The sequence below is a fragment of the Mesorhizobium helmanticense genome, assembly GCF_003034915.1.
GTDB classification, from domain to species: domain Bacteria; phylum Pseudomonadota; class Alphaproteobacteria; order Rhizobiales; family Rhizobiaceae; genus Mesorhizobium; species Mesorhizobium helmanticense.
In genome coordinates, this window is the sequence record NZ_PZJX01000007.1 from 115,344 (window position 1) to 169,836 (window position 54,493).

A 54,493-nucleotide genomic window follows, 5' to 3' on the forward strand; every position below is an offset into this window, starting at 1 on the left:
TTCAGAGAGGACCATTGTTTACGGATGCAGCCCTTGCCATGCAGGCCGCGAAGCTCGGGCATGGCGTCGCGTTGGGTGATCGTATCCTGAACGGCGCCGATCTTCGAGCCGGTCTCCTGGTCCGTCCATTTGAGATGGAAGTGCCTTATGGCTCGTATTGGCTTGTCGCTGCTGATTTCCAACGCCTCAGCCAGCCAGCAAAGACTTTTGCAGACTGGCTTTTCGAGGAACTCCGCGCATGGCCGACCGAAACGAAACCTGATTAGGCCGCCTCTTCCGCCCGCTTCTTCTCGATCTGGCCGATGGCATCGACCACGGCATCGAAGGTCAGCATGGTCGAGGCGTGGCGCGCCTTGTAATCGCGCACGGGTTCCAGATATCTGAGGTCGGCGAAACGGCCTTGCGGCGGCGCGCCATTCTCCTTCAGCATCTTCAGCATTGTCTCGCGCACGCTGCGCAATTCATCCGCGCTGGCGCCGACGACATGCTCGGCCATGATCGAGGACGACGCCTGGCCGAGCGCGCAGGCCTTCACGTCATGCGCGAAATCGGTGACGATGCCGTCATCCATCTTCAGATCGACAGTCACCGTCGAGCCGCACAGTTTGGAATGCGCTCGCGCCGTCGCATCGGGATGTTCGAGCCGGCCGATCCGCGCGATGTTTCCGGCAAAACCCAGAATTTTCGCATTGTAGACGTCGTCGATCATATTTTTCCAATCTGTCGCCGCCAAGCGAACAGCGATTGCCGCTGATGTGTCTTTCATTCGCTCGGCACGACCATATATAATGCTGGCAGTCGGGCATCGACAAGGCAACCAATGGCCATGTCTTTGCTCACATCAGTTCACGCCGCTTGCGGGCTGGAAACCGGGCGATTTCCAAGCACGAAAGGTCGTGGTCCGTTCAACTCGTTCCTCCCGGGAGAGGAACTACGGGAGACGCCTTTAATGGATGCCGTCATCAAGAAGCTCATGCCCCAGTCCGCCTATATGGAAAAGCCGGTTACCGACCGGCCGAGCGAAGCCGAGGTCGAGGCTGCGGTGCACACGCTTTTGCGCTGGACCGGCGACAACCCGGACCGCGAGGGCCTGATCGACACGCCGAAGCGCGTCACCAAGGCGTTCCGCGAAATGTTCAACGGCTATGACATGTGCCCGGCCGATGAACTCGGCCGCACCTTCGAGGAAGTCGCCGGCTACGACGACCTCGTCATCGTCAAGGACATCACCTTCCACTCGCATTGCGAACACCACATGGTGCCGATCATCGGCAAGGCGCATGTCGGCTATCTGCCGGACGGCAAGGTTGTCGGCCTGTCCAAGATCGCGCGCGTCGTCGATATCTTCGCGCATCGCCTGCAGACACAGGAAGCGATGACCGCGCAGATCGCCGGCGTCATCCAGGACGTGCTCAATCCGCGCGGCGTCGCCGTCATGCTCGAGGCCGAACATATGTGCATGGCCATGCGCGGCATCCGCAAGCAGGGTTCCACCACGCTGACCTCGACCTTCACCGGCATCTTCAAGGATACGCCCGAAGAGCAGGTCCGTTTCGTCACCATGGTGCGCGGCGGAGCCTGACTGAGCTTCGCCGGTTGTACAGAACAAGGACCGGCGATGTCGGCAGTGGAATTCCCGAAAGCTCCATCGGACAAGAAGGCACTGGAGGAAGGCGCGGTCTTTTCGCCGCGCTTCGATGCCGGCGGCCTCGTCACCGTCGTCGTTACCGATGCCGAAGACGGCATGCTGCTGATGGTCGCGCATATGAATGCCGAGGCGCTGGCGCTGACGCTCGAAACCGGCATCGCTCATTACTGGTCGCGCTCGCGCAAGGCGCTGTGGAAGAAGGGCGAAACCTCCGGCAATGTGCAGAATGTCGTCGAGATGCTCACGGATTGTGACCAGGACGCCATATGGTTGCGCGTCAAAGTGTTGGGCCACGACGCAACCTGTCACACTGGCCGGCGTTCCTGCTTTTATCGGACGGTGGGGTTGATCGACGGCAAGGGGACGCTTGCCGGCGACGGCAGCAAGCAGCTGTTCGATGCGGAAAAAACGTATCGAAAGCCCAAATGAACCATCCATATGAACCATTCGCCGACGTGCCGTCACGTATATTCATGATTTCGATACGGCCCGCCTCTATATTAGCCGTGGGACAAGGGAGATCGTGATGCTCGAATGGGCGTCATTGCGCAACAGGCCGGATGTCAGGGAAGCCAATGGTCCCTCCTCGTCCGGCGGAGCATCCGAGACGAAGCCTGCCAGGAAAACCGGCATTTCACTGGCATTGGGCGGCGGCTGCGCGCGCGGCTGGGCCCATATCGGCGTGCTGCGTGCGCTCGACGAAGCCGGCATCGAAGTGTCGATGATCGCCGGCACGTCGATCGGCGCGCTGGTCGGTGGCTGTTATCTCTCAGGCAAGCTGGGCGAACTGGAAGAATTCGCCAGAAGCCTGACCAAGCGGCGCATCTTTGGTCTTCTCGACCTCAATCTGCGCGGCAGCGGCCTGTTCGGTGGCATGAAGCTCGATGCAAGGCTGCGCGAGCACATTGCCGGGGTTCGTTTCGAGGATTTGCCGAAGCCGTTCGTCTGCGTCACCTCGGAGATCCGCACCGGCCATGAAATCTGGCTGTCGAGCGGTTCGCTGACCACAGCCATGCGCGCCTCCTATGCCTTGCCCGGCGTATTCGAACCGGTCAATTGCAACGGGCGCGTTCTGGTCGACGGCGCACTGGTCAATCCGGTGCCGGTCTCGGTCTGCCGCGCCTATGAGCAGCCGCTCGTCGTCGCGGTCAACCTTCATTACGATCTGTTCGGTCGCGCCGCCGTCATCAAGCACAGCGCCGGCGAACTGGTCATCGAAAAGGATGCGCCGAGGGCCGGCCAGGTCGACACCGCATACCAGTCCCGGCTCGGCATCACCGGCGTCATGGTCGAAGCCTTCAACATCATCCAGGACCGCATTTCGCGCGCGCGGCTTGCCGGCGACCCGCCCGACATGTCGCTGCAACCGAAGCTCAGCCATATCGGCCTGACCGAATTCCATCGCGCCGACGAGGCGATCCGCATCGGCTATCAGGCGACGATGAGCCAAATCGAAGAGCTGACCAGGCTGCAGACGGTTCTCGCCTGAGGTGTATCGAGATCGGGTCAGCCCGAGTCGAAAACGGTGGGTTCCGAGAACCGGCCTACGTCAGCCGTAGCCTTCATAGCACGGAAGCCTATGAGGGCTTCGGCCGGCGAAGGTCGGAGCGGAGCGTACTGTTAGTACGTGACCACCGGAAGCGCAGGAAACTGCCATTTGCAGGCCGGCATCACCTGAATATCGATGCATCCTCATGCACGCGCGGCATCGACGATGCGGAACTGCACGGTGCGGTTGCCGTTCCAGTGATTGCCCGACAGCGAGCCGGCGACATGCACCGTCTTGCCCCTGTTCTTGAACAGGAATTCGCCGAGTGCGGTATCGACGGCGCGAAAGGCGATCGCCTGGATGCGGCCGCCGCTTTCCGACTGCAATTCGGCGCGGATGTGATTGGTGCCGACCGCCCGTGCATCGACCAGCCGGTGGCGCGGCAGCGCAAACACCGGCGCGACATGCCCCGCGCCGTACGGACCCGCCTTCTCCAGCGCATCGAGCAGGTCGAGCGTCGCGCCCTCGGCGGACATCGCACCGTCGATGGCCAGGCTTTCCTCGCCCTGCAGCCGGAACACGTCCGCCGCCGCGCGTTCCTCGAAGAACGCCCTGAGTACGCCGAGTTTCGCCCGCTCAACTGTGATGCCGGCGGCCATGCCATGGCCACCGCCCTTGACGATCAGCCCGGCGTCGGCCGCCTCGCGGACCAACCGTCCCAGGTCGAAGCCCGACACCGAGCGGCCCGAACCCGTGCCGACGCCATTGGCGTTGAAGGCGATGGCGAAGGCGGGCCGGCGCGCATGGTCCTTTAGCCGTGAGGCGAGCAGGCCGACGATGCCCGGATGCCAATTGGAGCTGGCGGTGACGACAATGGCCGGGCCATTGCCGCCGGCAAGCTCGGCATCGGCCTCGACGCGCGCCGCCGCCAGCATCTCCTGCTCCATCAACTGCCGCTCCTGATTGAGCCGGTCGAGCGTCTCGGCGATGGCGCCGGCCTCGACCGGATCGTCGGTCGCCAGCAGACGGCTGCCGAGTGCTGCATCGCCGATGCGCCCACCGGCATTGATACGCGGACCGATCAGATAGGCCAGGTGGAAGGTGCTGATCGGCTCGCCGATGCGCGAGACCCGCGCCAGCGCCGCCAGCCCCTCGTTGCGCTGCTGGCGCGCCATCTGCAGGCCTTTGACCACGAAGGCGCGGTTGACCCCGGTGAGCGGCACCACATCGCAAACAGTGGCCAGCGCCACGAGATCGAGCAGGGCAAGCAGGTCTGGCGGCGCCGCGTCCGGCAGCAGGCCGCGTAGAACCCTCGCCGTCTGTACCAGGGTGAGGAAGACGACACCCGCCGCACAGAGATGGCCCTGGCCCGAAAGATCGTCCTCGCGATTGGGATTGACGACCGCATTTGCCGCCGGCAATGGCCCGCCGACCTGATGGTGGTCGAGCACCACGACATCGGCGCCGGCCTGCCTCGCCGCATCGATGGAGACGGCGCTGTTGGTGCCGCAATCGACGGTGACGATCAGCGTCGCGCCGCGCGATACGAGCTCGCGCATGGCTTCCGGATTAGGGCCGTACCCCTCGAAGATGCGGTCCGGTATGTAGATCTCCGACGGCACCGAGAAATGCGCGAGGAACCGCTTGAGCAGCGCCGACGAGGCCGCGCCGTCGACATCGTAGTCGCCGAAGATCGCCACCTTCTCCCTGGCCATGATGGCGCCGGCGATCCGCGCGGCGGCCTTGTCCATGTCGGTCAGCGAAGCCGGGTCCGGCAAAAGGTCGCGGATGGTCGGATCGAGGAACCGCTCAGTCTGCTCGGCACTCACGCCGCGCCCGGCAAGGACGCGCGCGACAATGTCCGGCACGCCGTGGCCTTGCGCTATGGCGAGCGCGGTCATGTCCTGCCGTTCGGTCAACCGGTGCTCCCAGGAGACACCAGTGGCCGACTGCCTGACATCGAGGAAAATACGTCTTTCGCCCGTCACGCGACGCGCCGTCTGCAAATTGTCATTTCTCACAATATGCGACGGCTCTCACAATATGCGACGGCTAAATCTGGCGAATCAGAACTTTTCCAGATCCTGGTGGCGCGCCTTGATCTCGCGCACGGTGCGCGACGACGAGCGCAGCACGATCGTGTGCGTGGTGATGGAATTGCGGCCGAACTTGACGCCGGCCAGCATGTTGCCGTCGGTCACGCCGGTCGCCGCGAACAGCACGTCGCCGCGCGCCATGTCCTGCGTGCGGTAGACGCGCTTTGGATCGGAGATGCCCATCTTCGCCGCGCGCGCCACTTTTTCCGGCGTGTCGAGGATCAGCCTTCCCTGCATCTGGCCGCCGGTGCAGCGCAGAGCAGCAGCCGCCAGCACACCCTCCGGCGCGCCGCCGGTCCCGAGATAGATGTCGATGCCGGTCTCGTCCGGGTCGGTGGTGTGGATGACGCCGGCGACATCGCCATCGCCGATCAGCCGGATCGCGGCGCCCGTGGCGCGCACTGCCTCGATCAACTTGCCATGGCGCGGCCGGTCGAGGATGCAAGCGGTGATCTCCGATACCGGCACACCCTTGGCCTTGGCCAGGCTGGCGATGTTTTCGGCCGGCGAGGCGTCGATATCGACGACACCGTCAGCGTAGCCCGGGCCGATGGCGATCTTGTCCATGTAGACATCGGGCGCGAACAGCAGGCTGCCCTTTTCCGCGATCGCGATGACGGCCAGCGCATTGGGCAGGTTCTTGGCGCAGATCGTCGTGCCTTCCAGTGGATCGAGCGCGATATCGACCGCCGGGCCTTTGCCGGAGCCGACTTCCTCGCCGATATAGAGCATCGGCGCCTCGTCGCGCTCGCCCTCGCCGATCACCACCGTGCCCTTGATGGCGAGACGGTTGAGCTCCTGGCGCATGGCATCGACCGCGACCTGGTCGGCGGCCTTTTCGTCGCCGCGTCCGCGCAATCTGGCGGCCGCGACCGCGGCGCGTTCGGTGACACGCACCAGTTCCATGGTGAGTATCCGGTCAAGACCGGCGACGATGCTCTGGGCCACATTCATCGGTGGAAAATCCTCGTTGGCACATAGCCTCCCGCCAGAAGCGGCGCTCCTTGTGTCAAAGCTCCATGACAACAGCAAGACCTAGCCGGGTCTTTTTTGAAAAAGCAACGATATCAATCGATTAAAGAAGAAGGGGAGACTTCTACCCCGCCCGCTCGATGCGGATCACCTGCGGCTTGTCATTCAGGTGGCCGTCCTTGGTGATGCCGTCGACGGCCTTGCGCACCGCAGCCTCGGTCGTCTCATGGGTGACGAGGATGACCGTCTTCTCGGCTTCGGTTTCCGGACCGGCAGCGTGCTGTACGATCGATTCCAGCGAAATGTCGTTGTCGGCCATACGCTTGGCTATCGCGGCGAAGACGCCGATACGGTCATGCACGGTCAGCCGGATGAAATAGCCGCCGGCATGGCTGCGCATCTGCGCCTTCTTGTAGGGCTTCAACTCCTTCGTCGGCCGGCCGAACACCGGACCGTGCTGGAAACCCGGTCGGCTCTTGGCGATGTCGGCAATGTCGCCGACGACAGCCGAGGCGGTGGCATTGCCGCCGGCGCCCGGACCGGAGAGCAGGAGTTCACCCAGAATATCGGTTTCGATCGCGACGGCATTGGTGACGCCATGCACCTGGGCGATGACCGAGGCCGTCGGCACCATGGTCGGATGCACGCGCTGTTCGATGCCGCTTTCCGTGCGCTGGGCGACGCCGAGCAACTTTATCCGGTAGCCGAGATCGCCGGCCGCGCGGATGTCGGCCTGGCTGATGTTGGAAATGCCTTCCATGTAGATGTCGTTGGCGGCGATCCTCGTGCCGAAGGCGAGACTGGTCAGGATCGACAGCTTGTGCGCGGTATCGTGTCCTTCGATGTCGAAGGTCGGGTCGGCCTCGGCATAACCCAGCCGTTGCGCATCCTTCAGGCAGGCGTCGAACGACAGGCCCTCGGCCTCCATGCGGGTCAGGATATAGTTGCAGGTGCCGTTGAGGATGCCGAAGACGCGCGTGATCGAATTGCCGGCCATCGCCTCACGCATCGTCTTGATGACCGGAATGCCACCAGCCACCGCCGCCTCGTAGTTGAGCAGCACGCCTTTCCTCTCGGCGATCTCGGCAAGCTGCACGCCGTGCTTGGCGAGCAGCGCCTTGTTGGCGGTCACCACGTGGCGGCCGGCCTCGAGCGCCGCTTTCACCGACGATCGCGCAGTTCCCTCGTCGCCCCCGATCAACTCGACGAAGACATCGATATCGGCGGTCTGCGCCATCTTCGTCGCGTCGTCGAACCATTTGGCCGCGCCGAGATCGACGCCGCGGTCACGCTTTGGATCGCGGGCCGAAACCGCCGACACGACGATGTCGCGTCCGCACTGGCGCGTCAGTTCCGCCGCCTTGTCGCGCAGCACGCGCGCCACCGACGCGCCGACGGTGCCGAGACCGGCAATTCCAACACGCAACGCTTCAGCCATGTCCGGCGACGCCCCTCAAGATTCGGTTCGATGATGTCAGGCAAACTCAGCGATGCGCGGCGAGCGGCACCACATTGTTCGGCTGCTTGGCGCTGGATGCCAGGAAGCGCTTGATGTTGCGCGCCGCCTGGCGGATCCGGTGCTCGTTCTCGACCAGCGCGATGCGCACATGATCGTCGCCATGCTCGCCGAAGCCGACACCTGGCGCCACCGCCACATCGGCGTGTTCGATCAGAAGCTTGGAGAATTCAAGCGAGCCAAGATGACGAAACGGTTCCGGTATCGGCGCCCAGGCGAACATCGACGCCGCCGGTGCCGGAATGGTCCAGCCGGCACGGCTGAAGGCGTCGACCATGACGTCGCGGCGCTTGTGGTAGATTTCGCGCACCTCGGCGATGTCGGCGCCGTCGCCGTTCAGCGCGTGTGCTGCGGCCACCTGGATCGGTGTGAAGGCACCGTAGTCGAGATAGGATTTTACACGTGTCAGCGCCGAGATCAGCCGTTCGTTGCCGACCGCGAACCCCATGCGCCAGCCGGGCATGGAAAAGGTCTTCGACATCGAGGTGAACTCGACCGCCACCTCGATCGCGCCCGGCACCTGCAGTACCGAGGGCGGTGGATTGCCGTCAAAATAGATTTCCGAATAGGCAAGGTCCGACAGGATGATGATGTCGTTCTTCCTGGCGAAGGCGACGACGTCCTTGTAGAAATCGAGCGAGGCGACCAGCGCTGTCGGGTTCGACGGATAATTGAGGATCAGCGCCAGCGGCTTCGGGATCGAATGGCGTATGCCGCGTTCGAGCGCCGGAATGAAGCCGTCATCCGGCTCGACCTGCAGCGAGCGGATGACGCCGCCCGACATGATGAAGCCGAAAGCGTGGATCGGATAGGTCGGATTGGGGCACAGGATCACGTCGCCGGGAGCGGTGATCGCCTGCGCCATATTGGCGAAGCCTTCCTTCGAGCCCAGCGTCGCCACCACTTGCGTGTCCGGGTCGAGCTTCACGCCGAAACGGCGGGCATAGTAATTGGCCTGGGCGCGACGCAGGCCCGGAATGCCGCGCGACGACGAATATCGATGCGTGCGCGGGTCGCGCACGACCTCGCACAATTTGTCGACGATGGCCTTGGGCGTCGGCAGATCCGGATTGCCCATGCCAAGGTCGATGATGTCGGCGCCGCGCGAGCGGGCGCTGGCCTTCAGCCGGTTGACCTGCTCGAAAACATAAGGCGGAAGCCGGCGAACCTTGTGAAATTCTTCCATGGCAGTTCCAGACAATTGGCAAGACGGTTTTCGGTCGCGCGATATAGGCTTATTTGCAGTCAGGGTCGAGAGCGGGATCGCATTTGGCTCCGATCTGCTTCAGCGTATCGGGCCCATGCTGCTTTGCCAGCGCGTTCAGCGTCGCCGGATTCGTCACCTTGACCGTGCCACCCTTCGAGCCCTGCCCCTGCTCGTCAGCCTTCAACTGGGCGAGCTTGGCATTCTTGTCCGCTTCGGTGAATTGCTCGGCCGCCACTTGCGGCGGAACGTTGAGGTTAGGATAGGTGCCGGTGTCCTTCGGCCCTTCGGCGGTCGCAACCGGCGTGGCGCCGTCGATATTGGTGCTCGAACAGCCTGCGATCGCCAGCAAGACGACCGCTACGCCCGTGCGGCAAAAACGACCGGTGCCGGAAAAAACAGTTTCGCCAATATTAATTGTCATATTGTTTCCTTGGCATCCGGGGTAGAGCGCGTTGGACCCTGGCGGATGTCCCATGATAATATGTCAAGAAAACGCTTCGGGAGGAACCCCGCGCACCATGTCCAAAACACCCGATTCGGGCAAAGCGGAAGATGACGAGCCTTCGACCGTTGAGCAATATCTGGTGAAGGACCCGGAACGCTTCGCCTTGAACATGGCGCGCATGATCGAGCAAGCCGGCAAGGCAGCCGCTGCCTGGGCCGAGCCGCGCGAAAAGGGCGATGTGCGCGATCATGTCGCCGAGCCGGTCGTCGACATGGTGAAAACCTTCTCCAAGCTCAGCGAATACTGGCTTTCCGACCCGCAGCGGGCGCTCGAAGCGCAGACGCGGCTGTTTTCCGGCTACATGACCGTCTGGGCCAATGCCATCCAGCGCATCAGCGCCGACGGCCAGGATACCGACGACGCGGTCAAGCCCGAGCGTGGCGACAAGCGTTTCCAGGATCCGGAGTGGGGCCGCAACGCTTTCTTCGATTTTTTGAAGCAGGCCTATCTCGTCACCTCGCGCTGGGCGGCCGAACTGGTCGATCACGCCGATGGCCTGGACGAGCACACCCGCCACAAGGCCGGCTTCTACGTCAAGCAGGTGTCCAACGCCATCTCGCCATCGAATTTCATCCTGACCAATCCGGAACTGTTTCGCGAGACCATCGCCTCGAACGGTGAAAACCTGGTGCGAGGCATGAAGATGCTGGCCGAGGACATCGCCGCCGGCAAGGGCGACCTGAAACTGAGGCAGGCCGACTACTCGCCCTTCGAGATCGGCAAGAACCTCGCCACCACACCCGGCAAGGTGGTGGGCCGCAGCGATGTCGCCGAAATCCTGCAATACGATCCGGCGACCGAGACCGTGTTCAAGCGGCCGCTGCTGATCTGCCCGCCATGGATCAACAAATTCTACATTCTCGATCTCAACCCGCAAAAGTCCTTCATCCGCTGGGCGGTCGAGCAGGGCCACACCGTCTTCGTCATCTCCTGGATCAACCCGGACGAGCGCCACGGCACCAAGAGCTGGGAAGCCTATATCAGGGAAGGCCTGCAATACGGCCTCGACACCATCGAGAAGGCCACCGGCGAGAGAGAGGTCAACGCCATCGGCTATTGCGTCGGCGGCACGCTTTTGGCGGCAGCGCTTGCGCTGATGGCGCAGGAAGGCGACGACCGCATCAAATCGGCCACCTTCTTCACCACGCAGGTCGACTTCACCCATGCCGGCGACCTGAAAGTGTTCGTCGACGAAGAGCAGGTCGCGGCTGTCGAGAAATCGATGAGCGAGAAAGGCTATCTCGACGGCACCAAGATGGCGACTGCCTTCAACATGCTGCGCTCGGGCGACCTGATCTGGCCCTATGTCGTCAACAACTACATGCGCGGCAAGGATCCCCTGCCCTTCGATCTGCTTTACTGGAACGCCGATTCGACCCGCATGGGCGCCGCCAACCATTCGTTCTACCTGCGCAACTGCTATCTCGAGAACAATCTGTCGCAAGGCATGATGGAACTGGCGGGCCGCATGATCTCGCTCGGGGACATCACCATCCCGATCTACAATCTCGCCTCGAAGGAAGACCATATCGCGCCGGCGCTCTCGGTGTTCCTCGGCTCGAAGTATTTCGGCGGCGAGGTCGAATATGTCATGGCCGGCTCCGGCCACATCGCCGGCGTGGTCAACCCACCGGCAGCGCAAAAATATCACTACTGGACCGGCGGCAAGCCAATCGGTGACTTCGACCAGTGGGCCGCCAAGGCCACCGACCATCCCGGTTCCTGGTGGCCGCACTGGCAACGCTGGATCGAGGCCCGGGACAACACAAGAGTTCCCGCCCGCAAACCCGGCAAGCATATGAAAACCTTGGGCGATGCTCCCGGCACCTATGTCAGGGTGCGTGTGTAACCTTCTGTAATGTGTGGTGAGTTGACGTGTCGCCAAAAGAGGTCGAAATGGTGTCGTCAACCCTCAAGCGGCCCGATTCAGATCTTGCCGTCGAATTACTTTCAGGCTTGCGGATTTGACACAGATCTCGTTTCCGGTCGGGGGAACAAGGAGCATCCGGCGAGACATCAAGACGTCGCGCCAATGACGTACCGGTCGGACCTCGAGGGGGAATTTTGTTTTGAAATCAGTAGGATCGCGCCTCGCGAAGGGAGAAAGCCGCGCTATTGTGGCAGCGCTTTTTTCCGTGCTTCTGGCGTCCTGCACCTCCGCCGGTGACCCTACTTTGTCCGTTGGCATGCCGGGCTACAACGCGACATCAGCCGATATCAGCACCGCTTCCGGCACCAACCAGGTCGCCGCTGTCGATTCGTCGTCGCAGGTGACGACTTCACAAATGACGACGACGGCAGAGAGCGATGCGGCCCTTCCCGAACAGGTCGCCTATGTGCCGGTGACCAGGCCGGGGGCCAAACCCGATGCCGGTTTCCCGGTTGCCATTCCCGCTGACGCCGAGACGATTGCAGGCCACACGCCGCAACCACTGGAGCAATCCGGGCAGACGGCTGAGCAGGCTGGCGCGGCAGTGCAGAAGGCACAAACAGCCGATGCGGCGGCCACCACACCGAAGCCGGAAGGTGCCGCTCCGGTCATGAACAATCCGGTCTATGTGACCGCCGGCGAGCCACAGCCGCAAGCGCCCAAGAAAAGCTTCCTTGCTTCATTCTTCGGCGCCACGCCCGCTTCGGCCGCACCGGCGCCGGTTAATGCCAGGTCGGGAGAACAGGCCGCTGTCGCGCAGGTCGCCACCGCGCAGTACAAGGCCACGACGCCGGCAAAGGCGGCCGTGACGCTGGCCTCGGCCAATGCGGCCGAAAAGCCGGTGCAGCTGGCTTCGACCGACACCAGCAATTACACCAGCGATGCACTGCCCGGCGTGCGCCAGACGGCGCTGTTCGAGATCAAGCGCAAGTCCGGCCTTGACGACGAGAGCGATGTCGACCTCAACGAGGACGAGGGTTCGGGCGGCTCCTATCAGGTGGCGTCCGCCGCCGGTCTTGCCCGGCTGGCGCCCAACGGTCTCCTCAAGCAGACTGAAAGCGTGGACGTAGCCTGCCTGAAGCCGTCGCTGGTCCGGGTGCTGAAGACGATCGAGGGTCACTACGGCAGGAAGATGGTCGTCAGCTCGGGCTATCGCGACCCGGCCCGCAACCGCCGCGCCAATGGCGCCAAGAATTCGCTGCACATGTATTGCGCCGCCGCCGACATCCAGGTTCCAGGCGTTTCGAAATGGGATCTGGCGAACTATATCCGCACCATGCCCGGCCGTGGCGGCGTCGGCACCTACTGCCATACTGAATCCGTTCACGTCGACGTCGGCCCGGAGCGCGACTGGAACTGGCGCTGCCGCCGGCGCGGCTAGTTCTTTTCCGGTTTAAAGAAATCCGAGGGGAGCCGTTCGGGTGGACAAACATGCGGTGCGGCGCTCAACCATGCTAACGCCGCGAAACCGGGCGGTTTGCTGCCACCGAAAAAAGTTGTCGCAGGCGGTGGCAGACGGGTTGCCGGTTTCAAACAACGCAACTATAAACCGCTCACATCTGAGCGCGCCCATCGTCTAGCGGTCAGGACACCGCCCTTTCACGGCGGTAACAGGGGTTCGATTCCCCTTGGGCGTACCAGATAAATCAAGCACTTAGCTGAAAACTTCCATCCCCTGTCCAACGTTTGGCCAATTTCCTTTCTGGGATATCGGTGGAATCGCCCTGTTTGATATCCAAGGGTTTCCTGCGACTATCGGCTGGTCCGTGCGACATGGACGCGACATAGGAGGGGTTCTGATGCGGGCGAAATCCGTAACTGCCAGCGCATTGTTGATGTTATCCACGCTATCAGCGCAGGCCGGTTTCTTTACCGGCAACGAACTCCATGGTTTTTGTACCGGGCAGGGATCTTTCGCGCTCGCCTACATCATGGGCGCGGCCGACACTATCAACATTGACATATTGGGCATCGACAAGAAAACCGGCCAAAAATTTGAGCAGCAGCGGTTTATTTGCGTTCCTCCTGGCGCGACCGGTGGACAGGTCAGAGACGTTGCCTGCAAGTATTTGTCCGATCACCCAGAAGACCGGCAGCTACCAGCAACTTGGCTCGTCTACCGGGCACTGCTTATTGCGTGGCCATGTGCGCAGTAGTAAGCCCGCCACCGTGAGGCAGCGGGCTTCAAGTGGACAAGTTGTCCGGTTGATCAGTGTCGGCCCTTCGGCGCGTCTAGAAACTCAAGGAACGCGTTGGCTACTTCCGTGCCGCTGGCGTCGGTGCGAGCGGTGTCGCAGCTCCGCACGATAGCGGCGGCGATCTGGAGCATGTCAGCCCTGCTCCCGACGATCCTTGCCACCACGATGTTTTCTGGACTGTTGTCCATGGTCGAGCGCTGAGCAACAAACAGGGTCAGCCTGAGATTGTCGCCCATCACCGTCGTTGGTGCATTTCCTGTGACGAAGACATCTGGAACGATGGCCGGTTCGATGAGTGGCGTGCTCATGGCGCGTCCCATCCAAGCGCTTCGTAGTATGCGTTCCTTGCTGTTTTAGACATCGACATCGCAACACAGGCAACGAAAAACAGCCGGTCGCCTTCCGCCTCGGGGATGATGTAGTGGCCCTTTTCGGGAGTTCTGCCGAAATGCCCCTCCAGCATACTCATCAGCACGTCGCCCATGTTGATAGAGTCGCAGATCAGCGGCTCCAGATCCTGAACCTTTGACTTGTCGATATTCATGAGGCACCGCCAATCTTGCCTTCGTGGCTTTCGAGGGCGTCATGCATCGGTGCATGAAGTTCGATCGCCAGAGCGAGGAGGTTCGGCAAGGAATGAACCACGTCCTGCGAGGGCTCATCCTGCAACTTCCTCGCCGCGTATTCAGCAACGCGCAGGATAGCCAGCAGATCATAGCTGGTGTCGATGATTTGGCCCGCCGTCATGTCGCCTTGGGGAATGAAGCGGCTCACGATTGCGCCGCCTTTCTGGCGTGAGCCATCGACAGCAAGAGCGCGTCCACTTGCTCTTCCTGAAGGTAGCCAAACGAATGATTGTGGAACCGCCGCAGATATCGGCCCTTGGCGGCGAGATCGGCGGGAGTGCGGGCGGGGAACCGGCACACCTTCCAGAACGCATCCTGCTCGTCGTCGCTGGCACCTTCATGCTTCTGGCGTTCCTCGGACGTCGCTTTGCGCCCAAGCTTTACCTCGTCGCAGCACGTGCAGACGGAGTCCCAATTGGCCAACGCCTCCTTATGTGCCTTGATCACCGCACGAAGTTTGGGCGACGTTTTTGCCCTTCCTGCTGGTGCGGCGTCGATCGGCGCGGCCGAGGCTTTGCGCACGGTGGCACCGGCGGCGGCGAGAGCGAGCCCTGCCCCTGCCAGGTTGAGCATACGGCGGCGGTTGATTGCGGGCATGCCTTCGGCGGCTGCCCGAACAGTGATGTTCGGCATGATTTGAACTCCTAATGGTGATATTTACACCATTACGGTAAGGCCATTGCCGGTTGCTGTCAATTGCATTTGGTGATAAAAACACCATATGAAGCCAGTTCAATGCCGTATGGGGCGCGCAGCCCTCAATTGGAGCACCCTCGACCTAGCGAAAGCGGCCGGCGTTGGGGGCAACACCGTCAACCGTTTTGAAGCAGGCCAGGACGCCCGTGTAAGCAGTGTGGAGAAGATCCGCGCCGCTCTCGAAGCGGCCGGCGTCGAGTTCATCCCAGAGAACGGCGGCGGCGCCGGGGTGAGGCTGAGGAAATGACGGAGCGTCACCGGGCGCGTGGGCCCGCTGTTCGCGGAAACATTTTGGTCGTCATTCCGTTGTGTTTACCGATGTGATATATTTTCAACGCAATCGCGTCGTAGGGGCCACCGATGCAACCTTGGTACAATTCCAGAAAAGCCGCGCAGATCGCAGCATTTTTTGCCATCCGCGAAGGCGGACGCATCGCTGTTCTGAAGGCGGTTAAGCTGATCTATTTGTCGGAGCGACGTTTCATGAACGCTTTCGACTCCTCGATGCTTCGTGACCAACTTGTCTCCATGGAACACGGACCCGTCAACTCTATTACGTTGAACCAGATCAATGGCTTGACGGATAATAAGGATGAGTGGTCAGAGTTTGTGACCGACCGAGAGGACCACTGCTACTCGATCCCCAATAGTGGAATGAACGTCGATCGACTCGACGAGCTAAGTCGAGCCGAGATTCAGACTCTTGAGGAGACGTGGACCGAGTTCGGCCACATGGATCAATGGCAAATTCGGGACTACACGCATGACAACTGCCCCGAGTGGGAAGATCCCGATTTTTCCTCGCAGCCGATTCCCTACAGTCGGGTTTTCAAGTTTTTGGGGAAGGCCGAACCGGAAGAACTCGAAAAAAAGATCGTACGCGAGCGGACGCTAGACGCTATTTTCCATACCTAACGGTGGCGTACGTCTCTGCAAAGAACGGAGCGTTGCTGATCCCTTCGGGACCCGGCGAAGACGGCAAACACCTCTACGCGATCCTCACAAATCCGTGCCAGAATGCGTCTTGCCTACTTGTAACGGTGACGTCGATCAAGGAAGGCAGGTTCTTCGATCCGGCTTGCCGGATTGAGCCTGGCGAGCATGAATTCATCACCAAACCCAGCTATGTCGAATATCGAATGTCTCGAATTCTTCGGTGCGAGCAGATTACTAAATGCGTCGACGGCTGGTATTTCACCCCGAAGCCAGCTGTCTCAGACGACCTCATCAATCGGATGCGTCAAGGGGTCGTTGACTCCAACTTTACGGCAAAACTGGTCCTGAAATACCTTGAGGACAATAAGGATCGATAGCCTCACCGCCCGTCCTTCGCCTTGCCATAGGCGTTTGGCGTGGTGTCGGGAGTATAGATCAGGCCGACGCGCTTGCTGCCACACTTGGCGCATTTGAGCTTCGGAATGAGGTCGTCCGCCATTGCCGGCGCGTCAGGGCCGAACCGATCGCCAAGCTTCACCAGGTCGAGCACCTGCCGATGGTGGCAGGCCGAGTTGTGGCAGTGCGCCGTCACCGCCATCTTCGCATCGATCAGAGATTGGAACGTCCAGCCCTTCGCCATCCGCCCGATATAGCGCGGCGCGTAGAGCCTCACCAGCGCGCGTTTCTGGCGAGCGCTTGTGCCAGCGCTGCCCTCTACACCAGACACACCGCCAGCGATTTCATAGCCTCGCCGAAGGCGTCAGAACGCCCCAAAGGGGTCGAGAGGCTTCACGAGACTGCGCTGCCCATACTGCTTGCGGCGGCGGTTTTCCTGGCGCCGGTAGGCTCCTGGCGAAGCGACTTCGCGCAGTGAATTGAGGAACAGGAAATCGAGCGCCGGCCGGACGTAGAACAGGTTCACATAGGGAAGATTCTGGGTCGCGAAGTTGAACAGCTCGGAAAACCTCACCTGCTCATCGTCGCTCAGCCCAGCATCACGGGCTTTGAGGATCAGATCCCCAAGATCTGCGATTGAGCCGAGACCGGGACCCATGGCGGTTTCAGTAAGTCCGCAGTGGAATTTATGCATCGACGCTCTCCAATTGCTTCACGCTTTCAACGAAGGCTTCAATATCAAACGGGCGCCAATCTGGGCCAATGGGCTTGGTTGCTCCTCCACAAAACCAGGGCGACATGAGGTCGATAGCGGCCTCTAGACTGGCGTCCTGCTCGTCAGTGTTTTCGAGCATCCAAGGGGTCTCTTTGACGCCGACGATCAAGTGCAGCGCGGCAATGTGGGCTTCTTCCACCGCGAGCACGATCGGCGGCTCAAGCTGTCCCAGCATGTAGGCTTTGCGGCCGGCTCGAGTTGTGGTCCTGCCAAGGAACATCTTCACGACGCCAAGCCAGCTATTGCCGTGCAGAGATTGCGCCAGCCCGCGCATTGGCCCCGTTTCTTTCAGCACCACGGCGACCAATTGCCCCGGCTTGATTTCTGGCGTCGGGTCTGCCTCCAGTTGGGCGCCGGTCGGGATAAATCCGCCCATACAGTGACCTTCGGTGAAAAACGTGTAGGTCATCTAAGCGGCAATCCTTTGATGCGGCTGGGCCGACAGGATTCGAAGGCGGTCGGTTTGGAAGACACAGAATTCGCAGGCGCCGTTCCACACCTCCACGCGCTTTTTGCTGCCGACATAACCGGCCTCGGCAAGCACGGGCTCCAGTGGCGAGCCGTTCTTGCGTGCAAAACAGAGGAGCTTTCCGACCTGGCTGTAGTAGTACCTGCTGTTCGGAGCATCTGCGAGCACATGAAGCCACCAGCGCGCCATCGGACCGTGAAGGACGGAAACAGCGTTGCGGAAGATCGATTTCGCCGGCTCAGGCTGTTCGTCGCACAGCGTGTCACAGTCGATATACGCGGCAGCAGGCGCTTCGACTTCATAGACAAAGCCGGTGTCATCCTGTGCCCTTACAGCCGCCCCGCCACGCCAGCCGGGAACCGCGTACCCCGTGGCAACATCACGACTGTCTGTCAGGTAGATGCCACGGCCTGAGGCGCCGTGATTCCGCCATTGCGAGCCGATCTTGGCCGGGTCGAAGCGGTCGAACCGAACGGGGGAACCATGGAAAGCGATCATTGGTTCAGCCATAGGCATCGCTGATACCCTTGGCGGCCGTGCCAAAGCCGCTGAAGATGGAGCCGAGCAAGGATGCCTTGCCGGAAGCACGACGCCCCGTGGCGCTGTCCCTGAGCCCCGCAGCACGCGAATTGCCGCCATACATCGCGGTTCCTGCATTGTATTCCGCCTCTCCCGCCGTATCTGCCATCAGCTTGACGATTGTAGGCGCCTCGGTCCCCGCACCCGCACCGGAAGCAGCCGCAACAGCCAGGGCACGTGAATTGATGATGGCGCCCTCGCGCCGCTTGGCGAGGGCATCCCTCTGGGCTGCCGCAGTCTCTTCCTTGGCCTTCATGTCAAGCTGCTGCGCTTCGAACTTGGCAGCACTGTTTTGAGCCGCGCCGGCCGCGACAGCACCAACGCCCGTAATGCCGGCGCTCAAGGCCGAAATCAGTTCAAGCCCGGACATCAAACTTTCCTTTCGAGGTGTTTCGGCATTTCCCCACCGATGACCTCAATCAGGGCGAGCAGCGCCCGCCAGCCGTCGAGATCCATGACGGAGGTGTCGAACGATGCCACCTCACCGCGCGTCAGCAGGAAGTCATGCTTGGACAGGTCGGCGAGTGTTGCCCGGGCGATGGCAAAGGCAGCAGTCAGGTCAGCGAGAAGATCGACGGCCACAGTCGGCGACTGACTTTTTGAACCCGGAAAGACTGTGACGTTCATCGGGTCACCCCGCCAGCTTGCGGAAGATGGCAGCGACAGGATCGGGGTCGAGACCCTCGAACCACGCCCAGAAATCGTCGGCGTCTTCCTCGCTCATGTTGTCGGTCAGGCGCTTCGCCCGAGCCCGCAACATCGCCACCTTTTCAGGTGCGCTCGGTCCCCATTCGTCCACAAGGGTTTTGCCGGCCGGGGTCGATGCAAAGTGCTTCACTTCGCTGGCGGGCGCCGGGGTGACATAAATTCCCGTGCCGCTGGCGATCTCGTCATAGACGGCAAGGCGGGCCGGGATAGGTACTTCGCGGTCGAAGTGTTCCATGAACACCCGCTGTTCCCGGTTGCCGCCGATCGCGCGCACCATGGCACCGACATCGCGTTGAACGTTGGTGAGGTGCGTTTTGAAACCACCCATGCTTTCCCAGTCCGAAACCAGCTTGCGGCCAGCCTCGGAACCGCACATGCCGATACGCGATTTTTCGGGGTTCAGGGGGCGCGTCGGGTTAACCGAATCCGGGTTTATTGCTTCCTGTTCGGCTTCGAGAAGGGCGAGGTATTCCTTGTCCAGGCCCTCGCCTTCGTAGCGAGCGAAATCGGTCTTCAAGATGCGCTCAATTTCTGCCTTGCGGGCGGGGTCGGCAGTCAAGGAGGCAAAACCCGTCTGCCCACCACCACCCGCAAGGCCTTCACCCGTCGCAGAGCCTGCTCCGGCCGCGCCAGGATTCTCGGAAACTACAATTTCGTTGCTCATCTTCAGGCCCTCGCTGGATACATTTGGGCCAGCAGCCGCGTCGCGAGTTCGGGATTGGCCACGGCCTGGGTCATCACATGGCCGTCTGCCTTGCGCTCCACCACGTAGCCGAAGCCATTCCAGGCAATTCTGTACAAATCGTCCGAAAACAACTTGTCGTACCGCTCAGGCATGGTCGTAACGCGAGGCTTTGCCAGCACGGCGCCCTTGGAATCGGCGCTGGCGACGATCGCCTCCCCGGTCCAGCTTTCATCGAAGCTCACGACGAAAATCCTGTCGAACTTCTTCAGCGCATTCCGGGACGCCTGCACCTTGCGCCAGGCCGAAGGGCTCTTGAGGTCGTCGGCGACGAAATCGGCCGGAACGCGAACCATGTAGTCACGCCAGACCTGTCCGGCAGACTGGAGCGCCACGCGTGCCGGATCGATTTCCGGAACGGGCCGTTCCGATGAGGCGGGAATGTCGAGTGCAGCAGCTTTTGCCATCAGAATGATCCTTTCAGAGCGCGGGAAATGTCGGGGGTTGCAATTGCCTGTTCTTCAGCCCGCCATCCCTTGTCGTATGGTGTGCGAGCCTCGGGGAAGGCGATTTGCCCGTAGCGGCGACGGAGGCCGACAAGGGGCTTCAGAGCGGCTGCGAACCGGAGGCTCAGCCTAAACTCGCTTTCGTACACATCGAGCTGCACGGCCGGGCGAACGCCAAGGCTTCGCAGCAACTTGGTGGCGTCGGCGCTGCGGGCGCGGACTTCCTTCAGGGCGTCGCAGAGGTCGCGGGCTGCCTTCTCGGCACGGTCAACGGCTTCAAGGCGGTTTTCTTCCACGATCGTCAGGGTTTTGCGCAGATTTGCCAGACGTTCCTGTTCGGCCGCCGCTGCCTGATCACGCTCGCGGCGCACCGCCTCGCCTTCGGCTGCTTCTATGGCCTCCAACTCGGTCTCAAGAGCGGTCAGTTCCCGGCTGTCGAAGCTCTTGGCGTCCAGCATGGCGACGCCTCTTGCCTGTCGCAGGGTGGCGATGCGGGTCTCAGTGGTGGTGCGGCGACGGGCAAGGTCCATCATGCCGCATCCTCTGCCTGAGCTACGGCATCAATGACGGGGTCGCCATCAGCGTAGTCTGCCAGCCTCAGTTGGACGGCAAGGTCAGCGATAAGGTCAGGAACAGGTTCACCGGTCTCCTTGGCCCGAGCAACGGCAAAGGCGATACGTCGAGCCGTCTCGTACTTGGACTGCTGCCTGCCAACGCACACGCCGTACATGGTGATGTCGTCACGTATCTCGCGCACCTTCCGACCGCCCTCACCGGTCGTAACGAAGCTTTGGGCTAGCTCCGGTAGTCGCTGCGGCTGTCGAAGCCCTAGCACCTCCAGATGGCGCCGGAGGGTGTTGCTGGCGCGCTGGTAGCTATCCAAGTCGTCCGCGCTGATCTGTCCAGCCGTGGCGAAGCCTGCTTCCATGCGCTCCAATTCAACGCTCAAGGTGGCGGCACGGCGCACCAGGGATCGCTGTGACTGGTTCAAGTTGTCCGAACCACCAAGATCCTGCTCATGAGCCTCGATCAAGTCGCGAAGGCGACGCACCCATTGCGTGCGCCCATCCATGTCGGTGCCGACCTTGGAGCGGTTGGTCACCTTGGAGCGACCGACGATCTTTCCGGGGGCTTTGTCTGTGGTATCAGCCTGCATTTTCCGATGCTCCTTGGCCATTTGTTGGACATATTACCAACGTCGGCACTTTAAGTCACTGTTTTTGCATGTTTATATGAGTGTATGCTGGTGCAATTTACCGCCTTGATACAGCGGCAACTGTCAACTCATGCATCGTTGTTCATCTTCGCCTCAGGCCTCGAAGAAAAAGATTGGCCTCGCAGGCTGACGAGAGGGCCTATTCTCGCCCCTTCCCTGAAGGTCATTTCAGGCGGGACAAACGGGACAGAGCGGGACAATGTCCCGGTGCGTCCCGGTGACGGTGAAACGGGACAGGACGGGACATATATCTATAGATATGTCCCATGTCCCGGTCCCGGCCACTCAGCCATGACACAGCCATGCATGATCATCGAAGTATTGCGCGTGGCCCGTATCTCGGAGCTTTGACTGCGCGCGCTGGAAAGCCTTCTTCTTAGCCTCTGGCGAATCCCCGATGGAATGGAGGTAGAAGCGCTTCCGCCACTGGTCGATCTGCACGACTTGGCATCCCGGCCAGTCCGGGCCTTCCCTCCTCACGCCATGCTCTTGCAGCGCCTCGTCCAAGGCGATGAGGGCTGCCCTGTTGCCGGGGGAGAGAGTGGCCTTTCTGGATGCGCCGGCCTTCACGCTGGCGTCCATCTCAGGAACAAGGCTGTCGCCGGCCTGCACCATCCTGAAGCCCCAAGAGCCGGTGCTGTCGGCGTCCTTGTGCCTCTCGACCGTCAATGTGGCTGTCATCGCTTCCTTGTCACCCTCAACCTTGAGCCGCGTGTCGAAGCTGCCCCAGAAGTGGGTATGCATTCGCGCCCGGCTGTCATCCGCCCAACCTGTATGCGCTACGGTGAGGATTGACGCGCCGGTTTCGCGCAGGATGCGCTGGACGCCGTGCACCCATGCCCTGGCTGTCTTGTCCTCGATCTCCGAACCGGCCATTGAACCGCCGAAGATGTCGATGACGACGAGGCCGAAGTAGCCGCGGATGTTCATGGCGTTGATCAGTGCCGTGATGTCGTCGGTCACGTCGAGCCGGATCTCTTTCGGATAAAGAAACGCGCGGCGATCGCCCTCGTCGATGCGGTGGTGATCGTACCAGCCAGGGATTCGAAGACGGCCGACACCGTTCGCGCCTTCTGTAGCTACAAACAGCACGCCGCCGGTGCTGACAGTGTGGCCGTGCCAGTCCTGGCCGGTGTCGACACTTAGGCCGATGTCGATGGCGATGAAGCTCTTGAAGGCATTCGACCTGCCGAACATGACGGCTGTCGATTGCTTCTGGATGAGGCCCTGCACAAGCCATTCCGGCTCAGGCAGGTCGCGCATGTCTGTGTAGCTCAGCAGTTGAATGGGGGTGTTGGTCAATAGCCCCTCCTGGCCTGCCGGCGCCACTCCCTGGCCGCCTCCAACACATGATCGGGTGACGGTGTTGGTACCAGCCGATACGGCCTGCCGTTGAACTCGGCGACGATGCCCGCGACGTAGCTGTATGACCGTTCAGTCGGGTCGTGTTCGTAGCCCGCGTCATCGAAGCGAAGCACCGCGCATTGCAGGTGGTTGCGCGCTGCCGCCAAGTGACGGACGGCGGCATCGATGTACATCTCCTCGATCATGGCGAGCCCCCATAGGCGAGCCTGGCGGTTGTCAGAGCCAGGGGAACCGACATCGGAATGCGGCGAAGGATGCGCGCCGCTTGCAGGAGACGGAGGGTTTCGGTATTGTCGAAGTCCTTGCTGCTTTGAATGACTTCGCGAAGCTCGCCCTGGCCGGCGGGCTTTCGCATTTCAGGAAGCGTCTGCATCGGGGCCTCCTGCATGGCTCTGGCGGATCACCTCGACAGCTTCGGCCGGGCCAATGCCAAATCGATCGCGAAGCAATGGCACGATGGCTTGCCGCACCTGCTCATCCGGGCGGCGCTGGCGCCATTCAACAACGGCGTCAATCATTTCTGCGGAGGGCTGAAAGGTCACGCCGCCACCTCAACGGTGAGAGCATCCTGCTCGCGAGCAAGGCGCCATTCCGCGTTCGCCTCTGGCGAGATCAGGACGCGGTTGCCCACGACCATGAGGCGCGGGGCCTTGCCGGCCTTCTTGAGATTGTAGAAACTTCCCCGGCTGATGCGGTTGGCCTGGCAAAATTCCGGGATGGTGAGTGCTGCCGTCACGGTGTTCATAGTCATCCTTTCAGGTTCACATGAACCAATCTTGTTGGATGACTATTCGTAACTGCGTGCGACTGATTTATACTAGGAAATCATCCGCCAATACTTTTACACGGGATGCTTCCCGCCCCCGCGCCATCTCTCAAAGGTTCCGAACTTCCCGAACCTGCTTGCCCAGTGCGGGCAATATCGAATTGTATTCGCGCCTCCATCCTTCCGGCATTTCCTTCATTAGAGCGTCCAGCAGCAAGAGGAACGGCGTCGGCATACTGGAACTATTGCCCCACTTGCCACTAATCCCGGCTGTCTCGGACCATTTGTCGAACCCGCGAAGGAAGGCGTGCCAAGCTGAGTTGAAGCTGCCAAAATGAGCTGACTTCCTGCCAGCATCGAGTTTTCGCCTGGCCATCTGGCACGCGGCGATAAATACGGTGAGGCGGGAGATCATCGCTTCGGTGGATTCGGCTCGCTCAGGCGCGTCGGGGTGGTCCAGAAGCAACAGTTCTGAGTCGATGGCGGCTCTGGCTCCGGCGAGCGCGCCAGCATCCGGCGCCGCGATCAGCATTGCCTGCCACGTGTCGCCCGCTCCCTTCTGAATTGTGTCCAGTCGCTCAAGAATGCTGTCAATCGAAACTGCCGCAAGCTCAGCCGCCCGCGCGATCAAATATTCGCGGGCAAGCTCGGCAAGGCTGTCTCGGGCGTCGGGAGGCAAGATAATGGTAGCCTTTAGCTGGACACGGTCCCAGTCCGGTTTGAACGAGGGCACACCGCCAAAGGCAGAAACTGTTTTCTTGTCAACGGGGATGGACATGGGTCAGCCTCCCATCCCGACGACATTCGTCTCTTCGACTGTCCCGAACCGGGGAGCCCCCGCCCTCACCGCCTCTGCGATGTAAGACTTCGACAGGTGGCCGTAGTGCTTTTCGACCATGCGGGTATCAGTGTGCCCGAGCTGCGCGGCGACGACGAGCAGCGGCATTCCATTCATAACGGCCAAGCTTGCCCAGGTGTGGCGAAGCCCATGGAAGCCGATTACCGGGCTGATCTTGGCCGTTGCGCAGGCGTCAATCATCGGCCGGGATTGGTGAGACTTGCCCCAACGGTTGCCGGCGGCATTGGTCAGCAGCAGATCAGAGCCCTGCTTGCCGGCGCCGAGTTGCGTGAATAGGCGCTTGCCCTCGTCAGTCAGGACGACATGCCGGGAATCGCCCGACTTGCTTTCGCTGATCGTCAAGGTACCGACATCGGGATTGAAGTCCGCGACGGTAAGCCGGGTCAATTCGCCATAGCGTGCTCCCGTCTGGAGGGCAGCCTGCACCAGATTGCGGAAATCCGGCTCACAGGCGTTCACCAGACGCTTTGCCTCGGGAATGGAAAGATAGCGCACGCGAGCCGTCTCTACGTCCTCAAACGGCTCCACGCGGCGCCATTCTTTGTCGGAGTCGACCTTGCCCTCTCGCCACGCATAATTGAGCGCGGCTTTCAGGATGGTGAGGACGCGATTTGCCGTGGCGCGGCGACGCCGGATCGACGCGCTGTCGCTGGCAGGCTCGCGAAATCGCTGCTCCTTGCCCTTCTTTGTCCGCAGCCGAGGCGGCGTCTCTGAAATCTTGCGGTGCCACTTGCGGATTTCATCGGCCGTGAGCTTGGCAACCTCCTTGTCGCCTAACTCTGCTTCGATCAGGGACCGACGCCACTTGGTATCCCGCGCAGATTTCCGCTTGCCTTCCATCCAATGGACATAGGCGTCGAGAGCGTCATTGACGGTGTACGGGCCTGCCTTTGGTGCCGGCGCATTCCGCTGAGCGTGAAGTTGGCGAGCAAGATCCTGTGCTTGGGAAAAAGTCAGGATGGTTGTGCCGTTGGCTTCCATCCTGTCGTCGGCATCGGCGATCGTCTCGACTACATAGTCCTGTTCGCCGACATAGTGCCGCGCCACCCAGCGCCCGCCGGTCTGGCCCTTCCGATAGCCAAGGTGAAGGCCCTTGGCGATGGTCCGATAGTATGGCTTGCCGCGCGCCGGCAACGCCTTGCGGGCGTTCGGCGTATCCATCTTCCTGTCGCGAACCTTCTCGACCATGGCCGGCGCCCTTTCGTGTCCAACACTTTGTCCAATATATACCCCTCAACAGAGTTGGACAAGCATAAACACAAGTGCACAGATCACAGGCTAAGATGTTGAATTAATTGAGCACGCTTTAACGCCATTGGATCATCTAGACGCCCTTTCACGGCGGTAACAGGGGTTCGATTCCCCTTGGGCGTACCAGATAACCAACCAAAACCACATACATCTTTGAGAACTTACGTCGGCGGCGAATTTTCGTTGTCGGAATCGTTGCTCCAATTCGCAACAACACCGCGCTCGCGGTAGCCGCCCATAATTCTTCTCCGCCTCGGGATCAGTCGGCGATCCTGCCTTCGCGATTTACCACGAGGCGCATCAGCGGGCGCGCACTTGTCAGATGCGCCCTCGTCGCCATCCGCCGTTCTTCGACCGACCTGAGGTAGCCGCTTGATCGCGGCCTTCCGCTCGCCATCGCCAGGCCCTTGTCAAGGACATCCTGAAGATTTGGCGTGTAGAAGGCGGTGTCTTCCAGACCGCTGAAGAAGTTTATGCGGTGAACTCCCCCCTTCTTGCTCATGACAATGCCGGCCTTTCGGAGCACTTCCTGAACCGCCTTGTACGTCAAAGTCATGGTTACCTCCTGGTTAAGACAAGCCAGCATGGCCCTCTCGTGTAACCGTTTGGTGGCGGTGATTGTCGAAAGTGCAACAGGAATGCTGTGGCCGACCCCCAAAACCCGGATCACCTGCCGCAGCGCAGAGTTTGAAATTGCGATCCACCACCTTGGTGGTTCCAGATCGGGGGCGGCTCCAGATCGGGACAAATGCCGCCCGCTTGTTTGCCTGCCCGACGTTTGCTGCCGTGCCCGATCTATCGATCCATTTCGAGCCCCCCGTTTTCGGACACATTTGGCTCCGCAGCGACAAACGCGCCGCGCCGAAGAATTTAGGCCCTGTCATAATTCATTCGCATGTTTCGCTCGAATCGGCTTGAGCGCATGTATTCGCCAGCCGGCGAGAGCCTCCCCCATGGCCGCTGGTCAGGCCCAGCGGCCTACCGCTGCCAGTGATCTACCAAGCCGCTGGGCCGCCGCATTTCCCAGGGACGCCTTCAAGATCAACCGCCACGCGCTAAGGTGCTCTTAAGTTTTCCACCGCTAATATTAGCCCATCCGATTTTTTCTACGCGCCATTTCCGAGACTCAATTAGCTTCCGCTCATGGAACGTCGGCACGCCATCCGAAGGATCAAGGACGGACTTTGGGAAGTCTACGACATAGACGACGAAATGGTTGTCTTCGTGGGCGACGTGCCTCTGACCAATTTGCAGGATGAGGAGGCACTCGACGCCTTGGAGTTGCTGAAGGATGGTTTCCTGCTCCCGAGAAGCCGGGGGGCTTCATCGCGCCGATCCTGATCGCGCTTACCAAGCGGAAGAGTTTGCAATGGGCGCTTTCTAGACTATGCGCCTGCTAACTGCCTTGGCCAACGTCGCGCGTCGGCGCAATTAACATTTCCTGCTTCTGGCTGCTGCAATCGCAGCCTGCTGCCGCTGCAGCCGCTCGATCTTCGCGCTTTCGCGGGCAGCGACAGTGGAAGCGACGCGCTGGCCGCCCCATACCCAGGTCGGGATATTCGCATGAGCAACCTTGCCCCGGGCGATCGCCGTCTGCGAGATCTCGCTGGCGACGGTGCCCATTGACACGTTGAGTTCGACGCAACTCATCGTGTCGTATTTCGTGGTGTCGACCGACGCGCGCAAAGGCGATGCACAGCCCGCCATGAGGCTGCAGAGCATAAGCACGATGGCGGAAATCACCTTCATCTTCGCGGGGACTCCATAGAGGTCACCATCAATTCGATTGCCCAGCCTCCGTCGCCGGAGCGATCCTCACCGTTCGCAAGAGGCTGTCACGTTTCGCTTCCTTCAACAATCCTTCGACGGCAAGTGACAACCGCTTCGTCATGGAGCCGACCGTGGACCAGCGCTGAGGCCGCAGGGCCAATTTCGGTAAGCGCACAGACGCCGCGCTCGGCCCAGGCGAACCATAGATGTTGTGAAGCAGGATGTTGGCGGCGCGAGGCGAGATGGCCTTCAGGTCGCGCGGGCCCTTGGAACCCGTCCTGCCGGTAAGCCGTCATGATCGGTGCGCCGGAGCCGCCACCGACCACAGGATCGCCACGCCGGCGCATGAGCCGCTGCGTTCGGGTAGTGGACGGTTGCCCGGGAATGCGCGCCTGCCGGCCCGCAGCCGCCATCAGCGGAATGGCTTCGGTTTCTCGCACGCTCCTTGCAATCGCAACGGCCTTGGCGGTGGCAATATCGACGGAAATCGCCCTGCCTTCAGCAACCCGCCTGACAGGTCTCGTTCTGTCGCAGCGATCGCGGCTTTCATGAGGCCCTACTTTGGGATGCTATTCAAATAGGCGATGACATTCTGAATGTCCTCCGGCTTTTTCAGCCCAGCGAAAGCCATTTTCGTTCCCGGAACCAGTGCTTTTGGGTCGACGAGATACTTGGCAAGCGTGTCCTCGTTCCACACCAGACCGCCAGCGCCGGCGTCTTTCATTGCCTTCGAATAGTTGAACCCAGTGACGTCCCCGGCAGTCCTTCCGATCAGACCGCCGAGATGGGGGCCCACCTTGTTGGTCGTGCTGTCGGCCGCGTGGCAGACCGCGCATTTCTTGAAAACCGTCTTGCCTGCTTCAACGTCCTGCGCGTTGGCCGTGGTGACAAACGCAGTCAGAACGGAGACGATAACGAGAATGCTTTTGCACTTCACTCAGTTTCTCCCTTTTGGAAAATTGACGAGTCCCAAGGAAATCCGCCGCGGGCATGCGAACGCCAGGCCCGCGGCGGAGGGGTGCAGAACTCTATGGCGTCTGATACTCCAACGACTTGAAGGTCAGGTGCTTCACAGCTTCCGGCGCATCCGAAATCTTTCGGATATCCGCCCATGTCTGCTTGTAGTTTGGTATCACCAGTTCGTTGACGCCGTCGTTGATGACATTGCCCATCACGCCGGTCGGGAATCCGAACAGCATGAAGGTCTCACCCTTCCTGGCGGTTGGTGTCGGATAGACCATCGCCTGGGTCGAGCCGTCGTCGTTAAAGACCTCGACCAGATCACCGGCCTTGACCCCCAGTTCGGCCATGTCGTCCGGATTGACCTGGATGTAGGGGAAGGGCATGCGGTCCATGACGAAATCGTTGGCCTGATCAAGGAAGGCATTTTGCCAAATGAGGTTGGCCCGCCCGTTGTTGATCAGATATTTGAACTTCGCCTTCTGCGCGTCCTTGCCGGGCGCCTGGAAGCCGCGCCATGGAGCATCCATGAAGTGGGCCTTGCCGCCCTCGCCGGAAAACACGCCATCCGCGTAAAGGCGCTTCGTGCCGACGATCTTGCCGTCCGCAAAGGCCGTGGCCGGCTCCTGGAAGCCGTTGTTGCCCATGGCTTTCAAGCGCTCGTAGGTCACATGCTCGCCACCGCCGGCGTTCTGATGATAACCGTCCATGAAGGCGTCTTCTTCCGTCTTCCAGTCAAAGCCCTTGAACTGGTCCGCATATTTGGCGTCGCCCATGTCGCGCAGCACCTTTTCCAGGTGCTGAGCTAGTCCGGCCGCGATCAGGCAATCGGGCTTGGCGTTGCCAGGCGGGTCCATATAGCGCTCGACGAGCCTCATACGGCGCTCGCCGTTCATGGAGGTGAGGTTCATCTCACCGGACTCCGCCGCCGGCAGCCAGACATGGCTCGCCGCGCCGATCTTCGAGGGGATGATGTCGACGTCGACCGAGAACAGACCTCCGGCCTTGATCGCGGCTGTGATCGCCTTGACCATTCCATCGCGGTCGCCATAGGGCACGGCGTTCATCGCATCCTTCACGATGTCGGTGCGCTTCTTGTAGACCATGTTGAATTGATGGGCGTTCAGCGTCGTCTTGTAATGATCGCAGGCCCAGATGTGATGGACTCCGCCTTTGCCTTCGATCAGCAGCTTATCGACATAGGCCGCGGGTCTTCCGACATGCGCGTCGGACGGACGGACGTAGCCTTCCTGATGTCCGCCCAGGCGAACAACGCCGCCGCCTTCGCGTCCGATGTTGCCCGTCGCCAGCGCGATGTTCACAAGGGCACCGTTGGTACGATAGTTGTCGTTGCCCCAGATCAGGCCCTTTTCGTAGCCGATCATGGTGCGTCGCCGCTTGCCGCCTTCCTTGGGCATGGCAATCCATTCGGCCGCCTTGACGATATCCTCCGCTTTCAGCCCAGTGATCTTGGCAGCGTCGTCGATCGAGAGTTTGCAGCCTTCCACCGCGCCCGAATAGTTGGTCAGGTGACCGGGTTTGCCGTCAGCCTCGCCGCGTGCGGGATAGAGCGCTGGCCGCTGCGTGCCTTGCTGAACCGTGCTGTTCTTGATGAAGTCGTTGTCCGTCCATCCCTTGTCGGAGATGTAGGTGAACAGCGCGTTGAAGAGCGCAAGGTCCGTTCCCGAATTGAGGCCGAGATGAAGGACATTGTCCTTCCCGGCTTCCGCCTCGCAAGCGTTTACCGTGACCGTGCGACGCGGATCGACGATGATGATCCTCGCCGCTGCGTGCGGCTCGTCGGGCATTTGCGCCTTCTTCTTGTCCAGTGTCGCACCCCGCAGATTAGGTATCCAGTGATTGAGAAAATAGTTGGTCTGGGTTTCGAGGGGGTTGGTGCCAACAGCCATGATCGTGTCGGCCAGTTCGGCATCCTCATAGCAGTTGTTCAGCTCCCCAACGCCCATGTCGCGGGTGGCGTGGACTTCGGAATTGTAGGCCGGACGGTTGTGGATGCGGACATTCTTGATCTTCATCGAGCCGAAATAAAGCTTCCCAGTGCCCCAGGTGTTCTCGTAGCCGCCGGCTGAGCCACCATGGTCGAACATGGAGACGAACAGACCATCTTCACCCTGCTCCTTGACCACGGCGGCCGTCACCCGTGCGACGAGGTCGAGTGCGTCGCCCCACGAGGTCGGCTGCATCTGGCCATATCGCCAGACCATCGGCGAGGTGAGGCGCTGCTGCTGTGTTCCGCGGGTGGCGCTGAAGCGGTTTTCAGCCATGCGGGCGCCCCGGATCGATCCCAGTCCGGAATTCACCTCGCAGTCCTTATCGGGCTTGATGACGATGTGGACATCCTGACCGTTCTGCTTGACCACATTGTACATGGAGGGCGCGTACCAGGCGTCCGTCTCGGCAGCTTGCTGCTGAGAAAGATCGACCCCGAAAGCGTTGGAGGCGGCATCGGTGCCGCCCTGCTTGTTGGTCGGCCAGGTGTAGGCGTGATAGCCGCAGCCGACGATGCAGTAGTGGCAGGTGACGTTGTGCTTCTTGGCGTCGGCCGGGATGATCGGCAGACGGTCGATGTGACGTTTGTAAGCCATGATCCGATCCTCCCTTAAAGTACGTTGCTCAGGCGGCCGTAGAGGAGCTCGTCGACTCCCTCGGCATAGATGTCCCCCTTGTCGTCGATGCGTAGCGCATACTGAGGCAGGTTCGCTGTCGACTGGCCCCAGATCTGCTGCCCGCCGGCATCCGCGTCGAAACGCGAATAATGGCCAGGACAGTTGAAGGAATGATCCTCCGCGTTGTAGTTGAGCGGGAATCCCTTGTGTGGGCATACAGTCGAGAACCCGACGATATCGCCTTCAGCACCGGCGCCGCCTTCCACTTTGGTTCCAAGCTTAAGCAACACGCCGGGCGCGTTCTCGTCTGGATAGTTGACCTCCAGGGGTTCGTTGACCTTCAGGTCGGCAACGTTGGCCAGCTTGTTCGAAGGGTATTCGACCAGGGCGAGACCCGGTGCGGCCTTGGCCTGAGATTGCGCGGGCAAGGCCACTGCCGTGGCCATCCCCGCGGCGGCAAATGCCCCTCCCCTCAGAAATTGACGGCGGCCGACGTCGACCAGCTTGTTGCAGCGATCCATGTATTCCTCCCATTGGCGAAGTCTTCTCCGCCAGGAGCCTTGCAACACCCGTGCCAAGCGAGCAGGTCGCCCATTTCATTAGGAAAAGCGCATTGAACCATTCGGATGACCGGGCGCGACGTTCGGAATTCCGAACATGTTGCAGCGCCGAAGGTTCAGCTTTCCGAACGCGGCCCTTCTACAAGGCCAAAGCGGGTCATCTTTTCCCAGAGCGTCGTCCTGGATATGGCAAGGAGGCCGGCCGCCTTGGCGATCTGTCCGCCAGTCTGTTCGAGGGCGCGCTCGATCTGGCGGCGCTCGGCGGCGTCGCGGACATCGGCGAGCGGCGCGAAAGATGCGCTGACGGCCGCATGTTCGGGGAACAGATCGCAGGGCATAATCCATTCACTGGTCGAGAGGGCCACGGCCCGTTCCACGCGGTTTCTGAGCTCCCGAACATTACCTGGCCAGGGATGGGCAAGGGCGGCCTCCTCCGCCAACGCGCTGAACCCTCGAATGCGCACATCCGAACGGCTGACCGCGTTTTCGAGGAACCTGTCGAGGAGCCAGGCAATATCTTCGAGTCGCTCCCGCAGTGGCGGGATTGTCACCGGCAAGACCGCCAGCCGGAAATAAAGGTCCTCCCGGAAGCCCGTAGCTCCGCCGCGAACTGCAAGATCCCGATGCGTCGCGGTCACGATGCGCGCGCCAAGAGCAACCGGCGCTTCACCGCCGACGCGATGGAAACTCCCTTCCTCGATCAGCCGAAGCATCTTTGCCTGAAGTGACAGCGGCATGTCGCCGATCTCATCAAGAAACAGCGTGCCTTTGCCGGCGCGTTCGGCATAACCGAGATGACGTCGCTGCGCCCCAGTAAAGGCGCCCTTCTCGTGACCGAAGATCTCGCTTTCGAGCAGCTCCGCAGGAATGGCCGCACAGTTCACGGACACGAACGGTTCCGAGCTTCGCGGCGATATCTGGTGCAGCAGGCGTGCCGCCACCTCCTTGCCAGCTCCGGTTTCTCCGGTGATCAAGACCGGCATGTCGTGTCGCGCATAACGATGCAGCAGGTCTTCCACGGACTGGATGGCGCGCGACTCGCCGAGAAAATAGCCTTTCAGCCTAAGCTCCGCGTTCGTCGTCCTTCGCCCAGCCTCGATGCGGCGCAGGAACTCGTCCATGGCGAAGGGCTTGGTCATGAAATCGACCGCGCCCGCCCGCATCAGCCGCACCGCCTGGTCGACCTCGCCGAATCCGGTGACGAACATGAACGGCGGCGCGTTCGGTATCTTGGCCACGGCGTTGAAGACCAGCTCGCCGGAAATGTCGGGCAACCGGACATCGCAAACGATGAGATCAAGAGCACCCGAAACCGCAGATATGCCGTTGATCGCCTCGCCTCCCGAATGCCACCACGTCACGTGCCAACCTTCGAGCTCAAGGCGCTGAAGGATCGATCCGCCCATGACGGGATCGTCCTCGATAAGTCCTATCCGTGCGCGCTCAGGCAGCATTGGCTTTGGCGGTCTCCCCACCGAAGGGAATTTCGAGCGTGATCGCCGTCCCTCCGTTTTGTTTGGCAGTGATATTGGCACTGCCGCCAAGATCGTCAACTACGCGGCGGACCATCCACAGACCGAGACCCCGGCCAGCCCGGACCGCAGGGCCAGGGTCTTCGTGCGTGAGTATTGCGGCGATGTCCGGCGACATTCCGGGGCCTTGGTCGCCGATCTCGATGCGCAAGCGGTCGTCCCTGCTCCCTGCCTTCAATGAAACCACTCCTCCCTCCGGCGTTACTGTACTTGCATTGAGCAGCAGGTTGAGCACGGCCTGGCGGACCGGACCTCCTTTGATCGGAATCTCCCCAGCGCCGTTCCATGCCATGTCCCAATCCAGGCGCTGCCGTCGGCGGCGCAGTTCAGGCTTGAGCAAAAGGCGGACATCATCGAAGTCTTCCGCGGTGAGAAGCCGTTGCGACCGCTCCGGACGGTAGGTCGCCAGCGCCGCCTCGACGACGTCGCGGATTCCAGCGAGGCCACGCTCGATCAGACTGATCGACGTATCGCGGACACCAGGGGTTTCGCCATGGGTCTTCAATGTATCCAGGGCATTGAAGAGGCCGCCCAAGGGGTTATTGATTTCGTGGGCCATTCCGGATGCCAGCCGACCCAGACTGGACAGCTTTTCTTCCTCGGCCAGCTGCATGGCGAAATTCGCGCGTTCACGCTCTGCATGGACGAGGGTGTTGTAGCCGCGGAAAAGCCCCGCCACTTCCGAGTCCCCAGCTGGAATTTCGCCCGGTGAAATTGGCTCGGCCGCTCCATGCGCGGCGGATCGCATGTGGTTTTCGAGAACGCGCATCGGTGCGATCATCTGCCGGACGATGAGAAAGCCGCCGAGCGAAAAAAGCACGGCCAGCAAGCCATTGGTGACCAGCAGAGTGAACAAGATTTCGCGGCGCTCGGCGAACAGGCGCGAGACGTCGAAAGTGGCGTGGATGGTCCCGACAGGCTGTCCCTGATAGATGAGATCGCGCTTGGCGAAGCCGGTCAGCGCGGATTCGTCGATCGTCACGACACCAGGACCATAGCGGCTCAGATAGCTGTCCGGCAGTTGCGAGAACGTCGCCATCCGGGTGGGGTCCGTCGCTGCCAGGATTCGACCATCCGACCCGGTCACGACCGTTTCGATCGGAGACAGAGCCGCATACGACGACTTGGACCTGTCAAGTGCGTCGAACACCTCCCAGACATCTCCTCTCAGGACCGAAGGGATGACGGCGGACGAGAGGCCGTCGAGGTATGTTTCGGCAAGGCCGTTCAGGAAGCCCTCTTGCGTACGCGAGAGGCGGTCAAGAACGTGTTCCGAAATCACCGCGCTGATCACAACCATCAGCAACGCAACGATTGCCGGCACGCGATAGGTGACCGGGATCGACCTGAAGCGGCTGATCAAGATCACCCGAATTGCCTCACGATTTCGACCTCGGCCGCAATCGTGTCGAACAGCGATGGGTCGGTGGCGAGAAACCCGTCGAGCCGAAGGAGGTCGAGAACTTTCTTGCCTTCGGAATCATCCCTCATGGAAACAAGGGCCTGCCGCAGGGCCTCTACGCGGGGATCGCCGGCAAGGGATTTGGGCGAGGCCACCGGAGGGAACCCCAGCCATTCTGACTTGCGAACAATCTTCGCCTGTTTGATCAGGTCAGGGTCGGTCTCACGCATCACCTCGTAGACATAGCCGTCGACGCTGCCTGATTGCGCCAGGCCGGACGCTACCGCTCGCACGACGTTGCGGTGACCGTAGGTGAAGAAACTGCGTGAAAAGAATGCCTCGGGGAGAAGCTTATTCTTCGCAAGAAGCGTTCGCGTCACCAAAAAGCCTGAGTTGGAATCCGGATCGGAAAAGGCGTGAACATCACCGTTGAGGCCGTGCCAATCATCCACGACGCGTCCGGCAGCGGCTATCAAATAGGACTGATAGAGCGGTTGACCTTGCCAGACGGGTGTGGCGACCAGGTCGAGATCCGCTTTGTATTGAACGTAGGGGTAGCCGCAGATCCAGGCAGAGTGGATCTGGCCGGACACGAGCAGCGCCGTGATTTCCTGGTAGGTCCGGCGGGTTACCAGTTCGACCGGGCTGCCGATTTTCTTGGTCAGATATCCCCGGAGATGATTGAGGAGTTCCAGATCATTTGACAGGAAGACCGGCGTGAGGCCGAATTGAAAGGGTTCGACTTCAGCCCAGGATGTTCGAGGCAAGGCCAGCAGGCCGACGCCCCCGAGAGCACCCTTGAGGATTCTACGCCGATCGGTTGCGATGTGGGTTGGCACGAAGGCCTGCCTTCATTTCCCGCGTACTTCAATCTATCCAGAGATTCGGATACGAGCGAGATGTATGAAAAGAACAGCGGTAGCCGAAACCCACCCTTCAGAACCAATCAGTTAGCCGAGCGCCAACAAGAACAATACCGCCGAAGGCAGCGGCGAATCGCATTTCTGCGTGGATGGGTTCGGATCGCACGTCCATAATCGCTATTTTATCAAAATATAATGAAGTACGATTTTTGCGACGGTTGCCTACGTCGCACGGACTGCGCCACTATAGGTATGCCGGCGATACCTCGTCATGGTGCCGGCTGTGGCCAGCGCTGCAAGGCCGCATGGCCAATTTCGGTAAGCGCATAGACGCCGCGCTCGGCCCTGGCGAACCATCCATAGACATTGTGAAGCAGGATATTGGCGGCGCGAGGCGAGATGGCTTTCAGGTCGCGCGGGCGCTTGGGACCGTCCACCATCGCCGCGGCGCAGGCCAGCGCATCCTGCCGGTAAGCGGTCATGATCGGTGTGCGGGAACCGCCGCCGACCACAGGGTCACCGCGCCGGCGCCGGTGCTCGTCCATCAGGCGCGATCTTCGCCTGGGATCTCGCCGCGGCGGCAGGGCGGCCGGACTGAGCAGCAGTTCGACATTGCCGGAGGAACCGACCGCCAGAAGGCCGAAGCCGAGCCGGCGGCAGAGCGCTCGGAACCGGCGATCGTGCTCGCGGCCTTTGCCCCTGCTCGACATGCGCGCGGCGAGCCAGACCTCATCGCACGCCGCGGCGCGATCGATGCCTTGAAGGACGAGCTCGAGGTTGAATTGCAGTTTCAGTTCGCAAATGACGACCACCGGCGGCTCGCCATCTCGCAAACCGACGACATCGCAACCGCCAACTTCGCCTTTGACAGTGTATTCCAGGCTCTCAAGAAACCGCTTCACCGGCGTGTAAAGAGACGTTTCCTGCATGCTGGAGCCATAGCCGATTCGGGCCGCGCTCGCACAGAGTGGCCTTTACCGCACAACCTGGGTGAGACAGACGGGAGCTCCGAATCTCAATCTTGTAGAAATCCTTCCAAAAATTGACATCAGGAATAGAATTTGTAATTTCTCTATCATCGACTGTAGCGGAAAGGGAGAGGTCCGGTGTCGATCCGCGAAGAGTTGGCGCATACCACCCTGGTCCTCACATCCGCCGAAGCCAAGATCGTGCAGGTTCTTCTTGCCGACTATCCGATGTCCGGCCTTGGCACCGCCACGCGCCTGGCAAAGGCGGCGGGCGTCAGTGATCCCACGGTCATGCGCCTCATGGTCAAGCTTGGCTATGGCGGCTTTGCCGCCTTCCAGGGCAAGCTTCTGGCGGAAATCGAATCCCGGCTGCACTCGCCGTTGCTGATGATGGAGGCCAAGCGTCCCGCCAATTCGAGTGACGGCACGGTCAACGACTATTTTCACTCGGTTTCCGACAGCCTTGAGCGGACGCGCACGGCTGTTGCCTCCCAAAGCTATGGCCGGGCGGCGAAGATGCTGCTCGACTGCAAGGGCCAGGTCGTGCTGCTCGGCGGACGTTTCAGCCGCCACATCGCCTCGATGCTGGCTGGCTATCTCGTGCAGTTCCGCCCCGGTGTGCACGACATCGGCTCGCTGGCGCCGACGGATTTCGACCTCTTGATCGATCTCGGCAAGCGCGACCTGCTCGTCGTCTTCGACTACCGCCGCTACCAGTCCGACGTGGTCAACTTCGCCCGCCAGGCGCGCGAGCGCGGCATGGGCATCCTGCTCTTCACCGATCCCTGGCTTTCGCCCATCTCCGAACAGGCCGACCTGACGTTGATCGCCGCGATCGAGGCCAATTCGCCCTTCGACACGCTGGCCACGGCCGTTGTCCAGATGGAGACCGTAGTCGCCCATGCGCTGGAGACCGAAGGCCAGAGGGTGCGCAAGCGCATCGAGGACATCGAAAGCATTCGCCGCGCCAATGGCGTGACGCTCGACGCATCGGATTTTGCCGGCGCCGGCCCCAAGAAGGCCGCCGTCGGCGATCCGGCGAAGTGGGCGGCCCCGTTTGTGAGAGGCAAGCACAAATCGACATGACAGGGCCGACATCGTCAGCCGGGCAGCCGACATCCCTGCACACCAACAATCACGAACGCCGCCAAGGCGGCAGCACGAAAGGACATCGACATGTTGGACAGGGATGCGGCCATTGCCGCTGCGCAAGCCGAGATCGACAAGGATCGCGACTGGGTGATCGGGCTGACCAGCGACATGGTGCGGATTCCTTCGGTGAATCCCAAATTCGAGACGAAGCAAGGCCTGAACCGCGAGGCCGACGTCCAGGCACTGCTGGAGCCGATCCTCAAGGCGGACGGCTTTTCGACCGAGCAATGGGACGCCTTGCCGGGCCGGCCAAATCTCGCCGGCGAATGGGCGGGCGATGAGGAGCGTAGCCTGATCCTGTGCGGCCATATCGACGTCGTGCCGGTCGGCGAAATGAAGAACTGGTCGGTCGATCCGTTTGGCGCCGCCATCACCAACGGTCGTCTCTATGGCCGCGGCGCGGTCGACATGAAGGGCGGTGTGGCCGCCTGCATCGCTGCCGCGCATGCCATCCGTAAGGCCGGCATCACGCTTCAGGGCCGGCTGGCGATCCACAGCGTGGTCGACGAGGAGGCCGGCGGCTTCGGCGCCATGGACGCGGTTGCCAGGGGCAAGCTCGCCAAGGCCGTGCTGGTCGCCGAACCGACCTGGGGCGACGTCCTGCCGGTCGAGGGCGGGCTCGAATGGGCGCGGGTGACGATCCGCGGCCGCAACGCGCATTCGGCGCTGCGCTACAATGAAATCTATCCGCAGCGTCACGGCAAGGACCGCCTGGAACCTGGCGTCAATGCCATCGAGCTGGCTGCCCGCTTCATAACGGCTGTACGCCAATACGAACTCGACCGCACGCGGGCCAGATCGCATCCGCTGCTGCCGCTTGGCATGAACACCATCAACATCGGCGTGATGTATGGAGGCACCGGGCTTGGCGAGGATGGCCTGCCGACGGTGATGACCAATCCGGCGATCATTCCGGATGTCGCCGTGCTCGACCTCGACATGAAGTTCCTGCCCGACGAGAACTCAGCCGACTACCGTCGCGATTTCGAGACCTTCGTCCACCATTTCGCCGCCGCCGACGCCTGGCTGCGCAACAACCCGCCGACCATCAAGTGGGAGCTGGGCGGCCTCTATTTCCCGCCGATGAACACTTCGCCGGATCATCCGCTGGTCAAGTCGCTCGTCGCCAACAAGGCGCGTATCGGCAAGACGCCCGAGGTGAAAGGTTTCGTCGCGGTGTGCGACGCCGCGCACTATGCCGGCGCCGGCGTCGACGGCGTCATCTTCGGTCCGTCCGGCGACGGCTTCCACGGTGCCGACGAATATGTCGAGGTCGACTCTGTGGTGGAAACCGCCAAGGTCATCGCCGCTTCCGTCATCGACTGGTGCGGGGTGCGTTGACTTGAGGTGTCGTCAGGCTGGGCGCTTGACGCGCTCGGCTACCCATGTCCAGGCGGCGCGGATCATGCCGACCAGGCCGCTTGGATAGACCAGCATGATGACGATGATGAGCAGCGCCGTGATCATTGGCCGCCACGCGCCGAAATCGGCCATCGCCTCGGAAAAGACGGTCAGCACGAAGGATGCGATGATGGCGCCGTAGATCGTGCTCGTCCCGCCCAGCAGCACCATCGACAGGATGATGGTCGCCAGGCTCATGCCGAACACGTCGATCGAGGCGTTGCGCTGGTAGGCGGCGTAGAAGGCGCCGGCGATCCCGGTGAAGAAGGCGCTTGCCGCCAGCGTCACCATGCGCTGCCTGGCCAGCGAGACACCGCGGCTGATGGCATATTCCTCATTGTCGCGCAGCGCCACGATGCTGGCGCCGGCGCGCGAGCGCACGAACAGGCGCAGGAACAGCGTGCTCGCCACCAGCAGCGCCAGCGCGATGTAGAAATAGGCGAGCTTGCCGTCGCGGATCATGTTGTGCTCGAAGACATAGAGGCCGGGCACCCGCACCAGCCCTTGCGTACCGCCTGTCAGGTCCGACTGGCTGATGATGACCTGCATGACAAGCTGGGCGAAGCCGAACGTGACCAGGATGATATAGATGCCCTTCAGCCGCAGGATCGGAATGGTTACCAGCACGGCCGCCAGCGTCGCGATCACGCCGCTTGAAAACAGCGCGATCCACGGATCGACACCGGCCACCTTGGCCAGCAGGCTGTAGGCATAGACACCGATGCCGAACAGCGCGAGATGGCCGAAATTGAAGACGCCGCCATAGCCTAGGCTGAGATCCCAGTTCGAGGCGACGACGGCATAGATGAAGATCATGATCAGCACGTGCCGGCTGTAACTGTCGCCGAAAACGAGCGGCAACAGGGCGAGCACAAGGAAGCCAGCCACGAAGCCGATCGCCTCGCGGTTCCAGGTGACGCGGCCGGGCGCGGACGGGATGGCGATGTCGAGGAGCGTCATGCCAGCCCCCGGGAACGGCCGGCAAAAATGCCCTCAGGGCGCACCATGAGCGTCCCGATGAGTACCAGGAAAAGCAGTGCCGGTGTCCAGTAGAGGCCGAAATAATAGTTGCTCGCCGCCTCGAAGAACCCGATCAGATAGGCGGCGAAGATCGGCCCCGAAATGCTTGAAATACCACCGAAAACCACCACAATCAGCGCCTTGAGCAGCGGGTCGGCGCCCATCGACGGGTTCATGAAGCGGTAGCCGCCCATGAAGATCCCGGCGAGCCCCGCCAGCGATGCGGCGATGGCGAAGGCAAGCCCGTAAAGCGCCGTGACATTGAGACCGACGAGCTGGCTGGCATCCTCGTTCTGCGCCACCGCCCTCAGCGCCAGTCCGAGCCGCGTGCGGTTGAGGAACGACCACAGGGCGGCCAGAATGAGCGGCGTGATGACGATGATGGCGATCTGGTGCAGCGACACGCCGACGCCGGCGATGGTGGTGTTGCCCTCGATGAGGCTCGGCAATTGCTTGGAGCGCGGGCCCCAGACCGTCAGTGCCCCGTTCTCGATCAGCGAGCCCGCCGCTAGCGTGGTGATGACCACGACCAGCACGATGTTGGGACGGCCGATCAGCGGCCGCACCACCGAAGCCTGCAGGATCCAGCCGGCGCCCGCCATGACGATGACGGCGAGCGGGAAGGCGATCACCACCGGCAGGCCGAAGGCGACCAACTGCCAGGCGAAATAGGCGCCCAGCATCATGAACACGCCATGGCTGAAATTGAACACGCCGATCGTCGTCCAGACCAGCGCCAGCCCCACCGCCATCATGGCGTAGAGCGAGCCCTGGAACAGGCCGCCGAAGACGATGTCCGAAAAGACGCTCATGTCCTGTCCATTCCCGCTTTCAATGCCCGAAATACATGGCCATGATTTCACTGTGCTCGAGGCTCTCGCCCGGCCGGATCTCGGTCTTGACCGCTCCGTGATCGACAAGAAAGAGCTGCCGGCTGAGCTCGAGCAGGAACTCGATGTCCTGTTCGACGACGACCAGCGGCACGCCCCCCTTCGATATGTCCATGACGGCGGCGCAGAGTTCGTCCTTGATTTTCGGCGCCAGCCCAAGGGTCGGCTCGTCGAGGATCAGCAGGCGCGGATGGCTCATCAGCGCCGTGCCGATCGACACCATCTGGCGCTCGCCGCCGGAAAGCGTGCGCACCCTTTGCCGCCAGCGCTCGGCAAGCTTGGGGAACAGCTTCACCACCTTTTCGCGGTTCTCGGCCTCGTGCGGCCGTGCCCGTGGCGAATAGGCGCCAAGCGCCATGCAATCGCCGATCGTCAGATCCGGGAACAGCTTGTTGCCCTGCGGCACATGGATCAGGCCAGTGGCGACGATGGCGCGCGCACTCAAGCCGGTAATGTCCTTGCCGTCGAAGGCGACACGGCCGGATTTCGGCGCGACCAGGCCGGAAATGGTCCGGAGCAGCGTCGTCTTGCCGTGACCATTTGGGCCGAACAGCCCGACATTGCCGAAGCGACCGGCTTCCAGCGTTATGTCGTGCAGGACGGTCACCCGGCCATAGCCTGATGTCACCGCCTCGACGCTTAGGATCGGGTTTTCGCTCACGCCGCCGATCTCCTCGTGCCGAGATAGGCTTCCACCACGCGCGGGTCGGCGATCACGCTCTTGGGCTCACCCGCGGCCAGCACCCGGCCCTGGTTCAGCACCAGAAGATGCTGCGACAGGCTCATCAGGAAGGTCAGCACATGTTCGATCAGCACCACGGTGATGCCGCGCTCGGCCGTCCGCCGGATCAACCCGATCGAGGTTTCGATCTCCGGCTTGGTCAGGCTCGATGCCGGCTCGTCGAGCAGAAGCATGCGCGGTTCCGTGGCGATCGCCGTTGCCAGCATCAGGCATTTGCGGTCGAACACCGACAATTCGCCGGCGAGGCGCCCGAAGGCCGGGCTCGAAAGGCCGACGAACTCCAGCGCCTCGACGGCGCGGCTCCGCGCCTCGGCTGCCCTTCGCCCGGGTTTGCCGTAGCCAGCGCCGATCAGCGCGTTCTCGAACACGGTCAGCCCGTCGAAGCTGGTCTCACGCTGGAAGGTCCGGGCAAGACCCAGCCGTGCAATACCATTGCCGGACCGCGCCTGGATGTCCGTGCCGTCGAATCGTATCCGGCCCCTGTCGGGGCCGAACGGTATGCCGGTGATGACATTGAACAGCGTGCTCTTGCCACTGCCGTTCGGCCCGGCGATGCCGAAGATTTCCCCCGCCTCGACGGCGAGGGAAACATCGTCGACTGCCTTCAGCGATCCGAACGCCTTCGATACGCCCTCGACTTCGAGCAGCGGCATGCCGCTATTTCATCCAGGGCTGCGCCTGGAACTCGCCGGTCGCGTATTTGGCCGGCGAGATCAGGGTGCGCTTGCCGTCCCATATCTGGAAAAAGGTGATCGGGATGTAGTCGTCGCCCTGCATGGCAAGATGCGTCGCCGGATCGAATTTCAGGCGGCCTTCGGCGACCTGCTTGTCGGTCTCGGACAGCGCCTTCATGATCGCCGCATGGTCTTTCGGATCGCCTGCCTTTTTCAGCGCGTCGAAATAGACATTGACCATCTCGTAAAGGGCAACGCCGTAGGTGCCGCTCTCCACGCCAAATTTGGCCTTGAATTTGCCAGCCACTTCATCTGCGCGCGGATTCTTCGGCGTGGTCAGAGCGCCGCCGAGAAGGTCATAGATGACGCCGTTCGACTTTTCCTTGGTCAGTTCGACGAATTCCGGAACGCTCGGCGCATATTGCAGGAACACCAGGCTCTTGGTCGGCTGCTCCAGGAACTGGTTGAGGAACGAGGCCGAATTGCCCGGCAGGTAGTCGGTGTTGATGACCACATCCGGCACGTCCTCGCGCACCTTGGCCAGGATCGAACGCCAGTCGGTCACTTCGCCGAAGGGCACGAGTTCGTCGACAGTGATGGTCCAGCCCTTTTCCTTGAAGGTCTTCTTCATGCCTTCGGAGATGGTCTTCGAATAGGCATTGTCGGACGAGATGATCGCGACCTTCTTGGTCGGCAGCGTGATCTTGCCTTCGGCCGCCAGCTTCTCGACGAAACTGGTGACATCGGTGTTGTAGGCATCGAAGGACGGCGTCAGCGACCAGCAGCAAGCGTATTTTTCCGGATCGGGCGCGATGATGTCCTTGGTCTGCTGCGACGTGGCGGCGAGCATATAGGGCATCTCCGCCTCGGCCATGTTGTCGATCTCGAAATTGGTCAGGCTGGCATAGCCGGTCAGCATGAAATGCACGTCCTGGTCGCCGAGCAGGCGCTCGACCGCGCTGGTGACGTTCGCAGCCGACTGATCCTTCACGTCGCCCACGACCAGTTCGAACGTATGGCCGTCAATGCCGCCCGCGCTGTTTGCCTCATCGATCGCCATCTGCGCGCCGCGCTGGAATTCCTGGCCGTCGGCCGCCGCCGGGCCGGTCAGCGGCGCCAGCAGGCCGATCTTCACCACGTCGGCCAGCGCCGGCGCAGCGCTCAGCATCACGCCCAGCGCGGTTCCAAGCAGGATGTGCCTGAAATGGCGTTTCATCGACATTGTTTTCATTGTCCCTGTTCCCCTGTTTGTCCTGGCGATGGTTGGATGATTGACAAATAATGCACAGGTGGGCCAATTTGAAAAGATATTTTCATGAGCAGACACGCGGATTTGCCTACTCATTAAACGTGCGAAACCGTGTGAAGCATTTTCAGGCAGTTTGCCGGGATGCAGCGGCAAGCGAAGGCGGACAGTGGAGACAGGGATGGCGACTACGGTCAGGACGATCGAAACAAGTCACGGCACGATCGCCGCGCGCGAGAGTGGCGGCACCGGCATGCCGGTGCTGATGATCCACGGCAATTCGTCGTCGGGCGCCGTCTTCCGCAATCAGTTCGACGGCAGGATCGGCGCGACCTACCATCTGATCGCCGCCGATCTTCCTGGACACGGCGAGTCCGGCAATGCGGTCGACCCGGAGCGTAGCTACTCCATGCCTGGCTATGCCGATGCAATGACCGAGGTCATGAACAGGCTCGGCATCGAAAAGGCCGCGGTCTTCGGCTGGTCGCTGGGCGGTCATATCGGGCTGGAGATGATCGACCGCTATCCCGGCATGCTCGGTTTGATGATCACCGGAACACCGCCGATCGCCGCAGCCGATCTCAGCAAGGGCTTCAAAACCAGCCCGCATATGAACCTCGCAGGCCAGGAGATTTTCACCGAGGAGGATATCGACGCCTATGCGCACTCGACCTGCGGCGAGCCCTATGACCAGTTGCTCCGCAATGCCGTTGCGCGCACCGATGGTCGTGCTCGCGCGCTGATGCTCGGCAAGTTCGCCTCCGGCTTTGGCAATGATCAGAGCCAGATAATCCTCGGCAAGACACCGCCGATAGCCGTGCTCAACGGCGCCGACGAACCGTTCGTCGACACCGATTTCGTCGACACGATCCCGTTCTCAAACCTGTGGGAAGGCAAGAAGCACCTGATCGGCAAATCGGGCCATGCGCCGTTCTGGGATTCGCCGGACCGGTTCGACCCGATCTTCGACCGCTTCCTGAAAAGCCTGGAGCTCGGCTGGCGCTAGGCTCTAAGCCCCCTCGCCTCGCTACCCCGTTTGCTCCGAACCATCATGTCTCGGGCCAGCAGGCGGCTCGCCCGGCAGAACGCCATGAACGCCCGGCAGGCATCCTCGGTCTTGACCAGGTCGACCGTGGCGCCGAAGCAGGCATTGAACGCAGCCTGATAGACCGGGCCTTGACGGCGGACCGGCCAGTCCTGCAGGAAATCCAGCGCCTGTTCGACGCTGTAGATTTCCTCGACCGGCAGGCCAGGCGCAGTCGTGATGCGCACCGGCACCTCGAATTGCAATCTGTCCATTCGTTTCTCTCCCGAACGGCATTGCCGCGGCCACGCCGTTCGTAACGGAAAAGTTGCTTTGACCAGCTTTTCGCCCAAAAATGTGTCGTCAGTGCGGACGCCGACCCAGTGAAGCTCGTATGGAAGTCTATTGGTTCGCCGGGTCGGTTTCCGCCTCATAGGCCATGCGAACGGCTATAATGATGACATGTAAGGACGGCACGGCAAAAATGCCGCCGAGGACCAGCGCCGCGGTTCCCGCCATGCCGAGCGTCTCGGCGATCGCCCAATAAACGGTTCCGATGCAGATAAGCGCCTGCACGACGAGGAACAAAGCGGCCGAGGCCGCGCGCGTCAGCGTTTTGACTGTTTTGATACGTTGCATTGAAAGAATTCCGGAAGTGAGCGCCGCGCGGCCGGTGGACGGCAGACAGCCGCCGCACGCGCCGCGACGCGAAAAAAGATGTGAATGGGCTGGATAGGCGCGGTGCGAGACCGCTCAGGTCAGATGGACGGAGGCGCGCGGGGCTGGTGGGCACTCGCCTGCGGCGCAGATACGAATGCATACACGGCCGACACCCGGACCGGCGAACCCCAATTGAGCCGGAAGAAAGCGGATTCCGGCACAAGCGCGCCGGGATTGCCGCTCACGAATTTGATCGGTAGCAGCCGGCCGGAGCGAATTTCGAGAGGCTGCGCCTTGCCGCGCAGCGGCGCGACCGCGTCGTCCTGCCGCGCCGTGATGATTCCGCCGCCGCCCGAAGCGGCGGCCGTCGAAGCAGCCACCTCCGACTGGACCATGCACAACAGCGACAGCAACAGCAGGGCGATCAGGCCCGAACAGGCTGTTTTTATGGGCGAAGTGAATGGGCTGGCGCGCTTCGATGCCATCGAGAGGCAAGGTCTCCGAACTCTGTCACCGCCCTATCGTGTCCAGCCGAAAAAGGAAAGCGTCGCAACCAAGGGCTGTCGCCAGCGAAGGCGCAATATGGGCCACAACGCATGAATACCGCGAACGATCGCTGTTAGCCGGCAGTTCGTCCTTGAACCTTGCGCCGTCCGGTGCCAAATCTGGTGGGATTTTTTTCGCGCGGGCTCGATCGGGAGCCCACCTACACCGGCAAACGGACAAAATGGTCACCTATCTCGACGCCGCCACGGCACCGCTCAGAAACACCGGCCAGATCCGCCTCTATGGCGAGGAAGGTTTTGCCGGCATGCGCAAGGCCTGCGATCTCACCGCGCGCTGCCTCGATGAACTGGTGCCGATGGTCGCACCCGGCGTTACCACCGAAGCCATCGACCGTTTCGTCTTCGAGTTCGGCATGGACCACGGCGCGTTGCCTGCGACGCTCAATTATCGCGGCTACACCAAATCGTCCTGCACCTCGATCAATCATGTCGTCTGCCACGGTATTCCCGACAACAAGCCGTTGAAGGAGGGTGATATCGTCAACATCGACGTCACCTATATCCTCGACGGCTGGCATGGTGATTCCTCGCGCATGTATCCGGTGGGCACGATCAAGCGCGCCGCCGAACGGCTGCTCGAGGTCACCCATGAATGCCTGATGCGCGGCATCGCCGCGATCAGGCCCGGCGCCCGCACCGGAGCCATCGGCGCGGCCATCCAGACTTATGCCGAGGGTGAGCGCTGCTCGGTGGTGCGCGACTTCTGCGGTCATGGCGTCGGCCAGCTTTTCCACGATGCGCCGAACATCCTGCACTATGGCAACGCCAGCGAGGGCGTCGAGATGCGGCCGGGCATGATCTTCACTGTCGAGCCGATGATCAATCTAGGCCGGCCGCATGTTAAAGTGCTGTCGGACGGCTGGACGGCGGTGACGCGCGACCGGTCGCTGTCGGCGCAATACGAACACACGATCGGCGTCACCGAGACCGGATGCGAGATCTTCACGCTGTCGCCAAAAAAACTCGACCGCCCCGGCCTGCCGGCATAATCTTTCCGCGCCGGATTTTTGCCGGCCAGGGTGAACGCGGACTAGGGGAATGCGGGTGGCAAAAACCGGCGGCGACGACGAGCGGATTTTTTTGGCCGAAGGTCCGATACCATCGATCGCCAAGGCCAGATCGACCGAAAAACCGCACTACCACGGCCACCGCGACCGTTTGCGCGAGCGCTTTGCCACCGCGGGACCCAGCGCCCTTCCTGATTACGAATTGCTGGAACTCTTGCTCTTTCGGCTGATTCCCCGCGCCGACACCAAGCCCGTCGCCAAGGCGCTGCTGGCGCGCTTCGGCACGCTGGCCGAGGTGCTTGGCGCGCCCGCCGCGCGACTTGAGGAGGTCAAGGGCATCGGTCCAGCGGTGGCGCTTGACCTGAAGATCGTTGCCGCCACGGCCCAACGCATGGCGCGTGGCGAAATCATCGGCCGCGAACTGATGTCGACCTGGACGCAGCTTCTCGAATATTGCCGGTCGGCCATGGCCTTCGAGGACCGCGAGCAGTTCCGCATCCTGTTCCTCGACAAGAAGAACACGCTGATCGCCGACGAAGTGCAGCAGGTCGGCACCGTCGACCACACTCCGGTCTATCCGCGCGAAGTGGTCAAGCGCGCGCTCGAACTCTCCGCTACGGCGATCATTCTGGTGCACAACCATCCGTCCGGCGACCCGACCCCCTCGCGCGCCGATATCGAGATGACAAAGCTGATCATCGAAACGGCCAAACCGCTCGGCATTTCCGTGCACGACCACCTCATCATCGGCAAGAAGGGCCATGCCTCAATGAAGGGCCTGCTGCTGATCTAAAGCCTGCGCATATTGGCTGAAGCCTCTGAGGTGCTGTGGCGCCGATCAAGCCGCATCCTGTGAGGGCGCCAGTTTGCGCTGACGTGCATGCCTGATCCTCTCACGGATACCGTCAGCGACGGAAGCGAGCGTGCCCTGCGCCGTGCGCGTGCCAAGAACGGATTGCAGGGTAACGGCCTGCGTCGCGAACTTGTTCTTGAAGGCCTCTGCGCCACAGAGGAAATCGACCATGCCCAGGCCGTGATCGATCGACCACTGAATGTAGTCCATGATCAGGATTATGCCCGGCGACGCGCGGCTGAAATCTGGATCGAAGGTGGTCACGAACGCCATCATGACCTGGCGCTGGACGAAGTTGATGGAGACCGCGACCATGACGCCATCGCATTCAAGTACGAAAATGCGCAGCACGCCGGCACGCGCCAGCGCGTCGACAAGTGCGGCGAGCACAGGCGCTCCCTCCTCGAAAAGTTGGGATTCACGCGTGTGCTGCACCAGCCATCTGCGCTTCAGGGCCGAGAGCCGGTCCAATACCGGCTGCAGCGGCTCATCGGGCGCAAGCAGCCGAAATTTCACTTTTCCGGTTTCTTCCAATGTCTTGATGCCGCGCCGATAGTTCTGGCGTGTCTTCTTGGACTGATCCTCAAACCATGCCGCTCCGCTCTTCCACGGTCCGGCGACGCGATAACTGACTTCCTCCCTATGATTGGGACGAAGCCTGATGCCGCTGGAAGCGCCCGCGGTGAAGATCTTGCGGGCCGCCGCATCCGGCAAAAGACGATTGAGAAAGGCGAGATCGAATCCTCCGGCGTCACAGAGCTGGGCCCATAGGTTCTGCAGGGCCGACAATGAGCATTCCGGAGCAACCAGAATATCTCCATAATCGGTATAGCTGCTGGCCGCCCATTCAAGAAACCGCAAGCCCTTGCGCTTGCCGATCGCCAGCGGAATAACGGCAACCAGCCTGTCACCGTTCCAGACCAGGCCGATGCGCAGCGCGCGCTGGTCACGGTCCGCCACCGTGCTCCACCATGCCGAAACCCAGGCATGGCTCTGAAAGATCAGACCGTCGGCGCTATGCCAAAGCTGCATCCACTGGGCTTCGACCGCAGCCAGGCGATCCGCCGAGCGTACAATTTCCAGGCGCTCCGTGCCCACGGCATCGATCGAAACAAAGGTGTTCATGATGGTGAACTGTCCTGTGGCTGGGCGACTATATTAGGCCGCCTGTGGAACAGCCGGATGACGTGCCTCCCCATCTTCTTGAGTGGCAGGATGTAGAGCCCGAAGAGCGATTGATAATCGCGCACATCGCGATCTATCAGGCCAAATCTCAGATCTTCTTCTGGATCAGGCACAAACTGCGTTCCAAAGAGACGGTCCCAGAACGAAAAAAGCAGGCCGAAATTCTTGTCGTAGTGGCGGGGATCGATGCTGTGATGCACCTGGTGCCAATGCGGACACAAGATGATTTTGTTCAGCGGGCCGAAGGAAATCTTGAGATGCGTATGGCGAACGAAGTCCATCATCAGGATATTGCGGATGACGTAGACATTGATGCCGAAGATGGCGACCTCTACCGGATCGAGCGCGATCAGGCTCCAGATGCCGAAGCAGATACCCGGGATGACGCCGTCCCACATCCGGTTCATCAGATCGTCCAGCGGATGAACCCGGTCCTTGGTGATCCCCACCATCACCTCGGCCGAATGATGCACCTTGTGCAATTCCCACAGGAACGGGAAGCGGTGCTGGGCGACATGGTAGAGATAGTATGAAATATCATAGGCTATCAGCATGGTTGCGGTGAAGATGACGATCGTCACCGGTCCGGCCGGGCCGCCGATGAACGGCGCCTGGATGCCGAAAAGCCAGCCGATCGCCTCATGTGTCGCATAGCCTACCGCGGTAACGAAGGTGACGCCGGCAGGAATGAGCAGGAAAGGCATAATCGCCCTTTTCGTGACCCAGAATAGGACATCCGCTCGCGCCGACGGATGCAGGATGACTTCTGCCGGGAAAGCGAAATCGAAAAAGTCCCTGAAGGATTTATGTTCGACGGTTCGCCAGTAAGCGATCACCGCGCTCCCCAGCGCCGTGAAAAAAAGCAGACCGAGGGTCAACATATTGATATTGGAGAGCTTTTCGACAATCGCACTGGTGAATTCAGAAAACATCGGTGTGGTGGCCCTGGGTCCGTGAGATGGCTATCCGGCGAACTGCGGAGCAAGAAAAGTGCCAACCCACTGCATGTTGCCTGCAACCAGCGGCGGCTTCTGCGGATGCGACGGGCAAAAGCATGCCGGATTATTTGCGCCAGACTAGCAGATCAACCCTAACGAAACCGCTAAATGTCCCAACGCAATTAATATCGAATGTGGCTGGACACCCGCCAGCCAGCCCTGCGTCGGACGCCGGTCTTATCGTTGCGAACGGGCGATTGCGGCGAGGTGTATCTGGATGCCGCCCTCTCCCACTTCGCCATGCCAGGCGAGGCGTTCGGCCGGCTGCCTGGCGCCGAAACGTGGTGAAACCCAGCCGCCCTGCCCCGGTGCCTCACCGCCGGCGCGGATGTCGACCGCCGCGTTCGGAAAGCGGATCGCCAACAGCGGCTCCTCGTTGCGCAACACCATGACCGTGTCTCCGTCCCGGTCGGCGCGGAGGCCGGCGGCGAGCTGGAAGACGATTTCGGCCATCCGCCGGCCGCCAAGCAGCTGGTCGGTGACCAGGATGCCGTCCGCCTGCTGCGCGACGGTGCGCTGATGCACGACGCCGAAGCGGCTCTTGTATCCGTCATGCCGGGCACGCAGCTTCCAATGCGGTCTCCGCTCGCTCTGCGCCAACGTCGCGACCGCCTTGTGCGACCAGTTGAACGCCCCGGTCATGATGCTTTGGCTTTTGCCGTCGATGTTCAGCGTGTTATGCGCCGGCGTGGACCGGAACCAGTCGCGCCAGCCACCGCCCGAACCATAAAGCCAGGTGCCGGGATCGACCAGCACCGGCTCGCCATCGATGCACAGTGTGAGCGACAGCGCATCGGCATGGCCGTGGGCCGCTATCGAGAGGTAGCCAAGCGGGCCGTGGTCGAATGTCAGCTCGACATCGCGGCCATTCATCTCTCCGCGCCAGATGGAGAGCCCGCCTTGCACGAATGTTTGCAATCCCTGCGCCGCCGGCGCCGGTCCCTGCGGCACCCCAAAAAAAAGCGAACGAAAATCGTCGGGCTCCGGCATATTCCCGGGCATCCCCAGCAAGCCATGGATGGCGGCGGCGACGGATCGGACATAGCCCGGCTCGTCTCCCAATGTCAGGACGCGGCCTTCATCGTCGTCGCCAAAGCTGATGGCATTCCGTGGCAGCCAAGCCACGAAATCGGCGAACGCCGCCAGACGCGCTTCCGCTGCCGGTGGAAAGGGCTTGCCTGCCTGTCGCGCCGCGGCAGCGCACAGCAAGATGAGTTCGGCGGTGAAGGCCGCGTAAGTCGGGGTCTGCTCGGCGCCGGCGCCATCGGCAAGAATTTGCTTATGCACCTCGGCCAGCAGAGCGTTGCGGGCAGCAGCGGATTCGGTCCCGAGCGCCAGGCTGATCAGGTACTGGCCGGCCAGTTCCGCGACGAGATGGTTATTGGCGGAGGAAAAACGCGACGGAAACCGCGGCAGCCAATAGGCGCTCGCCGCCAGTATTTCACCAACGCGCTGCCGTGTCGCCGCGCCAAGTCGGTCGCCGACGAGGTCCAGAGTGACGATCAGGCTGATGGCTCGCAACGCCACTTCGATGCCGGAGGCCCAGCCAATTCCCCGGAATGGCGGGTTGGCGGAATGCCAACTGTCGATCGCCGCCTCGATCGCAGCCCTTGCCTGATCGTCGCTGGCGAGGAGAAGGTGGGCGGCCAGTGGCGGCAATTGCTGCAGCCGGTTGATCTCCCAGACGTATTTTACGTCGCCGCGGTCATCGCGATGGCGAAAATCGATATCGAAAGTGTGGCTCTCGAGGCCTGGCCAAAGCTTGCCGGTCACCGGATCGAGACGCCAAAGCTCTGGAGCAAACAGCTGATCGCGGTCGCGCCTTGGCCATGTTTGCCCAAGTGCGGAGAATTCGCCGCCAAGCCTATTCTGCGCCGCCGCCGCTATGGCTTGCCGCTGCGCCGGTGTTGCGGCCAGCACGGCATCGCGCAGTCCACGCAGCACCTGGTGCAACGGGGGTGAAGGATACCGCTCCCGGCCGTCGTCACGGCGTCGCGAAACGATCCTTCGGCACTGCTCGTCCAGCCTGTGCAACACCTCGGCCGGCCCCATGCTGCGCAATCGGTTGATGTACCAGCCGATCCTCATACGCGTTCCGCCAAGGTTTCGATCCTTGTATACCATGCTGCCGAAAAGCCGCGCCGCGGCAATCCTCTTTTGCGCACCTGCGGTTAATATCTCGACCCATGATGCGGAGAGTGGCGATGAAAAAAGTGGTCTGCGTTCTGGCCTGGCTGCTCGCCATTGCGACAGCGACCGAGGCTGCGCCGATTCACCTCGAGCGCGGCGTTGGCGTGCATGAATGGCTCAACTGGTCGCCGGTAGGCAAAGATGGATCCTACAACTGGCCGCCCTACCGCAGCGAGCAGGAATGGCTGGCGGGACACAGGCCGCTCACCGATTGGCCGGGCGGCGACGAATTTGCGCGCATTCGATCGATGGGTTTCGACTTCATCCGGCTGAGCGTCGACCCCGGTCCTCTGCTTGCCAGCGAGGGCGCCAAACGACAGCAGGCGCTCGACATACTTGCCGCCGCGGTCGAGCGGGTAACATCGGCCGGCCTCAAGGTGGTCTTCGACCTGCATGGCGTCACTCAGGTTCCGGCCTATGGCATGGAGATGATCTATGGCGGCGCCGACAGCAAGGGTGTCGCCCACTATCGCGACATGGTCGTGGCGGTCGCCACTATGCTGGTCAAGATCGGCACCGACAAGGTAGCCCTCGAACCGTATAACGAGCCGGCATATTACCCCTGCGATTCGAGCGGAAGCGATGACTGGCAGCGGATCATGGCCGGCACGGTCCACGACATTCGCATGGTCAGCAGCGAACTCACCATCGTTGCGACCGGAGCCTGTGGCGGCAGCATTGCCGGATTGGTCAACCTCACCCCCAGCTTTGACGATCCGAACCTCTACTACAGCTTCCATATGTACGAGCCGCACAGTTTCACGCACCAGCGGTCTGACGAGGCGAACGCCTTTGCCTCGGGCCTTCCTTGGCCAGCCAGCAGCAGTACGCCCGAAGCGGTGAGCGAATTGCTCAAAATCCGCATGGAGGCGGCCGGCTTGAGCAAGGTCGAGCAGGTGATGAATATGACCACGGCCCAACAAGCGATCACCCGATATTTCGCGCAGGACTGGGGCCAGGGCCAACTCGAGGCGAGCTTCCGCCAGGCGCTCGATTGGGCTGAGGGACATGGCATTCCGGGCCGGCGGCTCTTCATGGGCGAATTCGGCGTCATCCTCATGTCTGCGGACGGTCGCATGGGAGCACACGATGCCGACCGTCTGCGCTATCTCTCAGCAGTGCGCCGGGAGGCCGAACGCTTCGCGATCCCGTGGTCTGTCTGGGAATTCTCCAATCCCTATGGAATGACTCTCATCCTGCCCGATGGGCCGGCGGTCCCGGACCCGGAGATGCTGCAAGCGCTGGGCCTGCCGTAACCTCGCTTCGCGGGCCAAGTTTGGCTTCAATCCCCTGGCGGTTCCTAACGATCCGGCCTGTCAGCCACCAAGTGTTTAATACATTCGGTGTTAATGGCGTCGTGAATACGCGTATCCGGGGGAGAGACGATGTGTGGAATTGCCGGTTGGATCGGGCAGAGAGTTGAGAATCCACAAGACCGCGCTGCCAGAATGTCAATCGCATTGCGGCATCGCGGTCCCGATGCTGAAGGCATCGAGCTCCTGGACTTGGACAACGGCGAAGATCAATTGGCATTGGTGCATCGCCGCCTGGCGATTATTGACCTGAACACCGATTCAAATCAGCCCATGCAGATCGAGGACGGCCGCCTCAGAATCATTTTCAACGGCGAAATATACAACTACATCGAGCTGCGCCAGGAATTGATCGGCCTCGGTCATCGTTTTCGAACGCGCTCCGATACCGAGGTGCTGCTCAGAGCCTATGATCAGTGGCGCCTGTCCATGTTTGATCGATTGAGCGGCATGTTTGCTTTTGCGATGTGGGACGCTCAAAGCCAGGAACTGATCCTCGGCCGCGACCCCTTCGGCGAAAAGCCGCTTTACCTCATGCAAAGCGAGAAATTGCTGTCGTTTGCCTCGGAGATCAACGCGTTGCTGTCGTCGCAGCCAGACGCGCAGCAACTCGATCTGGGCGCCGTGCACGACTATCTGAAGTGGCGTTATGTGCCGGGGCCGAGCACGCTGTTCAAGCAAATCCGCAAACTCAACCCCGGAAGCTACGCTGTCTGGTCGCAAGGGACAGTCACGGAAACGCGCTATTATACACCGCCCGATCAAGTGGATCGGACCGAGAATATCGACCAAAAAACCGCCAGGCGAAAATTTCTGGAACTGCTCGACCATTCCGTCGAGATCAGGATGCGCAGCGATGCACCCTTCGGCGTCTTTCTCTCCGGGGGGCTCGACTCCTCGGCAATCGTGGCCCTGATGACAAGGCACAGCGACAAGCCCATTCGTACATTTTCGGTCGGGTTCAACGAAGCGGCCTATAGCGAACTTCCTGTCGCCCGGCGTGTCGCCGAGCATTTCAGGACCGATCACTGCGAGCTCGTCATCGAGGCCGACGACCTGATGGACTACCTGCCAAAGATGGTGCGCCATCGGGGTGCACCCGTTTCGCAAAGTACGGACATCCCGATCTATCTCATGTCGGAGCGGGCCTCGCAGGACGTCAAGATGGTGCTCACAGGGGAAGGGGCCGACGAAATTCTCGGCGGCTATCCCAAGCATCGCGCGGAGACGCTGGCTGGACTCTACCGGTCGCTTGTTCCGGCGCTCCTCCATGACAATCTTATCGCCCCCTTGATACGCGCCATGCCTGGCGCATCGGCCAAGTTCAATACATTTGCGCGAAGCGCGGGTGAAAGGGACTTTGCCGCCCGGATGATCTCCTGGTTTGGAGCTTTGACAGCACGCGAACACGATCGCCTTATCGGCGCGTCCGCCAATTTCAGCAAGGAACGCAACAACTTCCCGTTCTCCTCGAGCGCGCAGGCGTCCCATCTTCGCCG

63 protein-coding genes and 2 tRNA genes (2 of these 65 only partly in view) are annotated in these 54,493 nt (G+C 61.5%); 18 read left to right on the forward strand and 47 right to left on the reverse strand.

The genetic code is table 11. From position 1 onward, the window contains the following. Positions 1 to 266, forward strand: the end of a protein-coding gene (locus C9427_RS04655) for a LysR substrate-binding domain-containing protein (protein WP_107648013.1). It extends 646 nt beyond the left edge of the window; the window shows 266 of its 912 coding nt (coding positions 647-912); its start codon lies off the left edge, out of view; it ends in the stop codon at positions 264 to 266. On the opposite strand, the gene C9427_RS04660 is transcribed toward C9427_RS04655, so the two are convergent. Continuing rightward, a complete protein-coding gene (locus tag C9427_RS04660) occupies positions 263 to 709 on the reverse strand; it encodes an iron-sulfur cluster assembly scaffold protein (RefSeq protein WP_107648014.1) in 447 nt (148 codons plus the stop codon). The two genes, C9427_RS04655 and C9427_RS04660, sit on opposite strands and share 4 nt — an antisense overlap. Positions 710 to 949: 240 nt before the next feature. Between C9427_RS04660 and folE the strand changes: the two genes are divergently transcribed. The 3 genes from folE to C9427_RS04675 all read left to right on the forward strand — a co-directional run bounded on the left by folE (position 950) and on the right by C9427_RS04675 (position 3,137). After that, positions 950 to 1,582 (forward strand): GTP cyclohydrolase I FolE, encoded by a 633-nt coding sequence (gene folE, locus C9427_RS04665; protein WP_107648015.1) that lies wholly within the window; start codon positions 950 to 952, stop codon positions 1,580 to 1,582. Positions 1,583 to 1,618: 36 nt separating this feature from the next. Beyond that, positions 1,619 to 2,077 (forward strand): phosphoribosyl-AMP cyclohydrolase, encoded by a 459-nt coding sequence (gene hisI, locus C9427_RS04670; RefSeq protein WP_107648016.1) that lies wholly within the window; start codon positions 1,619 to 1,621, stop codon positions 2,075 to 2,077. Between the two features lie 97 nt (positions 2,078 to 2,174). Next, complete coding sequence (locus tag C9427_RS04675; protein WP_107648017.1) at positions 2,175 to 3,137, forward strand: patatin family protein; 963 nt, start codon at positions 2,175 to 2,177, stop codon at positions 3,135 to 3,137. Between the two features lie 203 nt (positions 3,138 to 3,340). On the opposite strand, the gene recJ is transcribed toward C9427_RS04675, so the two are convergent. The 5 genes from recJ to C9427_RS04700 form a co-directional block, all read right to left on the reverse strand. Next, positions 3,341 to 5,125 carry a single-stranded-DNA-specific exonuclease RecJ gene (gene recJ / locus C9427_RS04680; protein ID WP_107648192.1) on the reverse strand — a complete coding sequence of 595 codons (1,785 nt, stop codon included), beginning with the start codon at positions 5,123 to 5,125 and terminating at the stop codon, positions 3,341 to 3,343. Between the two features lie 78 nt (positions 5,126 to 5,203). Then, positions 5,204 to 6,187 (reverse strand): class II fructose-bisphosphatase, encoded by a 984-nt coding sequence (gene glpX / locus C9427_RS04685; protein WP_107648018.1) that lies wholly within the window; start codon positions 6,185 to 6,187, stop codon positions 5,204 to 5,206. Positions 6,188 to 6,329: 142 nt separating this feature from the next. Next, a complete protein-coding gene (locus C9427_RS04690; protein ID WP_107648019.1) occupies positions 6,330 to 7,643 on the reverse strand; it encodes a homoserine dehydrogenase in 1,314 nt (437 codons plus the stop codon). A 46-nt stretch (positions 7,644 to 7,689) separates the two neighbouring features. Next, complete coding sequence (locus tag C9427_RS04695) at positions 7,690 to 8,907, reverse strand: LL-diaminopimelate aminotransferase (protein ID WP_107648020.1); 1,218 nt, start codon at positions 8,905 to 8,907, stop codon at positions 7,690 to 7,692. Positions 8,908 to 8,956: 49 nt separating this feature from the next. Continuing rightward, positions 8,957 to 9,349: a hypothetical protein gene (locus tag C9427_RS04700; RefSeq protein WP_107648021.1), complete on the reverse strand. Its 393-nt coding sequence runs from the start codon at positions 9,347 to 9,349 to the stop codon at positions 8,957 to 8,959. A gap of 97 nt (positions 9,350 to 9,446) precedes the next feature. On the opposite strand from C9427_RS04700, the gene phaC reads away from it, so the two are divergent. From phaC to C9427_RS04720, 4 genes are all read left to right on the forward strand, one after another. Further along, positions 9,447 to 11,282, forward strand: coding sequence for a class I poly(R)-hydroxyalkanoic acid synthase (gene phaC / locus C9427_RS04705; RefSeq protein WP_107648022.1), 1,836 nt, complete (start codon positions 9,447 to 9,449; stop codon positions 11,280 to 11,282). A 268-nt stretch (positions 11,283 to 11,550) separates the two neighbouring features. Then, complete coding sequence (locus tag C9427_RS04710) at positions 11,551 to 12,744, forward strand: YcbK family protein (protein ID WP_245436975.1); 1,194 nt, start codon at positions 11,551 to 11,553, stop codon at positions 12,742 to 12,744. A 184-nt stretch (positions 12,745 to 12,928) separates the two neighbouring features. Next, positions 12,929 to 13,003: transfer RNA gene (locus tag C9427_RS04715), tRNA-Glu, on the forward strand. 159 nt (positions 13,004 to 13,162) lie between these two features. Then, entirely contained in the window at positions 13,163 to 13,519 is a 357-nt protein-coding gene (locus C9427_RS04720) for a Rap1a/Tai family immunity protein (protein ID WP_107648024.1), read from the forward strand. A 53-nt stretch (positions 13,520 to 13,572) separates the two neighbouring features. On the opposite strand, the gene C9427_RS04725 is transcribed toward C9427_RS04720, so the two are convergent. From C9427_RS04725 to C9427_RS04740, 4 genes are read right to left on the reverse strand one after another with little or no spacing between them, the layout of a single operon-like run. Next, complete coding sequence (locus C9427_RS04725) at positions 13,573 to 13,869, reverse strand: hypothetical protein (RefSeq protein ID WP_107648025.1); 297 nt, start codon at positions 13,867 to 13,869, stop codon at positions 13,573 to 13,575. Next, entirely contained in the window at positions 13,866 to 14,105 is a 240-nt protein-coding gene (locus C9427_RS04730) for a hypothetical protein (RefSeq protein WP_107648026.1), read from the reverse strand. Before C9427_RS04730 ends, C9427_RS04725 begins: the two co-directional genes overlap by 4 nt. Then, positions 14,102 to 14,335 carry a hypothetical protein gene (locus tag C9427_RS04735; protein WP_107648027.1) on the reverse strand — a complete coding sequence of 78 codons (234 nt, stop codon included), beginning with the start codon at positions 14,333 to 14,335 and terminating at the stop codon, positions 14,102 to 14,104. The genes C9427_RS04730 and C9427_RS04735 overlap by 4 nt, the downstream gene beginning before the upstream one ends. After that, entirely contained in the window at positions 14,332 to 14,820 is a 489-nt protein-coding gene (locus tag C9427_RS04740) for a hypothetical protein (RefSeq protein ID WP_107648028.1), read from the reverse strand. Before C9427_RS04740 ends, C9427_RS04735 begins: the two co-directional genes overlap by 4 nt. A 423-nt stretch (positions 14,821 to 15,243) precedes the next feature. Here C9427_RS04740 and C9427_RS04750 point away from each other — a divergent pair, with 423 nt between their 5' ends. Next, entirely contained in the window at positions 15,244 to 15,798 is a 555-nt protein-coding gene (locus C9427_RS04750; RefSeq protein WP_107648029.1) for a Panacea domain-containing protein, read from the forward strand. A 32-nt stretch (positions 15,799 to 15,830) separates the two neighbouring features. Beyond that, positions 15,831 to 16,196: a hypothetical protein gene (locus C9427_RS04755; RefSeq protein ID WP_146172497.1), complete on the forward strand. Its 366-nt coding sequence runs from the start codon at positions 15,831 to 15,833 to the stop codon at positions 16,194 to 16,196. Between the two features lie 2 nt (positions 16,197 to 16,198). Here C9427_RS04755 and C9427_RS04760 read toward each other — a convergent pair whose 3' ends face one another. The 17 genes from C9427_RS04760 to C9427_RS04830 form a co-directional block, all read right to left on the reverse strand. After that, a complete protein-coding gene (locus tag C9427_RS04760; protein ID WP_245436977.1) occupies positions 16,199 to 16,546 on the reverse strand; it encodes a hypothetical protein in 348 nt (115 codons plus the stop codon). Between the two features lie 33 nt (positions 16,547 to 16,579). Beyond that, positions 16,580 to 16,909: a hypothetical protein gene (locus C9427_RS04765; protein WP_146172498.1), complete on the reverse strand. Its 330-nt coding sequence runs from the start codon at positions 16,907 to 16,909 to the stop codon at positions 16,580 to 16,582. Beyond that, complete coding sequence (locus tag C9427_RS04770; RefSeq protein ID WP_107648032.1) at positions 16,902 to 17,399, reverse strand: hypothetical protein; 498 nt, start codon at positions 17,397 to 17,399, stop codon at positions 16,902 to 16,904. The genes C9427_RS04765 and C9427_RS04770 overlap by 8 nt, the downstream gene beginning before the upstream one ends. Beyond that, entirely contained in the window at positions 17,400 to 17,957 is a 558-nt protein-coding gene (locus C9427_RS04775; protein WP_146172499.1) for a hypothetical protein, read from the reverse strand. A 4-nt stretch (positions 17,958 to 17,961) separates the two neighbouring features. Next, positions 17,962 to 18,408, reverse strand: coding sequence for a hypothetical protein (locus C9427_RS04780; RefSeq protein ID WP_107648034.1), 447 nt, complete (start codon positions 18,406 to 18,408; stop codon positions 17,962 to 17,964). Further along, positions 18,408 to 18,665: a hypothetical protein gene (locus C9427_RS04785; protein ID WP_146172500.1), complete on the reverse strand. Its 258-nt coding sequence runs from the start codon at positions 18,663 to 18,665 to the stop codon at positions 18,408 to 18,410. The genes C9427_RS04780 and C9427_RS04785 overlap by 1 nt, the downstream gene beginning before the upstream one ends. Before the next feature lie 4 nt (positions 18,666 to 18,669). Continuing rightward, positions 18,670 to 19,410, reverse strand: coding sequence for a hypothetical protein (locus tag C9427_RS04790; protein WP_107648036.1), 741 nt, complete (start codon positions 19,408 to 19,410; stop codon positions 18,670 to 18,672). A 2-nt stretch (positions 19,411 to 19,412) separates the two neighbouring features. Further along, positions 19,413 to 19,895 carry a hypothetical protein gene (locus C9427_RS04795; protein WP_107648037.1) on the reverse strand — a complete coding sequence of 161 codons (483 nt, stop codon included), beginning with the start codon at positions 19,893 to 19,895 and terminating at the stop codon, positions 19,413 to 19,415. Beyond that, positions 19,895 to 20,467 carry a hypothetical protein gene (locus tag C9427_RS04800; protein WP_107648038.1) on the reverse strand — a complete coding sequence of 191 codons (573 nt, stop codon included), beginning with the start codon at positions 20,465 to 20,467 and terminating at the stop codon, positions 19,895 to 19,897. Before C9427_RS04800 ends, C9427_RS04795 begins: the two co-directional genes overlap by 1 nt. Then, positions 20,464 to 21,090 (reverse strand): hypothetical protein, encoded by a 627-nt coding sequence (locus C9427_RS34395; protein WP_208636345.1) that lies wholly within the window; start codon positions 21,088 to 21,090, stop codon positions 20,464 to 20,466. The genes C9427_RS04800 and C9427_RS34395 overlap by 4 nt, the downstream gene beginning before the upstream one ends. Positions 21,091 to 21,435: 345 nt before the next feature. After that, the gene (locus tag C9427_RS04810; protein ID WP_146172501.1) at positions 21,436 to 22,452 is read right to left on the reverse strand and encodes an AAA family ATPase; all 1,017 of its coding nucleotides are present in this window, start codon (positions 22,450 to 22,452) and stop codon (positions 21,436 to 21,438) included. Further along, positions 22,449 to 22,700: a hypothetical protein gene (locus tag C9427_RS04815; RefSeq protein WP_107648040.1), complete on the reverse strand. Its 252-nt coding sequence runs from the start codon at positions 22,698 to 22,700 to the stop codon at positions 22,449 to 22,451. The genes C9427_RS04810 and C9427_RS04815 overlap by 4 nt, the downstream gene beginning before the upstream one ends. Continuing rightward, the gene (locus C9427_RS33740) at positions 22,697 to 22,888 is read right to left on the reverse strand and encodes a hypothetical protein (RefSeq protein WP_146172502.1); all 192 of its coding nucleotides are present in this window, start codon (positions 22,886 to 22,888) and stop codon (positions 22,697 to 22,699) included. The genes C9427_RS04815 and C9427_RS33740 overlap by 4 nt, the downstream gene beginning before the upstream one ends. Beyond that, positions 22,872 to 23,057, reverse strand: coding sequence for a hypothetical protein (locus tag C9427_RS33745; RefSeq protein ID WP_146172503.1), 186 nt, complete (start codon positions 23,055 to 23,057; stop codon positions 22,872 to 22,874). Before C9427_RS33745 ends, C9427_RS33740 begins: the two co-directional genes overlap by 17 nt. After that, positions 23,054 to 23,260 carry a transcriptional regulator gene (locus C9427_RS04820; RefSeq protein WP_107648041.1) on the reverse strand — a complete coding sequence of 69 codons (207 nt, stop codon included), beginning with the start codon at positions 23,258 to 23,260 and terminating at the stop codon, positions 23,054 to 23,056. Before C9427_RS04820 ends, C9427_RS33745 begins: the two co-directional genes overlap by 4 nt. Positions 23,261 to 23,390: 130 nt before the next feature. Continuing rightward, positions 23,391 to 24,059, reverse strand: a complete 669-nt coding sequence (locus tag C9427_RS04825; protein WP_107648042.1) for a hypothetical protein — start codon at positions 24,057 to 24,059, stop codon at positions 23,391 to 23,393. A 3-nt stretch (positions 24,060 to 24,062) separates the two neighbouring features. After that, a complete protein-coding gene (locus tag C9427_RS04830; protein ID WP_107648043.1) occupies positions 24,063 to 25,328 on the reverse strand; it encodes a tyrosine-type recombinase/integrase in 1,266 nt (421 codons plus the stop codon). 121 nt (positions 25,329 to 25,449) lie between these two features. Here C9427_RS04830 and C9427_RS04835 point away from each other — a divergent pair. Further along, positions 25,450 to 25,517: transfer RNA gene (locus tag C9427_RS04835), tRNA-Ser, on the forward strand. Between the two features lie 133 nt (positions 25,518 to 25,650). Here the strand turns inward: C9427_RS04835 and C9427_RS04840 are convergent. From C9427_RS04840 to C9427_RS04890, 9 genes are all read right to left on the reverse strand, one after another. After that, positions 25,651 to 25,947: a hypothetical protein gene (locus C9427_RS04840; RefSeq protein ID WP_107648195.1), complete on the reverse strand. Its 297-nt coding sequence runs from the start codon at positions 25,945 to 25,947 to the stop codon at positions 25,651 to 25,653. Positions 25,948 to 26,822: 875 nt separating this feature from the next. Beyond that, positions 26,823 to 27,140 carry a hypothetical protein gene (locus C9427_RS04850; protein ID WP_107648045.1) on the reverse strand — a complete coding sequence of 106 codons (318 nt, stop codon included), beginning with the start codon at positions 27,138 to 27,140 and terminating at the stop codon, positions 26,823 to 26,825. 577 nt (positions 27,141 to 27,717) lie between these two features. After that, positions 27,718 to 28,098, reverse strand: coding sequence for a c-type cytochrome (locus tag C9427_RS04860; protein WP_107648046.1), 381 nt, complete (start codon positions 28,096 to 28,098; stop codon positions 27,718 to 27,720). 91 nt (positions 28,099 to 28,189) lie between these two features. After that, positions 28,190 to 30,727 carry an arsenate reductase (azurin) large subunit gene (locus C9427_RS04865; RefSeq protein WP_107648047.1) on the reverse strand — a complete coding sequence of 846 codons (2,538 nt, stop codon included), beginning with the start codon at positions 30,725 to 30,727 and terminating at the stop codon, positions 28,190 to 28,192. Positions 30,728 to 30,741: 14 nt separating this feature from the next. After that, a complete protein-coding gene (locus C9427_RS04870; RefSeq protein WP_107648048.1) occupies positions 30,742 to 31,269 on the reverse strand; it encodes an arsenate reductase (azurin) small subunit in 528 nt (175 codons plus the stop codon). Positions 31,270 to 31,424: 155 nt separating this feature from the next. Then, complete coding sequence (locus C9427_RS04875; protein WP_107648049.1) at positions 31,425 to 32,762, reverse strand: sigma-54-dependent transcriptional regulator; 1,338 nt, start codon at positions 32,760 to 32,762, stop codon at positions 31,425 to 31,427. Then, on the reverse strand, positions 32,752 to 34,209 hold the full coding sequence (locus C9427_RS04880) for a sensor histidine kinase (RefSeq protein WP_146172504.1): 1,458 nt from the start codon (positions 34,207 to 34,209) through the stop codon (positions 32,752 to 32,754). Before C9427_RS04880 ends, C9427_RS04875 begins: the two co-directional genes overlap by 11 nt. Further along, positions 34,206 to 35,081, reverse strand: a complete 876-nt coding sequence (locus tag C9427_RS04885) for a substrate-binding domain-containing protein (protein ID WP_107648050.1) — start codon at positions 35,079 to 35,081, stop codon at positions 34,206 to 34,208. Before C9427_RS04885 ends, C9427_RS04880 begins: the two co-directional genes overlap by 4 nt. Positions 35,082 to 35,374: 293 nt before the next feature. Next, a complete protein-coding gene (locus tag C9427_RS04890) occupies positions 35,375 to 36,034 on the reverse strand; it encodes a DUF2161 domain-containing phosphodiesterase (RefSeq protein WP_107648051.1) in 660 nt (219 codons plus the stop codon). Positions 36,035 to 36,211: 177 nt separating this feature from the next. On the opposite strand from C9427_RS04890, the gene C9427_RS04895 reads away from it, so the two are divergent. Both C9427_RS04895 and C9427_RS04900 read left to right on the forward strand, forming a co-directional pair. Then, on the forward strand, positions 36,212 to 37,159 hold the full coding sequence (locus tag C9427_RS04895; RefSeq protein WP_107648052.1) for a MurR/RpiR family transcriptional regulator: 948 nt from the start codon (positions 36,212 to 36,214) through the stop codon (positions 37,157 to 37,159). Positions 37,160 to 37,249: 90 nt separating this feature from the next. Next, positions 37,250 to 38,566, forward strand: coding sequence for a M20 family metallopeptidase (locus tag C9427_RS04900; protein ID WP_107648053.1), 1,317 nt, complete (start codon positions 37,250 to 37,252; stop codon positions 38,564 to 38,566). A 12-nt stretch (positions 38,567 to 38,578) separates the two neighbouring features. On the opposite strand, the gene C9427_RS04905 is transcribed toward C9427_RS04900, so the two are convergent. From C9427_RS04905 to C9427_RS04925, 5 genes are read right to left on the reverse strand one after another with little or no spacing between them, the layout of a single operon-like run. Then, the gene (locus C9427_RS04905; RefSeq protein WP_107648054.1) at positions 38,579 to 39,586 is read right to left on the reverse strand and encodes a branched-chain amino acid ABC transporter permease; all 1,008 of its coding nucleotides are present in this window, start codon (positions 39,584 to 39,586) and stop codon (positions 38,579 to 38,581) included. Continuing rightward, positions 39,583 to 40,458 carry a branched-chain amino acid ABC transporter permease gene (locus C9427_RS04910; RefSeq protein ID WP_107648055.1) on the reverse strand — a complete coding sequence of 292 codons (876 nt, stop codon included), beginning with the start codon at positions 40,456 to 40,458 and terminating at the stop codon, positions 39,583 to 39,585. Before C9427_RS04910 ends, C9427_RS04905 begins: the two co-directional genes overlap by 4 nt. 19 nt (positions 40,459 to 40,477) lie before the next feature. Continuing rightward, the gene (locus tag C9427_RS04915) at positions 40,478 to 41,197 is read right to left on the reverse strand and encodes an ABC transporter ATP-binding protein (RefSeq protein ID WP_107648056.1); all 720 of its coding nucleotides are present in this window, start codon (positions 41,195 to 41,197) and stop codon (positions 40,478 to 40,480) included. After that, on the reverse strand, positions 41,194 to 41,931 hold the full coding sequence (locus C9427_RS04920) for an ABC transporter ATP-binding protein (RefSeq protein ID WP_107648057.1): 738 nt from the start codon (positions 41,929 to 41,931) through the stop codon (positions 41,194 to 41,196). Before C9427_RS04920 ends, C9427_RS04915 begins: the two co-directional genes overlap by 4 nt. 4 nt (positions 41,932 to 41,935) lie before the next feature. Then, the gene (locus tag C9427_RS04925; protein WP_167434250.1) at positions 41,936 to 43,174 is read right to left on the reverse strand and encodes an ABC transporter substrate-binding protein; all 1,239 of its coding nucleotides are present in this window, start codon (positions 43,172 to 43,174) and stop codon (positions 41,936 to 41,938) included. 205 nt (positions 43,175 to 43,379) lie between these two features. On the opposite strand from C9427_RS04925, the gene C9427_RS04930 reads away from it, so the two are divergent. Beyond that, the gene (locus tag C9427_RS04930) at positions 43,380 to 44,204 is read left to right on the forward strand and encodes an alpha/beta fold hydrolase (RefSeq protein WP_107648059.1); all 825 of its coding nucleotides are present in this window, start codon (positions 43,380 to 43,382) and stop codon (positions 44,202 to 44,204) included. Here the strand turns inward: C9427_RS04930 and C9427_RS04935 are convergent. The 3 genes from C9427_RS04935 to C9427_RS04945 all read right to left on the reverse strand — a co-directional run bounded on the left by C9427_RS04935 (position 44,201) and on the right by C9427_RS04945 (position 45,367). Continuing rightward, on the reverse strand, positions 44,201 to 44,497 hold the full coding sequence (locus tag C9427_RS04935) for a DUF982 domain-containing protein (protein ID WP_107648060.1): 297 nt from the start codon (positions 44,495 to 44,497) through the stop codon (positions 44,201 to 44,203). The two genes, C9427_RS04930 and C9427_RS04935, sit on opposite strands and share 4 nt — an antisense overlap. 127 nt (positions 44,498 to 44,624) lie before the next feature. Continuing rightward, positions 44,625 to 44,861: a hypothetical protein gene (locus C9427_RS04940; RefSeq protein WP_107648061.1), complete on the reverse strand. Its 237-nt coding sequence runs from the start codon at positions 44,859 to 44,861 to the stop codon at positions 44,625 to 44,627. Between the two features lie 119 nt (positions 44,862 to 44,980). Then, positions 44,981 to 45,367, reverse strand: coding sequence for a hypothetical protein (locus C9427_RS04945; protein ID WP_245436978.1), 387 nt, complete (start codon positions 45,365 to 45,367; stop codon positions 44,981 to 44,983). 242 nt (positions 45,368 to 45,609) lie between these two features. Here C9427_RS04945 and map point away from each other — a divergent pair, with 242 nt between their 5' ends. Beyond that, positions 45,610 to 46,437, forward strand: coding sequence for a type I methionyl aminopeptidase (gene map / locus C9427_RS04950; protein WP_097572623.1), 828 nt, complete (start codon positions 45,610 to 45,612; stop codon positions 46,435 to 46,437). Positions 46,438 to 46,486: 49 nt separating this feature from the next. Continuing rightward, positions 46,487 to 47,248: a RadC family protein gene (gene radC, locus C9427_RS04955; protein WP_107648062.1), complete on the forward strand. Its 762-nt coding sequence runs from the start codon at positions 46,487 to 46,489 to the stop codon at positions 47,246 to 47,248. Positions 47,249 to 47,293: 45 nt separating this feature from the next. Here radC and C9427_RS04960 read toward each other — a convergent pair whose 3' ends face one another. The 3 genes from C9427_RS04960 to C9427_RS04970 all read right to left on the reverse strand — a co-directional run bounded on the left by C9427_RS04960 (position 47,294) and on the right by C9427_RS04970 (position 51,579). After that, positions 47,294 to 48,433 carry a GNAT family N-acetyltransferase gene (locus C9427_RS04960; protein ID WP_107648063.1) on the reverse strand — a complete coding sequence of 380 codons (1,140 nt, stop codon included), beginning with the start codon at positions 48,431 to 48,433 and terminating at the stop codon, positions 47,294 to 47,296. Next, complete coding sequence (locus tag C9427_RS04965; RefSeq protein ID WP_107648064.1) at positions 48,430 to 49,425, reverse strand: sterol desaturase family protein; 996 nt, start codon at positions 49,423 to 49,425, stop codon at positions 48,430 to 48,432. Before C9427_RS04965 ends, C9427_RS04960 begins: the two co-directional genes overlap by 4 nt. Positions 49,426 to 49,668: 243 nt before the next feature. Beyond that, the gene (locus tag C9427_RS04970; protein WP_107648198.1) at positions 49,669 to 51,579 is read right to left on the reverse strand and encodes a heparinase II/III family protein; all 1,911 of its coding nucleotides are present in this window, start codon (positions 51,577 to 51,579) and stop codon (positions 49,669 to 49,671) included. A 116-nt stretch (positions 51,580 to 51,695) separates the two neighbouring features. Between C9427_RS04970 and C9427_RS04975 the strand changes: the two genes are divergently transcribed. Further along, complete coding sequence (locus tag C9427_RS04975; protein WP_107648199.1) at positions 51,696 to 52,937, forward strand: glycoside hydrolase family 5 protein; 1,242 nt, start codon at positions 51,696 to 51,698, stop codon at positions 52,935 to 52,937. 129 nt (positions 52,938 to 53,066) lie between these two features. Further along, a protein-coding gene (asnB, locus tag C9427_RS04980) for an asparagine synthase (glutamine-hydrolyzing) (protein WP_107648065.1) crosses the window boundary here: on the forward strand, positions 53,067 to 54,493 show its 5' portion. It continues 463 nt past the right edge of the window; 1,427 of the gene's 1,890 nt are visible here — the first part of the coding sequence; the start codon lies at positions 53,067 to 53,069; its stop codon lies off the right edge, out of view.

Excerpts from the sequence above, each read along its gene's own strand:
- C9427_RS04945 (WP_245436978.1), bottom strand. The coding sequence starts at position 45,367 with ATGGCATCGAAGCGCGCCAGCCCATTCACTTCGCCCATAAAAACAGCC.
- C9427_RS04700 (WP_107648021.1), bottom strand. The coding sequence starts at position 9,349 with ATGACAATTAATATTGGCGAAACTGTTTTTTCCGGCACCGGTCGTTTT.
- C9427_RS04765 (WP_146172498.1), bottom strand. The coding sequence starts at position 16,909 with ATGCATAAATTCCACTGCGGACTTACTGAAACCGCCATGGGTCCCGGT.
- C9427_RS04725 (WP_107648025.1), bottom strand. The coding sequence starts at position 13,869 with ATGAGCACGCCACTCATCGAACCGGCCATCGTTCCAGATGTCTTCGTC.
- C9427_RS04695 (WP_107648020.1), bottom strand. The coding sequence starts at position 8,907 with ATGGAAGAATTTCACAAGGTTCGCCGGCTTCCGCCTTATGTTTTCGAG.
- C9427_RS04780 (WP_107648034.1), bottom strand. The coding sequence starts at position 18,408 with ATGTCCGGGCTTGAACTGATTTCGGCCTTGAGCGCCGGCATTACGGGC.
- C9427_RS04840 (WP_107648195.1), bottom strand. The coding sequence starts at position 25,947 with ATGACTTTGACGTACAAGGCGGTTCAGGAAGTGCTCCGAAAGGCCGGC.
- C9427_RS04675 (WP_107648017.1), top strand. The coding sequence starts at position 2,175 with ATGCTCGAATGGGCGTCATTGCGCAACAGGCCGGATGTCAGGGAAGCC.
- C9427_RS04720 (WP_107648024.1), top strand. The coding sequence starts at position 13,163 with ATGCGGGCGAAATCCGTAACTGCCAGCGCATTGTTGATGTTATCCACG.
- C9427_RS04790 (WP_107648036.1), bottom strand. The coding sequence starts at position 19,410 with ATGAGCAACGAAATTGTAGTTTCCGAGAATCCTGGCGCGGCCGGAGCA.
- C9427_RS04910 (WP_107648055.1), bottom strand. The coding sequence starts at position 40,458 with ATGAGCGTCTTTTCGGACATCGTCTTCGGCGGCCTGTTCCAGGGCTCG.
- C9427_RS04800 (WP_107648038.1), bottom strand. The coding sequence starts at position 20,467 with ATGATGGACCTTGCCCGTCGCCGCACCACCACTGAGACCCGCATCGCC.
- hisI (WP_107648016.1), top strand. The coding sequence starts at position 1,619 with ATGTCGGCAGTGGAATTCCCGAAAGCTCCATCGGACAAGAAGGCACTG.
- C9427_RS33740 (WP_146172502.1), bottom strand. The coding sequence starts at position 22,888 with ATGCAGACGCTTCCTGAAATGCGAAAGCCCGCCGGCCAGGGCGAGCTT.
- C9427_RS04965 (WP_107648064.1), bottom strand. The coding sequence starts at position 49,425 with ATGTTTTCTGAATTCACCAGTGCGATTGTCGAAAAGCTCTCCAATATC.
- C9427_RS04660 (WP_107648014.1), bottom strand. The coding sequence starts at position 709 with ATGATCGACGACGTCTACAATGCGAAAATTCTGGGTTTTGCCGGAAAC.
- C9427_RS04870 (WP_107648048.1), bottom strand. The coding sequence starts at position 31,269 with ATGGATCGCTGCAACAAGCTGGTCGACGTCGGCCGCCGTCAATTTCTG.
- C9427_RS04970 (WP_107648198.1), bottom strand. The coding sequence starts at position 51,579 with ATGAGGATCGGCTGGTACATCAACCGATTGCGCAGCATGGGGCCGGCC.
- C9427_RS04850 (WP_107648045.1), bottom strand. The coding sequence starts at position 27,140 with ATGAAGGTGATTTCCGCCATCGTGCTTATGCTCTGCAGCCTCATGGCG.
- C9427_RS04750 (WP_107648029.1), top strand. The coding sequence starts at position 15,244 with ATGCAACCTTGGTACAATTCCAGAAAAGCCGCGCAGATCGCAGCATTT.
- C9427_RS04830 (WP_107648043.1), bottom strand. The coding sequence starts at position 25,328 with ATGGTCGAGAAGGTTCGCGACAGGAAGATGGATACGCCGAACGCCCGC.
- C9427_RS04775 (WP_146172499.1), bottom strand. The coding sequence starts at position 17,957 with ATGATCGCTTTCCATGGTTCCCCCGTTCGGTTCGACCGCTTCGACCCG.
- C9427_RS04920 (WP_107648057.1), bottom strand. The coding sequence starts at position 41,931 with ATGCCGCTGCTCGAAGTCGAGGGCGTATCGAAGGCGTTCGGATCGCTG.
- map (WP_097572623.1), top strand. The coding sequence starts at position 45,610 with ATGGTCACCTATCTCGACGCCGCCACGGCACCGCTCAGAAACACCGGC.
- C9427_RS04815 (WP_107648040.1), bottom strand. The coding sequence starts at position 22,700 with ATGATCGAGGAGATGTACATCGATGCCGCCGTCCGTCACTTGGCGGCA.
- C9427_RS04795 (WP_107648037.1), bottom strand. The coding sequence starts at position 19,895 with ATGGCAAAAGCTGCTGCACTCGACATTCCCGCCTCATCGGAACGGCCC.
- C9427_RS04770 (WP_107648032.1), bottom strand. The coding sequence starts at position 17,399 with ATGACCTACACGTTTTTCACCGAAGGTCACTGTATGGGCGGATTTATC.
- C9427_RS04875 (WP_107648049.1), bottom strand. The coding sequence starts at position 32,762 with ATGCTGCCTGAGCGCGCACGGATAGGACTTATCGAGGACGATCCCGTC.
- C9427_RS04905 (WP_107648054.1), bottom strand. The coding sequence starts at position 39,586 with ATGACGCTCCTCGACATCGCCATCCCGTCCGCGCCCGGCCGCGTCACC.
- C9427_RS04975 (WP_107648199.1), top strand. The coding sequence starts at position 51,696 with ATGAAAAAAGTGGTCTGCGTTCTGGCCTGGCTGCTCGCCATTGCGACA.
- C9427_RS04825 (WP_107648042.1), bottom strand. The coding sequence starts at position 24,059 with ATGTCCATCCCCGTTGACAAGAAAACAGTTTCTGCCTTTGGCGGTGTG.
- C9427_RS04960 (WP_107648063.1), bottom strand. The coding sequence starts at position 48,433 with ATGAACACCTTTGTTTCGATCGATGCCGTGGGCACGGAGCGCCTGGAA.
- glpX (WP_107648018.1), bottom strand. The coding sequence starts at position 6,187 with ATGAATGTGGCCCAGAGCATCGTCGCCGGTCTTGACCGGATACTCACC.
- C9427_RS04940 (WP_107648061.1), bottom strand. The coding sequence starts at position 44,861 with ATGCAACGTATCAAAACAGTCAAAACGCTGACGCGCGCGGCCTCGGCC.
- C9427_RS04900 (WP_107648053.1), top strand. The coding sequence starts at position 37,250 with ATGTTGGACAGGGATGCGGCCATTGCCGCTGCGCAAGCCGAGATCGAC.
- C9427_RS04930 (WP_107648059.1), top strand. The coding sequence starts at position 43,380 with ATGGCGACTACGGTCAGGACGATCGAAACAAGTCACGGCACGATCGCC.
- C9427_RS04935 (WP_107648060.1), bottom strand. The coding sequence starts at position 44,497 with ATGGACAGATTGCAATTCGAGGTGCCGGTGCGCATCACGACTGCGCCT.
- C9427_RS04925 (WP_167434250.1), bottom strand. The coding sequence starts at position 43,174 with ATGTCGATGAAACGCCATTTCAGGCACATCCTGCTTGGAACCGCGCTG.
- C9427_RS04730 (WP_107648026.1), bottom strand. The coding sequence starts at position 14,105 with ATGAATATCGACAAGTCAAAGGTTCAGGATCTGGAGCCGCTGATCTGC.
- C9427_RS04890 (WP_107648051.1), bottom strand. The coding sequence starts at position 36,034 with ATGCAGGAAACGTCTCTTTACACGCCGGTGAAGCGGTTTCTTGAGAGC.
- C9427_RS34395 (WP_208636345.1), bottom strand. The coding sequence starts at position 21,090 with ATGCAGGCTGATACCACAGACAAAGCCCCCGGAAAGATCGTCGGTCGC.
- C9427_RS04820 (WP_107648041.1), bottom strand. The coding sequence starts at position 23,260 with ATGAACACCGTGACGGCAGCACTCACCATCCCGGAATTTTGCCAGGCC.
- phaC (WP_107648022.1), top strand. The coding sequence starts at position 9,447 with ATGTCCAAAACACCCGATTCGGGCAAAGCGGAAGATGACGAGCCTTCG.
- C9427_RS04740 (WP_107648028.1), bottom strand. The coding sequence starts at position 14,820 with ATGCCGAACATCACTGTTCGGGCAGCCGCCGAAGGCATGCCCGCAATC.
- radC (WP_107648062.1), top strand. The coding sequence starts at position 46,487 with ATGCGGGTGGCAAAAACCGGCGGCGACGACGAGCGGATTTTTTTGGCC.
- C9427_RS04785 (WP_146172500.1), bottom strand. The coding sequence starts at position 18,665 with ATGAACGTCACAGTCTTTCCGGGTTCAAAAAGTCAGTCGCCGACTGTG.
- C9427_RS04865 (WP_107648047.1), bottom strand. The coding sequence starts at position 30,727 with ATGGCTTACAAACGTCACATCGACCGTCTGCCGATCATCCCGGCCGAC.
- C9427_RS04690 (WP_107648019.1), bottom strand. The coding sequence starts at position 7,643 with ATGGCTGAAGCGTTGCGTGTTGGAATTGCCGGTCTCGGCACCGTCGGC.
- folE (WP_107648015.1), top strand. The coding sequence starts at position 950 with ATGGATGCCGTCATCAAGAAGCTCATGCCCCAGTCCGCCTATATGGAA.